The organism is Flavobacterium sp. UW10123, assembly GCF_040538975.1.
Lineage (GTDB): Bacteria > Bacteroidota > Bacteroidia > Flavobacteriales > Flavobacteriaceae > Flavobacterium.
Window position 1 is genome coordinate 1 of the sequence record NZ_JBEWQE010000014.1, and the last position, 57671, is coordinate 57671.

A 57671-nucleotide genomic window follows, 5' to 3' on the forward strand; every position below is an offset into this window, starting at 1 on the left:
TGGATTGAATCCGATACGTTTCCCGTGGTTGAAACCACGGGCTATATTTGACAATATATACGCAAAGAAAAACATAGCCTGCGGTTTCAACCGCAGGAACACAAAGAATGTCCGCAACGATTATGTATTTCGCAATATTGAATTTGAAATGCACGACAATATGTTTCCCGTGGTAAAACCACGGGCTATATTTGAAAATAGATATGTAAAGAAAAACAAAGCCCACGGTTTCAATCGTGGGACTTTTTTAATAATATACTGCGAATAATTTTTAAAATATAGACATGATAAAAATCATAGAAATCTAATCTATACCCATATTAATTTTGTCATTTGAATAATAAATCGAAAATGACAATTAACGATACAATTGAACTTATGTCTCCAGCGGGAGATTTTGAGTCACTTCAGGCTGCTTTAGATAATGGTGCAGATTCCGTATATTTTGGAGTGAACAGCTTAACATGCGTGCACGTTCGACTGTAAATTTTACAATTGATGATTTAAAAGAAATCACCAATCGTTGTGAAGCCAAAAACGTTCGAAGCTATCTGACTTTAAACACGATTATTTACGATCATGATTTATCAGTTGTAAAAACATTATTGACAAAAGCCAAAGAAGCCAATATTACAGCTGTCATTGCTTCAGATCAAGCCGTAATTGCAATGGCAAGATCTATCGGAATAGAAGTTCATATTTCAACACAGTTAAATGTGACGAATATTGAAACCATAAAATTCTATAGTTTGTTTGCTGATACAATGGTTTTAAGTCGTGAATTGAGTTTGCGTCAAGTAAAAAATATCACAGACCAAATTGAAAAAGAACAGATAAAAGGTCCAAACGGAAATTTAGTTGAAATCGAAATCTTTGGTCATGGGGCTTTGTGTATGGCGGTTTCAGGAAAATGTTATTTGAGTCTGCATTCGCATAATTCATCTGCCAATCGAGGTGCTTGCAAACAAAACTGTCGAAAAAAATATACGGTTATTGATCAGGAAACAGGTTTTGAGATCGAATTGGATAACGAATACATGATGTCGCCAAAAGATTTATGTACATTGGATTTCTTAGATCAGGTTATCGATTCTGGAATTAAAGTTTTAAAAATCGAAGGACGCGGCCGTGCGCCAGAATATGTGGCAACGGTAACCAAAACGTATCGTGAGGCAATTGATGCGTATTACGATGGAACTTTTTCAAAAGAAAAAACTGGAGTTTGGATGAAAGCTTTAGAAACGGTTTACAATCGCGGATTCTGGTCTGGATATTATCTAGGTCAAGAATTAGGCGAGTGGAGCGATATTCCTGGATCTGCAGCAACACAAAAGAAGGTTTATGTGGGTAAAGGAACCCATTATTTTCCAAAAGCTGAGGTTGGACAGTTTAAGATTGAAGCTTATGATATTAAAATCGGAGATAAAATCTTAGTCACAGGGCCAAGCACGGGCGCTCAGGAAATGATTATCGATGAAATGTTTGTAAATGATATTGCTGGTGAAAAAGCTACGAAAGGGGATGATTGCAGTTTTAAATTGCCATTCCGAATCAGAATGTCTGACAAATTATATAAAATTGTTGAGGCGTAATGGTTGTCATAACTTTACAAAGAGATAAGTGCATCGGCTGTAATTACTGTGTCGAAATGGATCCTGTTCATTTTCAAATGTCAAAAAAAGACGGAAAATCGGTTCTCATTCATTCGCAAAATGCAAAAGGATTTTTTACTCTAAAATCTCCTAATCATGCTATTGTTGAAAGCTGTGAATTGGCTGCAAAAGCTTGTCCAGTGAAAATTATTACGGTTAAGGAGACCTGAGAAATGTGTTTTTAAAACATAATCCCTATTTGTAGTATTAACAAAATAGGGTTTTATTATTCATCGTAAAGATGCAGCTCATCAAAATCTTTGATTTCAGATAATTTAATCAATTTTGATCTTTTTATTTTCATCTCGGTTTTCTCAAAGACTTCTTCGCTGTCTTCCACATTTCTGTTTATGTTTTCACTTTCTATTTTCGTTTTGGTTAAAAAGTTTATACTGGTTTTATAAAGAACTATCGGGCCATGGTTTTCGCTAGAATCGTAGCCAATCAATTCTAAATCATTGTTTTTATATCTGAAAGTATAATTCCAATAACCGTATCTTCCGTGAGCGTAGTTTATATATAATTTTCCACCTTTTATTTCAAAGTCAAGTTCTGGAGCATAATAAACACCGCCATCTTCATTTTCAGAAGAAAAACAATTGTAATTTTTAGTGGCTAATTCATAACCGTTTTTTTTGTTTAATAATGCTATGATTCCCCTTCGGTTTCGGTCTAATTCGCCTCGATATTCATGCTGGATTACTTTGCTCTTATCGGTACCTTTGATAATTAGAACACAATCTTCTAAACCATCTTTATTTAGATCGCCATAATATTTCTCGAATAGAACGTAGTTTTTGGGTATAAAATCTTCAACATCTTTTTTGATTTCAATAGGTGACTCTCCAACTTCTGGAATGTCTTTTAGTTCTGTAACTTCTGTATTCAATTCTCTATTATCACTTTTAGAGTTTTTACAACCAATGACTATAAATAGTAGTAGAATTATTCTAATAATTGAAAGGTAGTTTTTTATCATAAGTTAAGAACTTTTTTGATGGGTTTTAGTTTTATAATTCAAGGAATGAGATACTTTTTTAGTCAAAAAGAATAAATATCAGTCTTGTTTTTTGACTGATATTTATTCTTTCAACTAAAGTTTTTTCAAAATTATTAAATCCCAATTTTAGCATTAATATTATGTTTATCCACATAAGCTTGTGCAACATTCATCAATTTGGTAAACTTCGCATCTATATCTTTTTGAGTTGAAGCGTCAAAATCAGCAATTGCTTTTTCAATTTGTTCTGGAGAAGCTTTTTCATCTTTCAGCTTGGCAATTGGCAAATAGCCTTCTTTTTGTTTTGCAATTGCATAGGTAAATAAGTCTTTCGATGCCTGAAGAAGCTCTTTGTTGTCTTCATCTTCCGGTATGTCCTGAATCGTTTTTAATCGCGTTTCTAAATTCGTTATATCATATTTAAAAGAATCTTGATAAGTAGATGGAATCATCTTTTTTTGTGTTTCATCATAAACTTGTGCTTCAGATTGCAGCTTTTCGTTGATTTCTTTACTTCCAAAACGAGATAATAAATTCGAATTTAAAGCAGCAATTTCAAAGGTTTTTTCTGGTGAAAGATTGGTACAAGATGTAGAAACTAAGCTTCCGGCAATTAATACTAAAAATAGAGTTGTGGCATTTAAGATTTTTTTCATTTTGTGTTTATTTATATTTATCCTTTTAAAATTTTACTTTTCTCGGCATCAAATTCTTCCGAAGTCAAGATTCCGGCATCTAGAAGTTCCTTTAAATCTAATAATGCCTTTTTCTTTGCTTCCATCGAACTTGAAGCTTCTACTTTTGGTGCTTCGGGTTGTTGTGGAGTATTTATCGGGTTTACAACAGTTCCTGACGGAGCGTATTTCAAAATCAGTTCTGTAATTTCATTAAAGCCTTTTACATTCGAATAATCTATTGCTTTTTGTTCTTTTACGTTTACAATTGACGCATCGGCTTTATTGTCCAATAAATATTTTACAACATCTTTCTTTCCGTTTGCGGCGCTATAATGGAGCGGTGTATTTCCAGATTCGTCTTGAATATTGATGTTTGCTCCAGCTTCGATAAGCAATTTAACCATGCTTAAGTTTCCTTTTTTGGTTGCTACATGCAGCAGACTTTCTCCGCCATAATTATATGAACTGTTTAAAGTAAAACTCGATTCGTTCGAAATATTTGTGGCACTTACAATCCAATCCAAATAATCATTCATCGAAGAAGTGTCGCCAGCGACTGGTTTACTGTAATTCACATCAACTCCGTTTTCTAGAAACAAAGCCACGATTTCCTTTTGATTATTCGCGCAAGCGTACCAAATAGGAAAATATCCAGTATTGCTTGAAGTAAATACATCTGCACCTCTTTCAATCAATAGTTTAGCTAACATTCTATTAGTTTCATAACAAGCAATTAAAAGTGCATTTTCACCCGAATGATTCATATGGTTTATATCGGCACCGTTATCTAAAAGCAATGTCACCATCGGAATCGATTTGGTGTAACAAGCATAAATAAGTGGCGTGTTTCCCTGTTTATCGGTTACGTTTATATCGGCGCCATTGTCTAAAAGCAATTGAATAATTTCTCTATTTAATTTTGCCGAAGCCAATAACAGCGGAGTTTCTCCATTGTTATTCAATAAATTAACATCGACTCCAGCTTGAAGCAACTTTGTTGCAATTTCAATTTGAGCCGTCTGAACTACTAAATGCAGCAGACTATTTCCATATTTATCATTTTTACTGATTTCTGCTCCATATTCTAAAAGATGTAATGCAGTTTGTTTTTGTTTTTGAAGGCAGGCAAAATACAAAGGTGTTTCTCCCTGATGATCTTCGTAGTTAATATCGGCACCTTCTTCGCTTAGAATTTTCACAATATCGAGATAACCTCGGTGCGCTGCATAATGAAGTGCAGTTCTTCCTTTTTCGTCAGTATATTTTACGTCTACTTCTTTATTTTGAAGCAGCAATTCGGCTATTTTTCGGTTCCCGTTTTCGCAGGCAAGTATAAATGACATTGACATGTTTGAGTAATTTTAGATAAATGGTCTTTTTATTGTTTCATTAAAAGTTCAACGGTTTTGATCTTGAGGTTGTCTCCAGAAGCGAGCATCAAGGCAGTTTCGTCTTTATCGTTTGTAATCGAAATGTCGGCGCCCTGGTCTAACAGCAGTTTTACTTTTCTATAGGTTTCTTTTGCCATTTCTGCATCATAATTGACATTAAAGGCGCAAACTTTATGCAAAACGGTGTTTCCTTGATTGTCTTGTTCGTTAACATCAACAGATCCGCTGTCAAGTACCGATTTTAAAATACCCGATTTTTTCTCAACAATATAATCTATACCCGATTTCGGATTTCCATAATATTCAGCGCTGTGATTTAAATCGGCTCCATCTGACAATAATCTTTGTAATGAATTCAAATCATATTCAGAATCAGACATCATTCGGATAAACTCTGTGAGTAAAGTTTTTCCATTTTTATTGATATTATTAAAATTAGCTGATGATGATTCTGCCAAAAGTTCGTACATCGGAAAAGAAAACTGTTCGGCTGCAGCGTAATAAAAAGTACTGTTTTCCTGATTATCAGTTTCATTTGGATCTGCTCCATTTTCTAATAAAAATGGCAAAAGTTCTTTTCTGTTTCTTTTAACAGCGCAGATTAACGGCGTTGTGCCCACAATATTTTTTTCGTTAATGTCAACGCCATTTTCTAAAAGTATAGTGATATATTCTTTTACTTTTTCAGGATCTAGACCATAAGTATTCAAAATCGTGTAGATGAAATTTTCTCCTGCATTGTTCTTATACTGAGTGTTAGCTCCAAAATCATCAACTAAAACTTTAACTATTTTTGGCGAAGCTCCTTTCTCAAGAAAATAACCAAGAAGAGTTTTGTCGCTTATTTCGTCGTTGATATTGTCCATTTTTGACATTAATTCTTTAAAAAAAGCAATCGAATCTTCGTCATCTTTTAAATATAAACTCAATGGTTTGAAAATAGATTGATCAAAACTGTCCAATTCGTAAATGTCAGTCTCAATAAATCCGGCTTTTATTAGTTTTTCGATGAAGTCAATTTCTTTGGCATCTATAATTTTGGCGACAATCTGCGAAAAATTGTTTTTTAGATATTGTTCGTTAAATTTTTCTCCGTTATTTAGACATTCTCTGGCCTCGTCAAATTTTCCTTGAAAAAGGAAATTTTCAATCTGGTTTTGTGTTTGCATTTGAAAGATTTTTAAAATGAAAGATTTAGTTTGATCAGGCCTAAAATTGGGCTTTTTTAAATCATGTTGTAAGATAAAACATAAAAATGGGAAATATATTTCAGGATAAAAAATTAAAATGTCATTTTATGTTATAAAACTTTCAGAAGAAGGTATTTTTAGAGAATTAGTATAATAACAAGAAGAAGTAGGAGTAATTTGGGAAAAACTTACGTACAAAAAAACATGTTTTTTTATTTAACAGCCGTTTAGTTTTTATCCATAAAAAGCAAAATAAAAAAAATACTATCTTTACCGATCAAACGTTTATGAACTTAAGCTGCGTTTTGGCAGCACTACATATATAATTATGGCATGTACAAGTTGTTCAACCTCAGATGGTGGCGCACCAAAAGGTTGTAAAAATAATGGGACTTGCGGCACCGATAGCTGCAATAAATTGACGGTTTTTGACTGGCTTTCTAACATGAGTCCGTCTAATGGAGAGGCGATTTTTGATTGTGTTGAGGTTCGTTTTAAAAACGGACGTAAGGAATTTTTTAGAAATTCGGAGAAATTAACTTTAAGTATTGGCGATATTGTAGCAACTGTTGCTTCGCCAGGACATGATATTGGAATTGTGACTCTTACAGGAGAATTGGTAAAGATTCAAATGAAGAAAAAAGGGGTGAATTACGAAAGTAACGACGTTCCAAAAATTTACAGAAAAGCATCTCAGAAAGATATCGATATTTGGTCTGTTGCCCGCGATCGCGAAGAACCAATGAAAGTTCGTGCACGTGAATTGGCAATTCAGCATAAATTGGAAATGAAAATTTCGGATATCGAATTTCAAGGAGACGGTTCAAAGGCGACTTTTTACTACACAGCAAACGATCGTGTCGATTTTAGAATGCTGATTAAAGATTTTGCTAAAGAATTCAGCACTAGAGTAGAAATGAAGCAAGTTGGTTTCCGTCAGGAAGCTGCTCGTTTAGGTGGAGTTGGCTCATGCGGACGTGAACTTTGCTGTTCGACTTGGTTGACAGATTTTAGAAGTGTAAATACTTCAGCAGCGCGTTATCAGCAGTTATCCTTGAATCCACAGAAATTGGCGGGACAATGCGGAAAGTTAAAATGCTGTCTGAACTATGAGTTAGATACTTACATGGATGCTCTAAAAGATTTTCCAGATTACGACACAAAATTAATCACTGAAAAAGGTGATGCCGTTTGTCAGAAACAGGATATTTTTAAGGGATTAATGTGGTTTGCTTACACAAATAACTTTGCAAACTGGCACGTTTTAAAAATTGATCAGGTTAAAGAAATTATTGCTGAAAATAAACAAAAAAATAAGGTTTCTTCTTTAGAAGATTTTGCTGTTGAGGTAGTTGCAGAACCAGAAAAAGACTTCAACAACGCAATGGGACAAGAGAGTTTAACTCGTTTCGACCAGCCAAAAAGAAAGAAAAAACCAAATCGCAAGCGTAAACAAAACGCTGAACCAGCTGGCGTTGCAACTCCAGTAAAACCACAGCAGGAAAAAAATGCCAATAACGCTAAACCAGCAGGAAATAATAATCCGAATAATGGAAACGCGAACAATGGCAATGCAAATAAGCCAAACAATCCAAATAAGAATAAGAAGAAGCATAATTCGAATAAAAACAATCCGAATAAACAGAATTCTAATGAAAATAAACCTGCTGAACCTAGAAAACCAATAACGAATACTAAAAATGAGAATAAAAAATAGCGGAATTCTTCTGTTGGCAGCGATACTTCTTTTTTCTTGCGATAAAAAAAGAGTATTCGATGAGTATAAATCTGTTGGAAGTGCCTGGCATAAAGACAGTATCATAACTTTTGATCTGCCAGTTTTAGATTCTACAAAAAGATACAATGCTTTTGTAAACATACGAGATAACAACAATTATCCGTTTAATAATTTGTTTTTGATTGTTTCAATAGAAATGCCAAACGGATTTACAAAAGTGGATACCTTAGAATATCAAATGGCTGAGCCAGACGGAACATTACTTGGAAACGGATTTTCGGATATAAAAGAAAGTAAACTGTATTACAAAGAAGATGTAAAGTTTAGAGGAAAATACAAAGTTCACATCAAACAAGCTGTTAGACAATCGGGTAAAATTCCTGGAGTTGAAGCTTTACAAGGAATTACAGACGTTGGTTTTAGAATAGAACAAAAAGATTAGAAAAATAGTTATGGCTGCTAAAAAAAACAATCCATCAAATAAAACTAAGGATATTAATTATTACAAGAAGAAATTCTGGAGAGTATTTGCCTACTCTTTATTAGGAGTTTTAGCTTTCTTCTTATTTGCCTCATGGGGTTTATTTGGGTCTATGCCTTCGTTTGAAGATTTAGAAAATCCAGATTCTAACCTTGCCACAGAAATTATTTCTTCTGACGGAGTGGTGTTAGGTAAATATTTCAAAACCAATAGATCTCAGCTTAAATATTCAGACTTGCCTAAAAACTTGGTGGAGGCTCTTGTTGCCACTGAAGATGCACGTTTCTACGAACATTCAGGAATTGACGGACGTGGAACTTTAAGAGCTGTTTTTAGCTTAGGAACAAATGGAGGAGCAAGTACCTTAACACAACAACTTGCAAAACAGTTGTTTCACGGTGAAGGATCTAAGTTTTTACCTTTTAGGATTGTGCAAAAAATAAAAGAATGGATTATTGCCATTCGTTTGGAGAGACAATATACTAAGAATGAAATCTTAGCGATGTATTGCAACGTTTATGATTTCGGAAATTATTCAGTTGGAGTAAGTTCTGCAGCGCAGACTTATTTTTCTAAAGATCCAAAAGATTTAACCGTAGATGAATCGGCTATTTTGGTTGGAATGTTCAAAAACTCAGGTCTTTATAATCCGGTGAGAAATCCGCAGGGAGTTAAAAACCGTCGTAATGTGGTTTTATCTCAAATGGCAAAAGCAAAAATGATTTCAGAAGCTGAAAAAGAAAGACTTCAAGCTTTGCCAATTACTTTGAAATTTAAACTGGAAAGCCACCGTGAAGGTATTGCAACTTATTTTAGAGAGTATCTTCGTGATTACATGAAAAAATGGGTGGCAGAAAACAAGAAGCCAGACGGATCTGACTACGATATTTACAAAGACGGTCTTAAAATCTATACTACAATAGATTCTAGAATGCAAACTTATGCTGAAGAAGCTGTTGCAGCACACATGCAAAACCTTCAACAACAGTTTTATATTGACCAAAAAAACAATAAAAATGCTCCTTTTGTAAATATTACGCAAGCTGAGACAGATAGAATCATGATGCAGGCGATGAAGAATTCTGTTCGCTGGGCTCAGATGAAAGAAATGGATAAAAGCGAAGATGATATCATTGCTTCCTTCAAAGTAAAAACAAAAATGCGTGTATTTACTTGGAAAGGAGAAAGAGATACTACAATGACTCCGTTAGATTCTATTCGTTACTACAAGCACTTTTTACAATCTGGTTTAATGTCAATGGAACCTCAGACAGGAGCAATTAAAGCTTGGGTTGGAGGAATTAACTATAAATATTTCCAATACGATCACGTAGGGCAGGGAGCAAGACAAGTAGGTTCTACTTTCAAACCTTTCGTTTATGCAACTGCTATCGAAGAACTGAATATGTCTCCTTGCGATTCTATTTTGGATGGTCCGTTTATGATTCACAAAGGACGCCACCACGTAACAGAAGATTGGGAACCAAGAAACTCTGATTACAAATACCGTGGAATGGTAACTTTAAAACAAGCTTTGGCGGCTTCTATTAATACAGTTTCGGCTAAATTAATTGACAGAACAAGTCCTGAAGCAGTTGTAGAGTTGACGAAGAAATTAGGAGTAAAAACAGAAATTCCAGTACAACCTTCAATTGCCTTAGGCGCGGTTGATATTACGGTTGAAGATATGGTTGCGGCGTATAGTACATTTGCAAACCAAGGAGTTTATGTAAAACCGCAGTTTTTAAGCAGAATTGAGAACAAAAGTGGTGAGGTTATTTATGAGCCGATTCCAGAGTCTCACGACGTTTTAAATAAAGATATTGCTTTTGCAGTAATCAAATTGCTTCAAGGGGTAACAGAAAGTGGTTCTGGTGTACGTTTACGTACGCAAGGCGGTGGAAGCGGAGATAATCGTTGGACAGGATATCCGTACATGTTTACAAATCCAATTGCGGGAAAAACAGGAACAACGCAAAATCAATCTGACGGTTGGTTTATGGGAATGGTCCCGAACTTAGTAACTGGAGTTTGGGTTGGATGTGAAGATCGTTCAGCACGTTTCAAAAGTTTGACTTACGGACAAGGAGCTACAGCAGCTTTACCAGTTTGGGGTTATTATATGAAAAAGTGTTATGCCGATAAAGATCTTCAGATTTCAAAAGCTGAATTTGAACGCCCAGCAAATCTTTCAATAAAAGTAGATTGCTATCAAAGACCTGCTGTAGTAAAAGACACTACACAAACGGAACAAAATACTGACGAGTTTGAATTGTAACATTGTTGCAATAAAGCCTATCTAATTATATTTCAATCCCTTTACAATTCTTTTATAAGATGAGTAAAGGGATTTTTATTTTGGTTTTATTTTTACGAAATCGATATAATTTAATCTAAAAATCTTATTTTTATCAAAAATATTCAGCAATAAAGATAGTTTGTTATGATAACAAAAAAAGTAAATAGTGTTCTGGAAGCTATTGACGGAATTCAAAACGGCATGACCATCATGTTTGGAGGTTTCGGATTATGCGGTATTCCTGAAAATACAATTGCAGCGTTGGTAAACACATCAATTTCAGATTTAACCTGTATTTCTAATAATGCAGGAGTAGATGATTTTGGTTTGGGATTGTTGTTGCAGAAAAAGCAGATCAAAAAAATGATTTCTTCTTATGTGGGAGAAAATGCCGAATTCGAACGTCAGATGCTTTCTGGAGAATTAGAAGTAGAACTTACTCCACAGGGAACTCTGGCAGAACGCTGTCGTGCTGCGCAGGCAGGAATTCCAGCTTTCTTCACACCAGCAGGTTATGGAACTGAAGTGGCTGAAGGAAAAGAAGCTCGTGAATTCAACGGGAAAATGCATATCATGGAAGAAGCTTTCAAAGCCGATTTTGCAATAGTAAAAGCTTGGAAAGGTGACGAAGCTGGAAATTTAATCTTCAAAGGAACAGCCAGAAACTTCAATGCTTGTATGGCTGGAGCTGGAAAAATCACAATTGCCGAAGTAGAAGAATTGGTTCCAGTTGGAACTTTAGACCCAAATCAGATTCATATTCCGGGGATTATGGTGCAACGTATTTTTCAAGGAGAAAAGTTTGAGAAACGTATTGAACAACGTACAGTAAGAACTAGAAATTAGATAATGAGAAAATGTGACAATTAGATAATTAAATACATCGTGTAAAGAATTATCTAATTATCAAATTCTCTAATTGACACATTATTATGGCACTTAGTAAAGAAGATATAGCAAAACGAATTGCAAAAGAGGTAAAAGACCGTTATTTCGTAAACCTTGGTATCGGAATTCCGACTTTGGTAGCAAATTACGTTAGAGAAGATATTGCAGTAGAATTTCAAAGTGAAAATGGTGTTCTTGGAATGGGACCTTTTCCGTTTGAAGGTGAAGAAGACGCGGATATTATCAATGCGGGAAAACAAACTATTACAACACTTCCGGGTGCAAGTTTCTTTGATTCGGCTTTCAGTTTTGGAATGATTCGAAGCCAAAAAGTAGATTTGACGATTCTAGGAGCCATGGAAGTTTCTGAAAATGGAGACATCGCAAACTGGAAGATTCCAGGTAAAATGGTAAAAGGAATGGGAGGCGCAATGGATTTAGTGGCTTCCGCCGAAAATATCATCGTTGCCATGATGCATGTAAACAAAGCGGGAGAGTCAAAAATCTTAAAAAGATGTACTTTACCATTAACGGGCGTAGGATGCGTTAGAAAGGTCGTAACTGAGCTTGCGGTTCTCGAAGTGACAGAAAAAGGTTTTAAGCTCTTAGAACGAGCGCCAGGTGTCTCAGTTGAGCACATCATCGCGTCAACCGAAGCCGATTTAATCATTGAAGGCGAAATTCCTGAGATGGTTTTTTAAGGTTTAAAGGCTCAAAGGTACAGAGGCTAAAAGTTGAAGTGCTAAAAATAAATTTAGATAAGAGAACTTTCTTAAGAGAAGGTTCTCTTTTTATTTTAATCAATTTCGAAGAATTTAAATAGTCTTTTCTTTACATTTGCTGTGATTTAAAAAAATACGCCTTTGGAAAAGTTTGAAATCGATATAAAATGGGGAAGTTATTTGTTTATAGCAAGTACAGCAACTTCAATGGCAATATTATTTTTAATGTTGTTAGTTGACTTTAAAAGTTTAAGATATTTGCCAAATATTCTTATACTAGTTTTTATTGTTCAATTAATATATTTTACCATTAAAGCGATATCGGAAAACAAAAAGAATGACTTAAGTAAAGGTTATAGAAAGTTTTTTGTTTTTGTTAGGCTTTTAATGTTCTTTTATCTTCTGACGTTATTTTTAAATGGAAGTTCAATTACAAGTACAGGTAGCTGGTATTTGTCTTTATTTGTGCCATATAGGGAAAAAGATATTTCAGAATTAGTAGAAGATAATTCAATTGAAAATAATGGAATTACCCTTAATGAGTTTATGGCTACAATAAAAAGAAAGTTCAGCAGATCATAAATTTTTGTTACGCAAAAAATAAAAACCGCCCATTGGGCGGTTTTCTATTTATAAAAACTTTGTTCCTTTGCTTTTTTGAGCCTTTGAACCTAAGAAAATATTATAAATTAAACGAAGCTCCTAAACTAAAAGTAGCTTGATTATTCAAATGATAAAAAGGATCATTGTTTGAACCATATTTTGCAATTGGGAATCCGATTTCTGTGAAAACTCCAAATCCTTCTGTAAAGAAGTAACGACCTCCAACATGACCTCCAAAATTATGTAAACCTAAGCTTAATCCAGGGTAAACATCCAATTCTTTAACGCCAATTACACTAGATAAGTTAGCATTGATTCTTGCTTTTGCATCAAAACGATCACCAAAATCTGGTTCAGCATCGTAGTAAGCATTTGTACTACCGTGGTAGAAACCGTTAAAATTGTCAAATCCTAGTATGTAGTTAGCAACAAAACCAAAAGAGAAATTTTCTCCTAAACCAAAATCAACAGAACCTTGAATTCCAGAACCACCATCTTGTAAATTAGCTCCTACGTTTACTTTAATATCTCCCTTTCCTTTGAAAGCTTCTTGAGCATTAACAAATCCGAATGTCACTAAAAACAAAAGTGTAATAACCTTTTTCATAAAAATTTAATATTAATTATTGTGGCGCAAATGTAATTTTTAAATAAATTAATTCCTACCTTTTTCGTTAAAATAGAGTTCGTTCAACGGTTCACTTTGCCAGTATTCCTTTGTGTCGACATTTAAAATCGTAAGCGGACCTCTAAATGCTGCGCCAGTATCTACGTTCCAGACACAAGCTCTATTTACAGGAACCGTTTCGCCGATTCGGGTAACTGGGGTATGACCAATATAAACTTCCTTGTAAACGGTAAATCTCTTAGGATAGTGTATGTCGTCTTCTTTTAATTTTGGGTCTAATGAAAGGGCTGTTTCCCAAAGTGTTCTGTCCCAGTAAAATAGTTTCGAAAAATATTCCCATTTTACACCATTCAAATTAGTAAAACCAGCATGTACAAATAAGCGGTTTTGATCGTCAAGATAATAATCCTGAAGATTTTCTAGAAATTCGATATGGGTTTTCTTTTTCTCTTCAGAAATTTTAGCGTAACCTTCAACAGTAGCTTTCCCGCCATGTTTGTACCACATTTCTTCATCAAAATCATCGTGTCTTTCTTCAAGCCAGTCCAAAGCAAGTTGGTCATGGTTTCCTCTTATGCAGATGATATTTTGTTTGCTTTTTAAATCAATCAAATAGTCAATTACTTCAACAGACTGACTCCAGCCGTCAACGTAATCGCCCAAAAAAATTAGAGTATCTTCTGTAGTAACTTTGGCTCTCTCGAGTACTTGTTCAAGTGCAAGTAATCCGCCGTGAATGTCACCTATAACAAATGTTCGCATTATTTAATTTTTCGAGTAGAAGAACAAAAATAGAAAGAATAATTGGTTTGGACTCATCGAATTCACATTCTTTAAAAATTGATATGATTTATAACTATTTACAGCGTTTTTTTATTGTTTTTCCTTTTTAAATTTGCAATATGTCTGAAACACCAACATATCGTAAAATAATTCACATTGATATGGATGCTTTTTATGCATCGGTAGAGCAGATGGACAACCCAGAGCTAAGAGGAAAACCAGTTGCGGTTGGAGGTTCAGAGAATCGAGGTGTGGTTTCGGCGGCAAGTTACGAAGCTAGGAAGTTTGGTGTCAGAAGCGCTCTTAGCGGAACTTTGGCAAAAAAATACTGTCCAGAAATTATCTTTGTGAGACCAAGATTTGACCGATACAAAGAGATTTCATCCAAAATTCATAAGATTTTTCATGAATATACCGATTTGGTCGAGCCTCTTTCGCTTGACGAAGCTTATTTGGATGTAACTAAAAATAAAAAAGGAAATCCGAGCGCAAGTCTTTTGGCTCAAGAAATTAGGACAAGAATTTTTAATGAAGTAGGACTAACAGCTTCAGCAGGCATTTCAGTAAATAAATTTGTTGCCAAAATTGCGAGTGATTATAACAAACCAAACGGACAAAAAACAGTTAATCCTGACGAAGTGGAAGTTTTTCTAGAAGATTTACCCATTCGCAAATTTTATGGAGTCGGAAAAGTGACGACGGAAAAAATGTATCAGCTCGGAATTTTCACAGGAACCGATTTGAAAAGTAAATCTTTGGAATTTCTAGAAAAGCACTTCGGAAAATCTGGTGCGTTTTATTATCATGTCGTGAGAGGTATTCACAATAGTGAAGTAAAATCTTCTCGAATTGCTAAATCTGTAGCAGCAGAACACACTTTTGACGTGAATTTGTCTTCCGAAATTTTTATGATGGAACAATTGGAGCGAATTGCGGTTTCGTTAGAAAAACGCTTAAAGAGGCATAATGTTTCAGGAAAAACAATTACACTTAAAATCAAATACAGCGATTTTTCGCAACAGACAAGAAGTAAAACCCTGCCGTATTTTATTTCTGATAAAAGTTTGATTATGGAGAATGTTGAAGAACTCCTGTATCAGGAAAAAATGAAAGATTCGGTAAGGCTGCTCGGAATTTCATTAAGCAATTTGAATACAGAAGTAAAGAAAGCCGTTGTGGTACAGTTAAAGTTTACATTTTGATAACTTTTTTTAATCGTATATTAAGACTTCTAGTTTTTAATAACAAGATTTTTCCTGTATCTTTGAGAAAAAAGATCTATCAACATCCTGAATTATTTTTGATATGAAAAATAAAAATTCTGATGATTCACTGCAACGAAATTCTGTCCCAATTCTATCTTGGGATTTTCATTATGAATATCTAAATGAGTTAAAAGGACTAAGCGCTGATTTGAAAAGAATGAGCAAAATTTCAGATGAATTTATCTGGGATGAAAAAAAGCTCAATATTCAGGAAAGAATCAAAAATGAAGTGGTTTTAGTCACAGATTTAGATTTGAGAATAGTTTTCGCGTCAAGCGGAATAAAAAAAATGACGGGGTATAAAGAGGAGGAAGTTTTGGGGAAAACTCCAAAAATGTTTCAAGGCCCAGCTACTTCCCAAAAAGATTTAAAAGAAATTAGAGAAGCAGTAAAAAAGCAAATTCCTTTTGCAAAAACACTAGAAAATTATAGAAAAAATGGGCAGACTTATAAATGTAAAATAGATGCTTCGCCAGTTTATAACTTGAAAGGCGAAATATCGCATTTTATAGCTTTCGAAAAACAAGATTTAAGTGCTTAGTTTGCCACAAAGTCATTAAGACGCTAAGATTTTTTTTGGAAGAAGGGAAAAAGAAAGCCACCAATAGGTGGCTTTTATTATAAAAAACTTTGTGACTTAGTGTCTTTGTGGCAAAACACTTTTATAAGTTAGCAAAAAAGTCATTTCCTTTATCGTCGGTAATAATAAACGCAGGGAAGTCTTTAACTGTGATTTTACGAACAGCTTCCATTCCTAATTCTTCGAAATCAACAACTTCAACTTTTAAGATGTTATCTTGAGCCAGAATAGCAGCAGGACCTCCAATAGAACCTAAGTAGAATCCACCATATTTGTTGCAGGCATCCGTAACTTGTTTAGTACGGTTTCCTTTTGCAAGCATAATCATGCTTCCTCCATTTTTCTGGAATTCATCTACATAAACGTCCATACGACCAGCAGTTGTTGGTCCGAAACTTCCTGAAGCCATTCCGTCTGGAGTTTTTGCTGGGCCAGCGTAATATACTGGATGATTTTTGAAATAGTCAGGCATTGGTTTTCCAGCGTCTAACAATTCTTTGATTTTTGCGTGAGCAATATCTCGAGCAACAATTACAGTTCCGTTTAGTTTTAAACGTGTTTTAACTGGATATTGAGATAATTTAGCCAAAATCTCTGCCATTGGCTGATCTAAATTAATTTCTACAGGAGCTTCTAAATGCGGAGCTGTTTCTGGTAAAAATTGTTTTGGATTTACTTCTAATTGCTCAACGAAAATTCCATCTTTTGTAATTTTTCCTTTAATATTTCTGTCTGCAGAACAAGAAACTCCTAATCCGACTGGACAAGAAGCTGCGTGACGAGGCAAACGGATTACACGTACATCATGAGTGAAATATTTTCCACCAAATTGCGCTCCAATAGCACTTTCCTGACAGATTTTTTGAACTCTTTCTTCCCATTCGTGATCACGGAAAGCTTGACCCGCCATGTTTCCTGTAGTTGGAAGATTATCGTAATATCCAGCAGAAGCTTTTTTAACAGCGCTTAAGTTTGCTTCGGCAGAAGTTCCACCAATCACTAAAGCTAAGTGGTATGGGGGACAAGCCGAAGTTCCTAAATCTTTGATTTTTGTTCGAATGAATTCGTCTAATGATTTTTCATTCAATAAAGATTTTGTCTGCTGGTACAAGTATGTTTTGTTTGCAGATCCTCCACCTTTTGCCATAAACAAAAAGTCGTAAGAAGTTCCTTTTTTAGCATAAATATCAATTTGTGCCGGAAGATTTGATCCTGAATTTTTCTCTTCAAACATCGAAATCGGAACAATCTGAGAATAACGTAAGTTTCTTTTTTGATAGGTATTGAAAATACCACGGCTTAACCATTCTGCATCATCAACGCCAGTAAAAATGCTTTCGCCTTTTTTAGCCATTACAATAGCAGTTCCAGTATCTTGACAGCTTGGCAACTGACCTTCGGCCGCAACAGATGCGTTTTGAAGCAAATTGTAAGCAACAAAACGGTCATTGTCTGTTGCTTCTGGATCGTCTAGAATTTTTCTCAATTTTTGTAAATGAGAAGTTCTCAACATAAACGAAACATCGGTCAAAGCTTCTTCAGCCAATAATTCCAAACCTTTTGGATCAACGGTCAAAACTTCACGTTCTCCAAATTTTTCAACTTTTACAAAATCAGAAGTGATTTTGCGGTACTGCGTATCATCCTTTAAGATCGGATAAGGATCTTGGTATATAAAATCAATCATTAGTCTTGTTTTTTTACAAATTTAGAAATTATTTACCTAAGAAAGAATTTGAATAAGAACTCTTGAGCAGTTTTATGATTTTTATTCGACGCTATTGAATTGATCAAACGTCATCTTTTTTTCAAAGTAAGGTTTGTCTTTGGCAGAAAGCAAGACTTTTTTCCATTTGCTGTCTTTTAGCTCAAAAGATATTGAGTCTGAGTGAGTAAGTATTCCCATGTCTACGTTCTCATCTTCGTCTGCAGGTACAAACGCAACAGTTTTGCAATAAAAGGATTTTGGGTCAGAACTGGTAGAAGGGTTTTCAATTTCTACCCAGCTTCCCCAGCCGCTATCAGTCATTGTACTCCATTGGTGCACTAATTGTAATGTGCTGTTTTTTAGGTAATACAGATAGTGGTCATGAGAATAACCGCATGCAGGATATCCAAGTGAGATTTGTATAAATGGAGAATTTTTTGAACTTTCAGATGTCAATCCGTACGAAGCCATCCATTCTGATCCTTTTTGAAAACCTTTGATAGCTATTTTTGAAGATGTAGTTTTATTTTTATTCTGATAAAAATCCAATCGATATTTTACTGTAACAATACTGTCTTTGTCTGCCTGCTGATCTACTAAATGCGCCAAGATATAATCTGTAGAAGATTCTGTTCCGTCAGTATAAATAGATACAGTATCAGTTTTAATGATTTTTTCATCGTTTGTAACCTCCAATGTTTCTTGCGGTTCTATGATTTCTGCAATTGGGGCTGCATCTGTCGGTTTTGTTTTTTGGCATCCTATTAAAACAAGCAGGAAGAAAAGAGTGTGGATTTTCATAATTATAATTCAAATGATTTTATTCAACAGATAAAACTAAAAGTTTCTTTTTTTGATAAAGTTCTGCCAATGAGATTTTTTCTCCGTTAAGATAAAAAAGCTGGTCTTCGTATTTCACTTCATAAGGATCAATCAAAAAGCAATAATTATCCCTGTCATTTAAAACACTAAGGTTGTCATGATTCAATTCTACTATTTCAACATAGTTTATAACATTGAGTTTGTAGGCTTCTTCTAAAGTAACAGGAGTGGTTTCATCATATCTGAAAAAGAATTTTTCACCACCTCCAGGCATTCCAAACCACGGCATCGCTTTTCCTGAAACTAGTGAAATATAATCAGGCACTTCATTGATAATAAATAATTTCTGTTCCATGGTTTCAAAAAACTCTGGAAGCGATTTGTTTTCAAAAGCTTCTTTCTCTCTCCAAAAGTATAATCCTTGATTTTGCCAAGAAGGATCCTGAGGATTTTTTGTCGTTGTGGAATCAGAATAGTGCATAAATAACTCGCGAGGCATAAAGGCAAGAAGCGAATCATTAATTAGCCAGTCGATTTTGTTGGTGTCGAATTTATTTTGTGCTGCTACAGGCTTTTCTGTAGGTTTTGGCTCTTCAACGCATTCGATTTTTTCGGAACTCTTAGGCTCCTTTTTTTTATTTAAAAACCATTTAAACATATTTGGGGGAATATTTAATTGTTTTATTTATGTTAGAAGGCTAAAGTATAAAATTATAAGAGGTTTTTTATAAAAAATGAAAAAATAATGTAGGATAATGCATCTAATCCATAGAGGCTACTTATATAAAAACTTTAAAACAACAATCATTATTTGTTGTTTTAAAGATATTTACGAAAAATAAGAAGCAATTATTTTGATGCTTTGTTTGTCTTAGAAAAACCAAGTTGCCACAAAAATTGCTGTAATTACGCAGACTAAATCAACTAAAAGCATTGTACCTAAAGCATAGCGAGTGTTTTTGATATTTACAGAACCAAAATAAACGGCAATTACATAAAAAGTGCTTTCGGCACTGCATTGGAAAATACTGCTCAATCTAGCGGTCAGAGAATCAGCCCCAAATGTATTCATAGAATCAATTAAGAAACCTCTTGAACCTGCAGAACTAAACGGACGCAACATGGCTACAGGCAACGCATTTGTAATTTCTTTACTAACGCCCATATTTGAAAAAACAAACCCGATTGCATCGCTGATGATTTCAAATAAACCGCTGTTTCTAAAAAGAGAAATTGCAACTAACATTCCTAAAACGTATGGAAAAATCGTAACTCCCGTTTTAACTCCGTTATTAGCGCCTACTACAAAAGTGTCAAAAACAGTTGTATCTGCGTCTTTAAACTTTTTCTCATGTCTGAATGAAAAAATAAGCGTAAAAACAATAATCGCCAATAATATTAATCCAGAAAGATTAGAAGTAAAGTAGTTTTTGCCAATTAAATCCAAATGATTTACATACATCAATAAACCAACAATTGCAGCAATTAGTCCCATTAAACCAATTAAAAGCGAAGCACTTTTGAAATTGATTTTCTGTTTTACTCCCACAATTAAGAAAGCTGCAATAGTTCCGATAAACGATGTAATGATACATGGCAGCATTACATCGGCAGGATTGCTGGCATTTGCAGCAGCGCGATAACCGATAATGGAAGTTGCAATTAACGTTAATCCAGAAGCATGGAGACACATAAACATGATTTGAGCATCACTGGCTTTGTCTTTTTCGGGATTTATTTCCTGTAAACTTTCCATTGCTTTCAGTCCAAACGGTGTTGCAGCCGAGTCTAATCCCAAGAAATTGGCAGCAAAGTTCAAGGTCATATAAGAAATCGAAGGGTGGTTTTTAGGAATACTTGGAAACACTTTCACAAATACTGGACTCAAAGCTTTTGCCAGGTTTCCAGAAGCTCCGGAAACAATTAGAAGTTCCATTAGTCCGCAGAAAAAAGCTAAATAGGCAATAAGTGGTAAAATTAAATCGACTAAAGTGCTTTTACAAGTTGGCAGTAATCCGTCTGATTTTTGAAGACCGCTGTAAATTTTTACCGTTTTGTTTTTGTAAACATAAGTCGTGTCGGCGTTTAGCGTATCACGATTGATAATCATGGTTTGGTCTGGCGCTTTTTTAATGCTGTCTTTGATGAAAGCAGGAAGTTCTTCAACGTATTTTTCCGAAACTAAAACAGGATCGTCTTTTTTTCCATTCAAAACAGAATCAATGGTATAAGTATTGGCAGTAAATAAACTGACTACAATAAAAAGAATCGAAGAAATAAAAATAACTAACCAAAATCTGCTCAATACCATAATTACATTTTTTTGTAAATGTAATTATTTAGCAATAAAATGCATAAATATTTTATGTAATGAAAAGGGAATTTGAGTTTTGATGTAGCCCAATGAATTGAAATAGAATTATTCAATCATAACTTTAGTTTCTAAATAGGTTTCAAAAGCTTTAATTCCTTCAAAAAGAATTTCCTTTTTTGAATTTTCAGTTTCATTAAAAAATTCCGTTTCAATTTTTACATGATCTTTTTTAATGGTTCGTTTCCAGATTCCGATTACTTTTCCGTTTTCTAAAATGATCGGTTTAAAAATGCCATTATTGGTAAAAGTTTTGGATTGATGATCTCCAGAAAACGAAGCTTCGCGCGTTTTATATGAAATTAAAATTTCGTCGAACGCAGGAAGAAAATGTACGCTTTCGCGAAAGTTATCCTCTAAAGAACGATTTTTAGCAAACCAATAAGTCTGATTATCAATAGCAATAGAATTTAATTGCAACTCAATTGCGTTAATTGCTTTTTGGCAAATTGTTGACGCAAAACCAGACCACCAAGAAAAATCTAGTAAAGTTGCCGGACCGTGACTTTCAAAATAGCGCTGAGCGAGTTTTGCCACTCCTTCTTCTTTAGTCAATTTGGTTTTTGGCTTTATAACTCTTTCTTCAAGCAAAGCATAAGTAATTTGTTTGCCTTTCATTCTTCCGTTGCAAACTAAACCTTCCAATTCTGCATTCATCATAATGGCGGCGCCTAGAAAATCTTCTTTGGATGTCTTTTTGATGTTAAGCTCTTGCATAATTTCATCGCGAGTCAAATGATTGTTTCTAGATAATAGTTTTTCAATGGTATTATTGATCTGAATGAGTTTTTTTTCATCAACACCAAATTTTTTAGCACCAGAAATAGCAAGTCTTCTTATTTGTGGAGCTGAAATATCGAGCATCCAATAAATATCATCAGCGGAAACAAAATGCCAGGTTGGACGCAGAATATGAGTTCTGATAATTTTTCCCGAATTAACCGCTTCTTCGATTTCTTTTTCGCTGGAATTGCAACGCGAACCAATTGCCCATTTTGCCATGGCATAATCTTGCGCCTGCATGGCACCAAAATGATGTACAATTTCCTGAGGAGAAGATTGATTTTCCTGATAAAGCTTCTGAGAAGCCATACGATAATGTGAAATTTCAGAATGAATCATTTAAAAAAATTAAAGATTATAAGTTAACACCTTTGTCCCTTTGCAACTTTGACTCTTTGTACCTCAAGTTACACATGAATTATTTCGTCATCAATTAGCAAATCTTCACGACGTAAACGCAAGAAAATCTGAGCTACAGCAATGGTGTCTTTTTCGCAATAGGTAATAATTCGGTCAATATCTTTTTCGACATAATAGACATGAGCAACCTGACTTCCGTCGATGTCTCCTTTTGGAGAAGGAACTCCCAAGATTTTAGTCAATAGTTTTAAAGAAGTATAATGCTTGTAATCGCCAAACTTCCATAACTCTAATGTATCTAAATGCGGAATTTCCCAAGGTTTTTTTCCAAATAAATTCAGTTTATCTGGAATAGGCATTTGGTTGATAATCATTCTTCTCGCTATAAACGGAATATCAAATTCTTTCGAATTATGTCCGCACAGCAAGTGCTGAGGCTGATTAAAATGATTGTTGATCAGATTGGAAAAGTCTTTTAGGATTTTCTTTTCTTCACCAAAGAATGAAGTCACTCGAAAATTGCGAACATCTCCTTTGATGGTAAAAAAACCAACAGAAATACAGATAATCTTTCCGAACTCTGCCCAAATTCCCGCGCGCTCGTAAAATTCTTCTGGAGAGAATTCGTCTTTTCTTTGATATTGCGTTTTCAAATCCCAAAGCGATTGCATCTCCGCGTCAAGCGAATTAAAATTCTCTTCTTCAGGAACGGTTTCTATATCTAGAAAGAGAATGTTGTTGAGATTAATTTTTTCAATCATATTTTACTTGCCACGAATTCACGAATTGATTTAATTTTTTATTTGATATAAATGTACACAAATTTAAATTTTTAATCTATCGCAAATAAAAAATGAATGAATTATCCTTCTTTTTGGTGAGATTTAGAACAAGCTTTGCTGTGCAGACGGACTTTCATGTTCCAAAAGCCATTTTTTGCGAGACAAGCCGCCAGCGTAACCTGTTAAAGACCCGTTTGTGCCAATAACGCGATGACAAGGAACTACAATCCAAAGCGGATTTTTGCCATTTGCCGAAGCTACAGCACGAATTGCTTTTACATCTCCCAACTTTTTAGTTTGATCCATGTAACTTACCGTTTTTCCATATGGAATTTCCAATAGTGATTTCCAGACTTTCTGTTGAAATTCGGTTCCTTGCGGATTCAGTTTTAAGTCAAAATCGGTTCTTTTACCTTCAAAATATTCATTTAACTGAGAGACGGCATTTTGTAAAACTTCTGGAATCTCCTTAGAAATTTCATTCGTGCCAACATCAGAAACAGAAATTACGGCAATACCATTTTCATCTCCAATTATTTTGGTGATTCCTAAAGGCGAATTAATGTAAACTGTTTCCATAATTTTTGTGTTACTACAAAGATAGGAAGGTTTCGCGCTCCCGATAGTTATTGGGAGCGAAGTTTTTTTAACAATGAAAGCGATTTACCAGCCACCGCCGCCTCCGCCACCGCCACCACCTCCAGAGCTTCCTCCGCCAGAACTTCCACTGCTGGAACTGCTAGAAAATGAATCGTAAGAAGAGCTAAAATGGGTAACTGATCTTAATGTAAATTGTGAAGAGCTGCTGCCAGTTGTTTTGATCCAGTTATTTTTATAATTCAGCTTTTCTAAAATAGCTGTAAATTTTGAATTCCACTCTTCTTCAATTCCCAATGCAAAGGCGTACGATAGATTTTCCTCGTAAATTGAAATGGTCTGGTCATTTTCTTCTGGTTTAAAATCAAGCAGTTCTTTTTTCCATCTTTCGATTTCAAATTGGATCTCGGCGCCTAATTTTGTATACCTGCCAATTATGCTTAAATACAAGCTAAATCCTGCAATTATTAAGAACAGTACAATCAAATTTAAGACGGAGTAGCTTTTGTCTAAGTTGACTGCAGCGAATAATCCATAGCAAAAACCACCCGTAAAAATGGAGAAGAGAATACACAGTAAAGCCATTCCAAAATCTTTTGTGAAAGATTGAATGATTACTTTAGCAAGTAATGCCGTAATTATAAGAAGGACAAAACCAAATATAACAGCCCAAAAGATAGTTCCTTTATCAATGTAACAATAACTCATTAAAGCAGAGATTGTAATGACAAAACCTATTAGAATTTGTTTGGAGTTACTTAAAAAATAATCGGCTAAGTTATATTGCTTTTCTAATTTTTTTTCAAGCGCTTCTTTTGCTTTGTCGAAAATCAAATACGTTTCTTTGTCAAGCTCAAATGAATCGTTTTCTTTAAATAAGGCTTCTAAAACTGCGGTTTCTTCCTGAGATAAACCAAACGTTTCTTTTCCTTTTTTAAGTGAATATTTAAAATCATCGGCCCAAACTTTTTTCCCATTGTCAAAAATTTCGAGAGCACCTTTTATAGAAAGATTGATTATTGTGATTAGTAGCGTTTTCGAATCAACGCCTTTGTCTTTTATGTATTGTAGAGTTGTTGCAGAATAAAGGCTTTTTAAATCTATTTTCTTGGTTTTATCCAATAAAGGATCTTCTCCATGACGTTTCCAAGAAAAATAGTAAAAAGCAAAACAAAAAACGACGAAAGCTAGAGCAAGTAATACTTTGTTTGGAGATAAAAATTCATCCATTTTATAATGCGGACGAAAAAAAGGCTGATGAACAAACCCTTTAGGAAAACCAGCCGCGACGGTAAAACCTTCTCCTTTTTTTAGATTTTTAGAAGTAAAATAAATCGAATTGCCTATAATTTTCGAATTGCAATCGTGTGCTTTTGAACCTAAAATACCTGTATAGCAAGCAGTCTGAAATGCTTTTGCAGATTTTGGTAAAGTTATTTTTGCGGTGACATTTTCAATATCAAACTCCCAATAATTTCCTGTAACATTCCAGTAAACTTCATCAAAATCGCTATAAGAATGTATTTGCGCTTCAATTTCATACGTTAATTTATAAGTGTAAGTTCCTTCTGGCAGATATATTTCTTCATCTCCAATGTAGATTCCAAATCTTTCGGCGTCTATATCTAAGTGATACGGTTCTTCCAAATTACCTCTGTATACGCTTAGAATTTTATAGAAATTGGTTTTAGAAACTTTCGGCGAATTGCTTTCCATCGGAAGCGCTCTATAAATTCCATGATTTATGAATAGTTCAGCAGCATAAACAGTAATGTTTTCTGTAACAATAAGATTTCCATTTTCTTTAACTCTGATATCAGCGTGAAATTGTTTTATTCTTTCTTCTAGGTTAGGTTGAGCAGTCGAAAGAGAATCAGTCTGAGCAAAACATTGAAAGAGTGAAAACAGTAAAATGCTGATTGAAAATAGAAACCTGAATTTTTTCATCTGGAAAAACAATTATTTTTTATGAAGGAAAAATAGTGTTTTTATTTATTTTTCAGATTAATTTTTTAAAGAATTAGAAAGTCATTAATAGTCCGCAATTTGATTCTTTCGCTTCTTGGTAAATCATAATTAGGTCTTCATATGCATTTATAATTTTTTCATCAAAGTTTTCGGCTTCACAGATATCCGCAAATTCTTCTTTTAGACTTATAAGTTCTCTATGAATATCAGTAATATGTTCAGAATTTACAAATCCAAGTCCCATTTTACCTGGATCTAGTATAAAGTTTTTATAATTTAGTGATTTTCCAAGTATATAATATTCACAGTTATATTTCAAATCGAGGTCGTCGAATAACTCTAATAATGATTCCCATAAAAAGGATAGACCCAACTCTTGATTGGGATTATAGTATTTTGTTATGGCAAAATCTGCAAGTTCTTGAATATCTTCAGTTTCTAACTCTTCATGCCATTCGTTAGTAAGTTTTTGACCTGAATACGGTGATTTTAAATTGTCTAAATTTTCATTTATAAATGAAATGAGTAATGTTTCATTTTCAGTGCCAGCAGCAGTAAGAATAATTTCTGATAATTCTTTTGTGAATACAGATGTGTTAAACAAAAACGATTTGTGTTCCATTGACATAGCGGTTGCTTTAAAATTTTTGCAAAACTATTTTACGGATGAATTTTTAATGGTCCAAAAAAGACATATTTATGTTGTTTTAAGCTTAATAGAACTTGTAATCAATAGGTTTTGATCTTGTTAGGTTAATAGCTTTCTAAAGCGAATTTATAACTTAGATGATTTTCAATCTTTTCGCTTGAGATTACTTTTTGAATGTTTGATTTTTTAGAATTGAATTTCGGTGAAGTCAAATTCATTTCAAGAGCTTTTTGTATATAATATTCCTCTCTTGTTGGATGATAAGGCGCAACGGCATTAAAAACTTCATTCCATTTGGATTGATTTATGATGGCTTCAATAATGTCAATGCAATCATTCTGATGGATTAGATTAACAGGAGCATCTGGGTTTTCGAGGTTTTCTTTTCCAGCTAAAAATTTAACAGGATGGCGATCTTCGCCAATTAATCCAGCGAAACGAAGAATGGTCGTTTCGAAGTTTTGATTTTCTTGAAGAAGTTTTTCGGCTAAAACTAATTGTTTGCCGCTTTCGGTGTCTGGATTTGGAATGGTTTCTTCTGTTACAAGGCCATTATCATCTCCGTAAACAGAAGTTGAACTTACAAAAAGGACTTTCTTAACAGTTGATTTTTCTATAAACGGAATTAGGTTTTTGATTTTTTCGACAAAAGCTTTCTTCTCAGAACTTGGATCGACTGTTCTCAGTTTTGGCGGAATATCTATAATTAAGATTTCTCTTTCAGCTAAAAAATCAACTATGTTTTCAGAAACACTTTCGCTTTCAACAGTCACTAAAAACGGACTTATTCCCCCATCTTTTAAAATGGGAAGTTTGTTTTCTGAAGTTGTTGATCCGTTTACTGAATTTCCTTTTGCAATTAATGCTTTCGCTAAAGGAAATCCCAGCCAGCCGCAGCCTAGTACGCTTATTTTTGCCATTTTTTTTAAGGTTACTTTAAGTAATAATCTCGCAAAGTCGCAGAGTCGCAAAGAAAATTAAACTTAGCGTCTTGGCGACTTGGCGAGATTAAAAGTCACATAGATACTCTTTCGTTACAAAGTTAACGTAAATCGGACTTTGTCTTTTCCTTTTGCGCCCATTCTGTTGTAGAATTTTATGGCTCTTGTGTTGAATTCGGGTGTTTGCCATTGAATATTTACACAGTTATTTTTTGTTCCGATTTCTTTCAGTTTCTCTATTAATTCTTCACCAATTCCAAAACCTCTTGTTTCTTCTTCTAAAAACAGACAGTCCATGTAGAGAAATGTTTGTGCACTCCAAGTAGAAAAATCAAAAGTATACGATGCGTAACCAACGATAGTTTCTTCAGTGGCAACAACCAAACAGAATAATTTTGGATTCTGAACAAATAAAGCATTCTTTAAACCCTCTTCTTTTCCTTCAGGAGAAAATTCGGCTCTTTCAAATTCGGCGTGTTTTTGAAGTAAAACAAGCAGTTTGGGTAAATCTGTTATTTCGCAATTTCTTATTGAATATCCCATTGTAAGTTGATTTCGTTTTGTAAAAAGCTGATGAAGTGATGAAAATAATCGGGGTAATTTTCATTGGCTCGCGTCGCAATGAAGTGTTTTCTTTTCAAACCACTCTTTCCAATTTTTACTGCTTTAATCGGATTGTTTTTTAAATGTGGCTGCAGTGCCCATTTTGCCATAGACATCACGCCCATATCTGCTTTTACCATTTCCAGAGAAGCTTCAGTTAATGGCATTGGAGTTATTTTCTTCGGATTTACTTTGGCTGGAGCCAAAAGAAACTGATGAATGGTAACGGTTTCCAACGGAAGGGAATGGATAATCAGATGTTCATTGATAAAATCTTCGGCAATCACATATTTTTTGTCTGCCCAAGCATGATTTTCGGAAACCACCATTACCATTTCGTCCTGAAAAAGTTCGGTGTATTTTATATGATTGTCTTTAATGGTATCGCTTACAATGGCAATATCTATGGTATTCTCTAATAATTTCTGCAGCGGAATATGTGTTGCTTCGGCTACTATTTTTAATTCTACATTGGGATATAAGAGATGAAATTGTTTTAAAACCGATGGAAGCCAGTGATAACTCGAGAAACATTCGGTACTTATCCTGATTTCACCAGATTCGCCAAAAACCATTTGTTTAATCTGAGTTTCGGTTTCAGCAAGTTTATTAAGGATTTCATTGGCCACATTATAAACTTTTTCGCCTGCTTTTGTGAGAACCAATTTTTTATTGACTCTCAAAAAAATAGCAGTTCCTAATTGATATTCTGCTTCTTTGAGCTGATGACTTAAAGCCGATTGCGTTAAATGAAGTTTGTCGATGGCTTTCGTGATGCTTCCTTCTTCTACGATTGCTTTTATCAATTTTAGGTGGCGTATTTCCATTTTTTGATGAATTAATACACAAAGAAACAAAATTTTAGACTGGCTTTTGTATGAAAAAAAGTAATGCTTTTGATGAATTCTTTTCGTTTTTATGTCATGAAATCATCTTCTACTTTTGGAAAACAAAATCAATAAAAACACAATTAAAAATGGAAGCACAAATTAAATATTACGAAAACAAATTAGCTTATGAAATGGATCCTTCAGATTTATTTGAAGCTTTAAATGATGGAGAAAAAATTATTGTAATCGATGCTAGAAGAGCTTTTGGCTACGATGAAGAGCATATTCCGAATGCCATAAATATTCCGCATCGCGAAATGAATGCAGAAACCACAAAACATTTAGATAAAGAAGTTTTATATGTAACGTATTGCACCGGAATTGGCTGTAACGCTTCTACAAAAGGAGCTTTGAATATGACAAAACTCGGATTTAAAGTTAAAGAATTGATTGGCGGTTTAGAATGGTGGAAGATTGACGGATATGCAACCGAAGGCACAAAAGGCGAAAAACAAGGATTGAAAATTGAATGCGCTTGCTAATTTTTTGGTGCAAAGGTTGAAAGAAGCATAGGCTCAAAGGTTTCTCAACATATCTAAAAAGCAAAAAGCACTATAAAATAGTGCTCTTTTTAATCTTTGTACCTCTGTACCTTTGCTTCTTTGAACCTAGATTTTAAGATTCTATTACAGCTTTTAATGCCTGCAAAATTGGGTTTTCTTCTCCTTGAGGCTTTTCCTGAATTGCTCTAGGACGATTGTCTTCTTGAATTATTTCGAGTTTTGTTTTTTGATCTTCTTCAGTCAAAACATAACTCATTATGAAATAATTCTCAGGTTTATCTTCTAATCCGGGTCTTGGGAAAAACAAAGAATATTTAATTTTCTGGTTTGGAACAACTTCTAAAACGGTTCCCCATTGCTCAAAAACTTGACCTTCCCATTCATTTCTAAATCGTATTTCATTGCCGATTTTCCAATCAGTAATCAAATCGCTTCCATATTGCCACTGTTTGACTAATTCTGGTTTTGTCAATACATTCCAGGTTTTTTCTGCTGGAGCATTCAAAAATATTGTCGAAACATTTGTTGCCATAGCATTTGTTTTTAGCTTTTATTAAGGTTGTGACTCTGTAACGGGCTTGATAGTGTCTTTTGGAACAGCCAAACTATCTACGGGAACAACAGGCTCAATTGGTTTTACTGGTGGTGTATATCGTTTGATTTTCTGTTGAATCATAACAGCATCATTCAATACAAACGGCGTTGGCATCATCCAATTTTCTCTTGGCTTAACATTTAATAGCGGATTGCTCATTAAATCGAACGAACTTTCAATTAAATCCATATCAAAGACAGCCGATTTGTTGATGTAGAATTCCATTTCAAGCGGCTCGTTGCCTACAACATAGTAACATAATATTTTTGATCCTTCACGTTCAAGACGATTGGTTTTTTCTCTTGAAGTAGCAACTCCATTTGCCTTAAAGTTGTAAAAAGTCATTTTTGGATTGGCAAAGATGTCGTAACGATTTACTTTTCTGTTTGGAGTAATTTTAATTTTCAAATATCTATTGTTTCCGATAACGCTGTCTCTTAAAAACTGAATTGTTGGTTTTGGCACATCAACAACTGGAGCAATAGCACTGTAAGTAAATGTTGTATTGTATTTGCTCGTTAGCGGTAGCGTATTTAATCCAACTGCTTTTTGATTTTTCTCACCTAAATAAGATTTAGTCCATTCGTCCAAATTAGTATCATAAGTTGTCCAAACAGCAGAATTGTTGTCAGCATTGTAAACATATAATAAGCTGTTTGATTTGGCTTTTCCATATTCGTAGCCTGAATTATATCCTGCATAAACGAAAAATGAAATGGAAGCAATAAAGAAAACCACGATCCAAGCACCCTTTTTAGCAAATGCGCCGAAAATTGGAAGTAACAATCCGAATAATAGAACGGTTAAAATAGCGCTTCCGTATAAGATTTTAAGGCCAAGACCAATTGGAAACATTACGATAAAAGGCGCAACAATTGCCAGAGCTGGAATAGAGAATATTAAATTCATTCCTAAGCTATAATGCTGTGTAAATACAAATATTCCAAATAATAATATTCCGAAATAAACAGGAATAATTAAGAAACCAGCGCCCGTTAAGCTATTAGCTAAAAATGCATTAATGATAATCCAAACCAATAAAGGAGCCACAAAATGATTCATGGTAGTTTTAGCTTCAGAGAAATGATGATAGAAAGCAAAACAAATAGCGATGCTTAACGTAACAAAAGCGCCTATATAAGCATGACCATTATAAGTAAATCCGTTTAGAAGATCAGAGTACTGTGGATAAATTTCGAGAATAAGTTTCCATCCTAAAAATGTAACCAATCCAGCAATTATAATAGATCCTAAAAGCGGAACAAAGCCTTTGAATATTTCTGTGAAAGTGATGATTCTTTTTACTTTTCCAACAAAAATGAATAGAACCAATAATCCAAAAGCAATCAGTGTCATTGGCATTACCCAAGTAAACGGATAGCTAATAAATGTAAACGGAGCGCTGAAATAAACATTATCTTCTGTAGATTCTGTCTGATTCAAATCAATGTTTGTTAAATATTTTAGCAAAGGCATAATGTAAGTGCCTTGATGTGCTAATGTAGTTTTGTTTAAATGCTGAATATCATCTTGCTGCGTGTGATAGTTAAAATGCCCATCGATAAAAGCGAAATTGAATCCTTGAATGTTTCCTTGTTCTCTAAAAACAGTTAAATCGGTATCATTTGGAAGCATTTTGTAAATGCTATACATTAGAGAATTTGAAACAGGATGAGACGGTTTTGCCTTAGTAAATTCCTGAACCAAAGCCTGATTTCCTTTGTTGGTTTCCATTAGCATATAGCTTGGTCCAGAAGTTCCTCTTGCTTCAAAGTTTAAAACCAAACCAACGTCTTTTGCCCAAGGATGTTTATTTACAAATAAAGCAGCACCGTTTAATCCTAATTCTTCTGCATCAGAGAATAATATGATAATATCGTTTTTTTGAGGATGTTTTGAGTATAAAAAGGCGCGAACACCTTCTAAAATTGTTGCGACACCAGAAGCATCATCGCTTGCACCTTTTGAGAAAGAATGCGGTGCACTGTCATAATGAGAAAGAAGTAAAAGCGCTTTTGTATTGTTTGTTCCTTTAATGCGAGCCAAAATATTTTTTGACTTTACCAAAAGACCTTTATCATTTAGAGTAAAACCTTCCTGAACACTCGTTTCTAAGCCAATTCTGTTTAATTCTAGTTTAAGATAATTAGCAACCAGTTCATGATTGGTCGATCCTACATAGTGTGGTTTCTGCGCTATAATTTCAACCTGGTTAAAAGCTCTTTCGGTCGAAAATTCAGCAAGTGCTTCATCGTCCTTAGAGATTCCTTGCGGCATCATCGTGGCATATATAATGCCAAGTAAAGCTAAAACGCAGACTATGGCTAGAATTGAGGTTTGGTTTTTTCTCATGGTAAATAATACTAACTATATTTCTTTTTTAACAAGCATAAAATAATCATTGTCCAAGGAACGATAACCTTGATCATACAAAAAATAATATGTGTTTCCAGTTTTGGTTTGTAAAATGTTTGTAAAGAACTCAAAATCAAAGCCTTTTGTGAGTAATTTGTCTCTAGAAGCTTTGGATTTTCCGTCTACATTTAACTCTGCCAAAATACGGTAATTTTTGCGTAACTTGTTGTTTATATTTCGCATGAAATTCGTGCTATCTTTATTTATTTTGTTATTGTAGGCATTTCGACAACTGTCTGAGCAGAATTTCTTGTCTTCTCGGCCGAAAATTTTGGCAGAACATTCGAGGCATGTTTTCATGAATTCAATTTTTTAATTTCGTAAAGATCTGTTCTACGATCTTTTAACGTTTTAACGCTACCATGTTCGTGCAATTCTTTCAATAAATTTAAATCCACATCAACAATTAGCGTCATTTCTGTATTTGGAGTCGCTTCTGCTTTAATTCCATTACTTGGAAAAGCAAAATCGGATGGTGTAAATACAGAAGACTGCGCATATTGAATATCCATATTGTTTACTTTCGGAAGATTTCCAACGCAACCTGCTATGGCTACATAACATTCATTTTCGATGGCGCGTGCCTGCGAACAATGTTTTACGCGTGTATATCCGTTCTGAGTATCGGTTAGAAATGGAACAAACAAAATATTCATTCCTTCATCTGCCAGAAGTCTAGAAATTTCTGGAAATTCGACATCATAACAGATTAAAATCCCAATTTTTCCGCAATCGGTATCAAAGGTTTTAAACTCCGATCCGCCTTTCATTCCCCAATGTATAACTTCGTTTGGCGTAATATGAATTTTGGTATACATTTCTGAAGTTCCGTCTCTTTTGCATAAGAAACCAACATTATAGAGATTTCCGCTTTCTAAATAAGGCATACTTCCGGTAATAATATTGATGTTGTATGAAATGGCAAATTCCTGAAACTTCTTTCTAATTGGATCAGAATGGCGGGCAAGTTCACGAATGGCTTCTGCTTCAGATAAATGATTATAATCGGCCATTAAAGGCGCAATAAACAATTCTGGGAAGAGGGCAAAATCAGAACCATAACCCGAAACGGCATCAATAAAGAATTCTGCTTGTTCAAAAAGTGCCTCAACATTATTTAGCGGACGCATCTGCCACTGAATTAATCCTAAGCGAATAATGTTTTTCTTCAAATTAATGAGTTTCGGACTATCATCGTAGTAAATATTATTCCATTCCAGTAGAACAGCAAATTCTTTCGATTCTTCATCGCCTTCCAAATAATTCTTGATGACTCTCAAAACGTGAAAATCGTTGCTTAACTGGAAAGAAAGAACCGGATCATATAATTCTTTGGTGCGTACTTTTTCTATATAAGCTTTTGGAGACAGTTTTTTGGCATGTTCTCTATAGTTCGGAATTCTTCCTGCAAATACAATTGCTTTTAAGTTTAGCTGTTCGCAAAGTTCTTTTCTTGCATCGTATAATCGGCGTCCTAAACGTAAGCCTCTATAATTTGGGTGAATAAATACATCTATTCCGTATAAAATTTCCGCATTCGGATTGTGAGTAGAGAAAGTGTAATTTCCACTAATCTGTTGATAGTTATGCCTTTTTTCTACCAGTTTTTCATCAACAATAAGAGATAGGGCAGAGCCAACCACTTTTCCATCAACCAAAATCACCAGCTGTCCTTCTGGAAAAATAGAAAGAAGTCTTTCTATGTCATCAGATCCCCAATATGAATCGGCCATTTCTGGATACGATTCAATCATCGATTTCTTTAATTGTCTATAGTCCTCAATTTCAAGATTTCTTAACTCTACTTTTTTAATTTTTGCCTGCATATCGTAAGATTTATCTCAAATATACAAAAAACAAATTCCATTTACAAACGGTTACAAATAGTTACAGTCGATAGTAAATAGTTAACAACCGACTGTCATCGCTAGGGTTTGCCATCTTTGCAGTGTTGAATTTGATAAACGATTCAATTTAATAGTAACATTTAAAATAGTATATGCCATGAGTGCAATTAGAAACAAAGTTCAGTTAATTGGGAATGTTGGGAATGATCCAGAAATTAAGACATTAGAAAGTGGTAGAAAACTAGCACACCTTACGATCGCAACAAATGAGATTTATAGAAATGATAAAGGCGAAAAAGTAGAACAAACCGAATGGCATCGTATAACAGCTTGGGGAAAAACAGCAGAAATTATAGAAAAGTTTGTTGTAAAAGGAAAAGAAATTGCCGTTGAAGGGAAATTGACACACCGAAGCTACGATGATAAAAACGGAGAAAAACGATATATAACCGAAGTGGTTGTAAATGAAATTTTACTGTTGAGTAAATAACACGTTTGCGAAATAGTTAAACTCGGCAAGTTTTATAACCTGCCGGGTTTGCTTTTTTATGAATGAGATTAAAGTATCGAAACTCCATTAGCATCAGTTGTAAGTACTTCGCTCATGTAATCAAAAAAAGGTCTCATATTTTTGAATGCATCTAAGGCCAGTTCTAAAAATTGCGGACTCAATACTTCTTCGTCAGTAAAACGTTTTATAACTAAAAATTGTTTGAAACGAAGCAAGTCAATTGCAGGATGATCAACATCGAATCCTTTTGGTTTTGTTTTGAGCTGTTCTCCCTGCAAAGTGCCAAAGTTGCTTTTGAAAGAATCTGAATTCAGTATTTTTTGAAAAGTTTCAGGATCATGAGCAAATTCGGTTCTTATTCGTTTTAAATCTGCGGCATTTGGTCCCCAGAAACCACCTGCAAAAAAGCTATTTCCTTTTTCAAGATGAAAGTAATAACCACCTCGTCTTGCTGCGGTTGCTCGAGTATAGCTTCCGCCCCAATAGTGTTTAAAAGGTGTTTTATCTTTTGAAAAACGAATATCACGATAGATTCTGTAAACGCTTTTTTTGCCAGAAGTATTTTCTAAAACATCCGTTTTGGAAAGTTCCTTCAGTAAAGCGCCTGCAAAATTTTCAATATGATTAAGTTCTATCAAATATTGCGGTTTATGTTCTTCAAACCAGGGTTTGTTATTGTTTTCTTTTAGTTGAACCAAAAAATCAAGACTAGATTTGGGAATTGTAATATCGTTTTTCATAATTGAATTTAAAAATCGGAAATAGACTGCAATTTAAAACTAAAAAACCCACCAGAGAAATCTGATGGGTTTTTCTATATGGCTTTAAGCAGTTTTTTTGAATAAATCAAACATAGGACAACGTGAGCAGCGTTTCTTTTCGCTCTTTTTATATTTCTCACAGCAAGAAGATTTACAGTTTTCAATCTCCTTAATTTTATCAAGGATATCTTTGTTTTTCTTTTTCTTTTTATCCTTTTTTTTGTCCTTGTCTTTTTCTTTCTTGCCCACTTTTTCCTCTGAATTTTAAAAACAGAGACAAATATAAACCAAAAAAGTTATTTTTAAATATTCTAAATAAACTTTAACTTTTTTTATTTAGGATTGATGGCGATTGAACTCGTAACTGTTAATTGCTGAATATCACGATCAAACAAATACAGTCCACCTTTATCATCTCCAATCAAGTTGATTTTATCTAAAATAGATTTAGCTGTAGCTTCTTCTTCAATTTGTTCAGAAACGTACCATTGCAAGAAATTATGTGTAGCATAATCTCTTTCTTCAAAAGTAATATGAACCAATTCGTTGATAGATTTCGAAACAAAAAGTTCGTGATTGTAAAGCTCTTCAAACATTTCTTTAAAAGTAGTATAAGTTGTTTTTGGTGCTTTAAGATCTGTTACCTGAGCGTGTCCTCCGCGTTCGTTTACATACTTAACTAGTTTAAGCATATGTGCGCGCTCTTCGTCTGACTGGGTGTACATAAATTGAGAGATTCCCTCTAATCCTTGTACTTCAGCCCAACAAGCCATAGAAAGATAAGTTTGCGAAGATTCTGCTTCTATGCGGATTTGCTTGTTTAAAGCCGATTCAATATTTTTTGCTAACATAATAAGTGTCTTTTCTGTAAAATTAAGAAAAATTATTCATTAGATTTTTGAGAAACCTCTAAAACATTAGACTTTTGGATTAACTCTAAGTAGAATTAATTGCAATTGATCTTATCAAAAGCAACAGAACTTGAAAATGTAAATCTCATTTATTTTAGAAATAGACAATAAAAAAAGCCCTTAAGAAAGAATCTTAAGGGCTTTTCATCAAGTCTTAAAAAAAATTATTTTACAATAAAAGTAACTCTTCTAGCTAATCTTCTAGCTTCGTCAGAATCTTTTTGAATTGATGTATCTGCACCGTTTGCAATAACATTTAAACGAGAAGAAGCAATTCCAGCTTTTTCAAAAATAGTTTTTACGTTTGTTGCTCTAGTGTTAGATAGTTTTTCGTTGTACTCAGCCTTTCCAACTTGATCAGCATAACCAATAAGGTCAAGAGAAGCAGAAGGATTTTTTCTTAAGTAATTTAAAACTACATCAATAGCAGCAGTAGAGTTTTCAATAGGAGTTGTTTTATTGAAATCAAAATACACACTGTAATATTTATCATTAATCATTCTCTTGATTAATTCATTATCATTCGGTTGTGGGTTTACTTGTTTTTCTATAACAACTTCTTTTTGTGCTGGTCTGTTTTTAATTTGTGTTTCAAGATCTGCTACTTTGTTTTCTAAAGCAGAAATATCAGCATTGTTATTGTTTTCTAATACAGTCCAATCAGCATGTTTTGTATTTTTACCCAAATAAACATTTAAACCAACAGTTCCATTAAAAATCAATCCAGAAAAACCTCTGTTACCCGGAAGATATGCTCCGTCAAAGCTACGATCTTGTGATGCATTAAAAATTGTTGAGAAATCGCCTGTTAAAGCAACTCGGTTTGATAATCTTATTTGCCCAGTTACACCAGCAATAAAGTTACCCATTTCATCTGCTCCTTTGAAGTTATCGCTTCTTAATTGAGAATAACCAAAACCAGCATGTCCTAATAAACCAATAGTATTAGTCCAAGTTTCAAAATTCATGATACGGCCTAAGTTGGCTACAGCTTGTAAATCTATTCTGTAGTATCTTGAATCAAAATCAATAGAGTTTCCTTTTGCAGTAAAACTGTTGTATCCAAAGTCTGCTTTCAAACCAAATTTGTTGTTCAACATATAGCGAACCCCTAAATCTCCAGTCCACGGACTAACAGTATTTGTATAATACCCGTCACTAAACGGTTTTTGCGGTTTATTAAAACCTGCGCCTAAGTCTATAGACCACTTATTATAACTGTTATTGTTTTCTGTTTGCGCATGTACTCCAGTTAACGCCAGGGCAAATGCAAGAGTCATTACAATTTTTTTCATTATTTTTTGATTTTAAATTTCGCCCAAAGCAACAATAAATTGTAAGTAAATACCTTCTCTAAAAGCCAAAAAAGTATTAAAATAGGACATCGGTAAAACCAAAAGATTATAAAATCAATGAGTTAATGAAAATATATATAGTTTTTTTGTTGTAAGATGTTGATATAAAAAGGTTTAGTTGAACCCGTCGACAAATTTGCGTAAAACAAGTTGTTTTGCAACAATGTCGTAATAACTTAAAATGAGATAATTATTAAGCTTAAGAGTATTAGAAAGAACAGCTTCTTTATGAGAATCTAAAAAATAATAGACTTTATCAGCAGCAAATGGTTCGTGAGTTTCTTTGCTTAACTCAAGTTTTTTTGTCCAAATGCTTTCGAAAAAGACAGAATAATTGGTTTCAATATTGTAATAGCCGTTTGATGGAAAATCTCCAAAAGGATCATTAAAATTAAAACCGTTTATTGAAATCGATTTTAAATCACTGCCTGAACCTCCTAAAGTGATAAATAGATTTTTTTGGTTTTTATAAACCGAAAGACCAGCGTCAAGAGAAGACAATACTTTTAAGAACTTTGCTGTATTCTTTAATTGTTTGGGTGCTCGATCTTCAATTTGCATCAATAATGGCGAATTACTAAAACGAATGGTATCTTGTTTTGAGACTGTAAATGATTTTATAGATTCGCCAGATTCATAATCTTTAATATCAAACAAAAGTTCGTCAGCATTTACATTGATCTGATATAATTTATTTTCGTGATAAAAAGAGTTTGACGTCTTTGGATTTTTTTCTCCAACAGGCTTCATAAAAGTCTTTTCTTTTATTTCCTGATTTTCTAAATTAATATCAAACAATTGTGTTTTTCTAAAACTTTGGTCTAAAGTTAGAATCAAACGGTTTGGAAGCGTATAAAGTTTGCTTTTGGCAGCAACTTTAAACAACGGATTATACTCACCAGAATCCATTTTCTCAATCGGATTTTCATTCAAAATCTGATTAAATGTTTTAGGTTGGGTTTTTTTATCGATGAACTTGAAAGAACTGAAATCGAGAAATCGTTCTTCGGCCATTCCGTTTTTAAAAACAAAAGCCGTCAAAGCCTGTTTTGTTTTGCTTTGCAACAATAAATAGAAGTTGTTGTCTTTTTGATAATTCGTTAAGAGATAGTTGTCTTCAAGAGGAATTTGAAATTTTAATGCTCTCGAAGTTTTGTTTTCTAGATAATATTTAATCAAGATGATTGATTTTTCTTCTTTCGAAAACCAATATAAAGTCGGATTTCCGTCTTCGCTAAAACTATAACCCATCAAAGATCTGTTTTCAGTATATTGACGGTTTGTAACAAATTTGTCTCTTAAAAATAAAGCGCTATTGTATTTTAGTATGGAAAGGCTGTCTGCGCTGGCGGCAAAAACAAATACATCGTGGGTAGCGGTATTTTCGCCAGTCATGATTTCGGATTGTCCTAGTTTATTTTTTAAATCTATTGAATAGGAAATCAGCACTGTCTGACTTAACAGGACAGTACTGGAGATTAAAAACAGAAAAAGGAAAATTCGTTTCATATGTTTTTTGGCGCAAAAATCATTCCGCTTATTTTATTGATTCATAAGCTCTTGAAAAAGATCTACAAATTGACCAACGTGCAGTCCGTCCATTAAACCGTGATGCACATAAACCGCCATTGACATGGTTCTTTTTCCTGTTTCAGAAACCATCATTTTTCCAAACGAAATTTTTGGACAGCTGTCTGGATACGTAAAACTGCGTGCATGCGTGATTGAACTAAAATTTAGCCACGGAATTGCCGAAAAATGAATCAGATTATCGTCATCAAAAGATCTTGTGAAAAGTCCGGTTGTATTTTGAATGCGTTCTATTTCGGTTAATGCAATTTGTTCGAATGTTTTAAAATCTGAGTGATATTCAATTAAAGAAAATCCGAAAGTGCCATCTTCTCGTCCAATTGTTGCCGAAGCATCAATACGATCGTTAATGTAAATTTTGTCTTCTGAAATTCGATATCTAAAATTTTCGATTGCGTTTACCGCAGTCAAAGTTTTATGCAGATAGAAATTGAAGAAAGAGGCATTGATACTTTTTGCGGTTTGATACGCTTTGGTACAATCGATTTCTACTGTAACGCCAAAAAAAGGTTCGTCCATTTGTTTAAAATGGGCAAAATGCTCTTTTCTATTCCAATTTTCTAAGTCTAAAAGTGTTTTCATTATAATAAATTCGGAACCACTTCTGCAATAGTTTCAAATGAACTAAAATGCTCGTGTTCTATAGTGTGATTAATTTTTTCGTGTTCCCAAGTAGTGTGAAACGGAATGTGAACGGCATAACCGCCAATTCCTAAAACTGGAAGAACATCTGATTTTAATGAATTTCCGATCATCAAAAATTCGTGTGCCTCGATGTCTAAACGTCCTAAAAGTTTCTGATAATCGATTTCTTGTTTGTCTGACATTACTTCGATATGATGGAAATAATGCCCTAAACCAGAACGATGCAATTTGCTATGCTGATCTTTTAAATCGCCTTTTGTAGCAACAACCAATTTGTATTTGCCTTTTAAAGCTTCAAGCGTTTCTTCAATTCCGTCCAACAATTCGATTGGTTTTTCGAGTAATTCTTTTCCGTATTGAATGATTTTTTCAATGACTTCCATCGGAATCGTATTGTTCGAAATATTCATTGCAGCTTCAATCATCGAAAGGATATAGCCTTTGATTCCGTAACCGTACAAAGGCAAATTGGCAATTTCGATTTTAAATAATTCTTGCGAAATGCCTTGATGCGAAAGATAATCTTCCATCAAAGCACAAAATTTATGTTCGGTTTCTTGAAAGTATGGTTCGTTAACAAACAAAGTGTCATCAGCATCAAATGCGATTACTTTTAGGTTTGGTATTTTAGTTTTATGTAACATGGTGTTTTTGTTTAAAGTTTAAGGTTTTCTTTGTCGGGTTTTTTTGCCACGAATTCGCAAATTAAACTAATTTTTTGCCATCTGCGTGAGACTTTTTTAACAACAAATTACGCAAATTGCACAAATTTTTTTTAGCTAAAGATTAAATGATTATTCATGTTTTAAAAAATAAATCTGCTCAATCTGCTGAATCTGCGAGAGTTTTTTTTTGCCACAGATTATTAAGATTAAAATGATTTCTAAAAATCTGCTTAAATCTGTTGAATCTGCGTGAAACCTTTTTCTTAATCTTTAGAAAAAAGCCCTTTCAAAGAAATCGTTTTATCGTAAAAAGTAATTCGGATTCCGAAAAGCAGAATGATTCCGCCGAAAACCATTTGTAAAGTTATTTGTTCTTCCAAAAACAACCAAGCCAAAATTGAGGTAATTACAGCTTGACTCAATAAACTTAATGAAACCCTAGTTGCACGCATGTGCTGAGTAGCATAACTGATCGAAAGCCAAGCGCATAATTGACAAATAACAGCTTGAAGCACGAGAACAAACCAGCCTGCATTTGAAAATCCGGTGAAAGGTTCGCCTAATGCGTAACATAAAATTCCTAAATAAATGCTCGAAGCAAATAAACTAATCGTCATAAACGAAAGAACATCAACTTCTGAAAGTACATTTTTGCTGACCAAAAGATAAATGGAATATAGAATACCAGATAAAACAGCAAATAGAAATGCTTTATCGAAGTTTAAATCGATAAAAAATTCAAAACCTACTAAAGTTACCATTCCGAATAAAGCGACTAAGGTTCCGATCCAGAAATTGGTTGCAGGTTTTGCTTTTAGAAAAAAGAAAGAACCAACGCCAACCCAAACAGGAGATAAATTGGTCAATAAAGATGCCTGAGTTGCACTTGATTCCTGAATGGCGATATTCCAAACTGCAACATCAGAAGAAAACAAAACACCACAAAGCACGGCTAAAAGTGTAAATTTTAGTTTTGGAAGTTTAAAGTTCCCGCTGAAAATAACATAAGGCAATAAAAGTAACACAGCAAAAAACATTCGGTAAAAAGCCGAAATTAATCCTGGTGTTAAACGTAATTTTACCAATATCGGGAAAATAGATATGCAGAGTATACCGCAGATTAGGGCTAATCTTGGTTTTGTGAGTTTCATTTTTTACTTTAATAAATAGATTCTGATTTAATTCTTTAAAAGCTTCTTTGTTTGTTCAATGTAAATCCAAATTATTAAATTTTCATTTTGAAAAAATAAGTTTGGGCAGCTTCTCCTACTACATTTGGTTGATAAGTTTTACAGGTAATTATAGTCTCGTCATCAATAAACAAAATGGATTTCCTATTATCATCTAAGGGAAATGGGGGGTAGCTGAAAATAACAGAAAGATTATCATAGTTATATACTTTTTCTAGATCAGATAAATAGATATTTGACGGACTTGCGGCTATCATTTTCGTATTAAATTCTCTTTTTACTTGAAGACCTAAACTCAGTTGATACTTTTCCCAAAAAATAGATTCATTATCTTCTGAAATAAAAAGAAACGGTTCCGGATATAAAACTCCATCAGGAAATACGGGATAATTCTTTTCAATTTTTAGTTCCTGATTAATGTATGTATTAGAATAAATTACTCCGGAAGAAGTATTACTTTCTCCCATATATAATTTGCCGTTTTTACTATTAAATTCTATATCTCCGTGTGTATATGCATTGTAACTAATGTTAATTGCATTTCCATTTGCTCCATTAATTGTATAAATACCCGTGGCACCAGAGGTTGGAGGTGTTCTATGGCAGAATAAAACATTATTATTTCCTGCTTCAATTTTATGAAAACCCCAGCCGTCTGTTTGTGTTGGAAAGTTATATGCCGACATTGTCGATAAGTCAACTTTCGTTAATTTGTCGATATAACGTTGTGTTAGATATAAAAATTGACCGTCAGGTGAAATGTCTAAATCTGAAAACCTTTCATTGGTTAAAATATGGGATTCAATTTTTAAATTTTTACTATCAATTATCAATAGACCATATTTGTCAGCTTTATCAGAGCTATATTGAGGCGCAACAATTGCATATATCTTTGATCTTTGAGCGTCTTTAATCATTTTTGGAATATAGTATTGAAATTCTATGAAATTACCCGTTATGATCTCGACAATATTACTTCCTATAACTTCGCTTGGAGAGTTAGAAGTTTTAACTACAATTTGATATTTCTGTTTTTCGATTAAGGATTTTGTCTCTAGATATTCGTAAGTTAATTTATTAATATCCGTAATTTCAGCTAGTGGTTGGGAGTTATTACCATACACCAAATAAGAAATAAAGTCGTTTCCTTCATATTTAGACCAGTTTAAATTTATCGATCTGCCTGTATCATTTGATGCTTCAAGTTTAATTACATTTGAAATTGTTATGGAGTCCTTCTTAATCAAAAGGTTGTTGTTACTGTAAACTTCAAAGAAAATTTTATGTAATCCTTTAGTCAAATTGATATTAATTTCACTTTCTAAATTATTGTCTGGTTTTCCTTCATATAGTGATCCGTCGATATTGCTTCTCCATTTAATTGCTAAATTAGTTTTGGAATTGCTATCATCAGAGAGTACTATTTTTGCTTTTAATTTTTTTTGTACTGTTGGATCTTCAAAAATACCTGCAGTACCATTATTATAAAAAGATAGATCCCTATCTTTTATAGGTTCAATAATGGTTGCAGTTAATTTTACTTCGGATATTTCAGTTTCATCAACAGTATTTTTGTCACTGCTGCAATTGTATAAAACAATTGATAATAGTAGAATAAGGACTTTTTTCATTTTAATTTTTTGAGGAACATTTTATTTTGAGGGAATAAATTTACACTTAATTAAACAAAAAAGCGTGAATCAATTAGTATTAACTGATTCACGCCATTTATAAAATGTATAAAATTAGTTTACCGTAGCTCCATTCGGCGCATCAGCATCTGGATTTACAAAAACCAGTTTTCCTTCGGCGTTTGTTGTCATCAAGATCATTCCTTGACTTTCAACACCGCGTAAAGCTCTTGGAGCAAGGTTTGCTAATACAGAAACACGTTTTCCGATGATTTCTTCTGGCGAAAAACTTTCAGCTATTCCCGAAACAATCGTACGAACATCGATTCCTGTATCTACTTTAAGAACCAAAAGTTTGTTTGCTTTTGGCATTTTTTCAGCTTCTAAAATAGTTCCGATACGGATATCCATTTTCGCAAAATCTTCAAACTGAATTAAATCTTTTTGAGGTTCTGCTTGTTTGTTTTCGGCAAGATTAGCTGTTTTTGTCGCTTCCAATTTATCTATTTGTTTTTGTATTTCTTCGTCTTCAATTTTAGCGAAAAGCAATTCTGCTTCGCCAATTTTGTGTCCAGCAGGCAATAAATCTGAAGTTTCAGAAATATCATTCCAACCTAATGTTTTATCAATAATGATGTCTTTTGCATCGCGATTTTTCTCTTTCAAGAACTTGCTGAAACCTGCAAAGTGTTCTTTAAGGTCAGATAAATTCAAGATTTTAGAAAGTTTCGCAGCCGTGAAAGGTAAAAACGGTTCAGCCAAAACGCTCAACGCAGCAGCTATTTGCAAAGCCACATACATTTGAGTTTTTACACGCTCTGGATTGTCTTTCATCACTTTCCAAGGCTCTTCGTCTGCTAGGTATTTGTTTCCTAAACGAGCCACATTCATCAATTCGCCCAAAGCTTCACGGAATCTGTAACGCTCAACCGAACTTGAAATTACCGCTGGATACGCTTTTAGTTCTGCTAAAGTTTGTTCGTCTACTTCTGTAAATTCGTTTGGCGCTGGAACAACTCCGTCGTAATATTTGTTGGTTAAAACCACAACACGGTTTACGAAGTTTCCGAAAACGGCAACCAACTCGTTGTTATTTCTAGCCTGGAAATCTTTCCAAGTAAAATCATTATCTTTTGTTTCAGGAGCGTTTGACGTTAAAGCATAACGTAAAACATCCTGCTTATCTGGGAATTCCTCTAAATATTCGTGTAACCAAACCGCCCAGTTTTTAGAAGTCGAAAGTTTGTTTCCTTCCAAATTCAAGAACTCATTGGCAGGAACGTTATCTGGTAAAATATAACTTCCTTCAGCTTTAAGCATTGCTGGGAAAATGATACAGTGAAAAACAATATTATCTTTTCCGATAAAGTGAACCAATTTGGTATCTTGATCTTTCCAATATGGTTCCCAATCTTTTCCTTCGCGCGCTGCCCATTCTTTAGTAGAAGAAATGTAACCGATCGGTGCATCAAACCAAACATAAAGTTTTTTGCCTTCAGCTCCTTCAACAGGAACATCAATTCCCCAATCAAGGTCACGTGTTACAGCACGAGGCTCTAATCCTGCGTCGATCCAAGATTTTACTTGTCCGTAAACGTTAGTTTTCCAATCATTTTTATGACCTTCTAAAATCCATTCGCGTAAAAAAGCATCATAACGATCCAAAGGTAAAAACCAGTGTTTAGTTGATTTTAAAACAGGAGTTTCGCCAGTAATTGTCGATTTTGGGTTAATCAAATCAGTTGCGTTCAAAGTCGATCCGCAATTTTCACATTGATCTCCGTAAGCTCCGTCATTACCACATTTTGGGCAAGTTCCAACCACAAAACGGTCTGCTAAAAACTGATTTGCTTTTGCATCGTACAATTGTTCTGTAGTTTCTTCAATAAAATCACCTTTATCATACAAAGTTCTAAAGAATTCTGAAGCCGTATCATGATGAATTTTAGCCGAAGTTCTAGAATAATTGTTGAATGAAATTCCGAAATCTGCAAACGATTTACGAATGATTCCGTCATATTTATCAATAACTTCCTGCGGTGTAATTCCTTCTTTTTTAGCTTTCATCGAAATTGCAACCCCGTGTTCATCGCTTCCGCAGATAAATGCTACATCTTTTCCTTGCAATCTTAAATATCTAGAATATATATCTGCAGGCACGTAAACCCCAGCCAAGTGACCAATATGAATAGGTCCGTTGGTGTATGGCAATGCCGCCGTGATCGTATATCTTTTTGGATCTTGTATCATAATTCAATTTTATTGAGTGCAAAAATAAGCAATAGAATTGAGATTTTAATATTACGTGGAGATTCGCTGATTTTTTCGCTGATATTCGCTAGGATTTTTATTTATTAAACTGAAATAATCTCGCAAAGTCGCAGAGACATAAAGTTATGTTTCCCGCAGATTGAGCAGATTTAAGTAAAAATCATTTAAATCTTTCTAATCTGTGGCTAAAAAAATAAAAAACTTTGCGTCTCTGCGACTTTGCGAGATTCAAAAAACAAAAATCTTAGCGAATCTCCGCGGAAAATCTTTATGAACTTTGCAGAAAAAAGCAATAAAATAGAACCAGTTTAAACTACGTTTCTAGCTTATAAATGAGAATATATTTCGCAATCTTTGCAGCCGAAAAAAACAAAATTTATGAGTAAGACTAAATTAATCATCAATAAAAACGGATCAATCAAAATTGAAGGCGATTTTGAAATCATGGATCCAGAAGGAACACTTTACGGTTTGCAAGGAAGACAAGCATTAGGACTTTGCCGTTGCGGACATTCTGCAAACAAACCATTTTGTGATGGAGCACACCGTAATAATTTCGAACACGATTCTATTGCGTTTGATTTACCGCCAATGAAAACAAACTAAATTTTTATTTGGTTTTGAGTATAAAAAAAGCTGCATTTTTCGAGATGCAGCTTTTTTATTTTTCAAAGTATTTGGATAATCGTATTTGGATTTTCTTTTGATCTTCTGGAAAAGATGCTTTAGGATTTGTATTCCAATAATTAATCCCTTGCTTTAAAGCCCAAAGAGCTTTTTCATTATTTCCAGCAATTAGAAAGAAATCACAAGCTTTATAATGAAACCATTTTTCTTCAATTAGTTTGTTTCCGGCATTTTCCCAATTTGAAAGAGTATCTAAAAATGGAATTCCTATGTTTAGAATGTTATTTTTAAGCACGGTAAGTACATTTTCTCTTTCTTTTTCATGTACGATTTGAAAATGAAGCTCTCTCTTATCATTTATGATCGGAAATTCCCAATTCTTGATATTCCAGTCCATTGCACCGCCTACAGAATTATTAACAGGGATTTCTCCAAATTCAATCTGATGCCATTTTGAATATTTTTGTGATGATACTCCAAAAGAAGTCCAAAATTCTACACATACATTTTCTTGATTATTCCTGTTCGATTGAAAATGAATTGTCTGAACAAAATCCTTTACTTTCCTTTTAAATGTCAAAGAGTTTTTCGAAAACGTAAAACCAATTTGTTCTAAAGGATCAAGTAAAGTTTTTTCTATGCTTGCAAGTATAAGATCTTTTGGCTTCATAATATGAAATAATAAATAATCCATAAAAGTAGTAAAAAGATTATATTTTGGTAAATTTGGCAGTTATATATAAAGTTCTCCTTTCATGGTTATAATTGAAGAACCGCCTACCAAAATATCTTCTTCACGATTCATGACTTCAATCATTGACGGCTGTTTTAATTTTACGCCTTGAAGAATTTTATATTCCTTATCAGATTTCGTGAATTTTTTTTGCGTTAAAAAACCAATCAGCGGTCCGGCGGCCGTTCCTGTTGCAGGGTCTTCATTTATCCCGATTATTGGGTTAAAAAATCTTGTTTCTACTATATGATCTAGACCTTCTTCAGCTGGGGTGAAACAATAAAATCCTTCAAAATCATATTCTTTTGAGATTTCGATTAAAAGCTGGTTGTCGGGAACAAAGCTGTTAAGTATCTGACTGTTTTTTATAGGAACCATTGTATGTGCAACTTCTGTTTTAACTATTGTTGGCACAAAAGCATTTACATCCAAATCTTCAATCTTTAAGCCCAAGGCTACTGCAATTTTATATGTTGGGATTTCTTGTTTGATAACTGCCGATTTTTGATGCATTTGAACAATTGGATAAAGAGTCGTCAAATCAAAACGTACTGTGACTGGAATTGCCGAATGTTTCATAATTACAAATGGCTCACTTTCATTTTGCTCATCAAAAATAGGGATTCCTTTTAGGAGAGCGCCACAGACTGCACCCAATAAATTATGTCCCGCACCATCTATTTCGATTCCGGTTGGAGTAAACGAACGAACTACAAGTGCTTTTTCTTTTGTAGAATAATTGACGAAAGAGGTTTCAGAATAACGAAATTCTTTAGAAATATCTTGATAAGTTTCTAGTTTTAGATTTCCGTCTGTAAAAACTACAGAAAGCGGATTTCCTTTGTAGCTTTCGTTTGAGAATACGTCTAAAACGTAATATTCTAATGCTTTTCTTTCCCTCATATTTTGTATTTTGAAGCTAAACTAATTCTCGATGGGAATAAAATTACGGTTTATTCTTGTATTTCATCAATAGGTTTTATTTTTCAAAGTTATTTCAAGATTATTTCGGTTCTGGCAATAAGTTTTGGAGCCAATATAATCGATACGGCAATCAAAGGTGGCGATTATTTTTTATACAACCAAGAACGAATATTTTGTTCGGGTTATAAGTCATATTGTTTTATAGCAATAAAAATAGATAATAAAAAAGTTTCATACTATTCTAGCGGTGCTTTTTATAGTTTACGAACTCTCTTATATTTTGAGATTATTTAATATTGAATAGACAGAAAAAGTAAAGTTGGTTTTGTCTATATGTTTTTCCGTTTATGAAGTAAAAGACTTGCAGAAGATTATTGCTCAAAAACCACTTTTTTGTCTGTTTTTGCTGTTTTTACAATGTCATAAGGTCTGGAAGATTTTTTAGTGAGATTTCCGTTTTTTAGTTTCTCTACCTTAACAATTATTGTATTGCGGTTTTCGGTCATTTCTACAATATCGATCGAATGTCCGTCATTGGGTTGTGTTTTATCTATAACAGCAATAACCTGATATTGGTTAAAATCAATATTTGTTTCTTTAAAACCTTTTGTTGTAGCACTAGAAATGTTCATTTCTTTCAAGAAATTATTCCAAGTTTTAGCATCTTTAATAACCAAATGTCTTTGAGCGATACTTTGGTCGTTTGCAAAAGAATCTCCTTTACCTACTGGCGCAAAAGGAACATCAGACTGTGGCAAATCATCATTGTCACAGCTGACCAGCAAAAGCAGGATGCTAAATAGTAATACAATCTGTCTCATGTTTTTGGTTTTAGCTAGGAGAACTTCGGTGTAAAGTCTTATTTCTTAAACAGATATGCTTTTTTATAAATGGTTGCTTAAAGGTAGTCAATTTTTGACCAACTTTTTGATTTATATTGATAACGTTGATTTTTGTTAAAGATTGTAAGGACAAACGAAGAAAAACTTAAAAAATTGTATTTCACGTCAAAAAGTTTTTGCTATTCGACTTTTTTGGAAACATAAGAGTTATATATTCTTAAAAGACGGTGACCTAATTCTGAGCTGTCACAAGGGTATGAGATAGTTGTAGTAAGCTCTATTTGCGATGGAAGATTAAAAACAGATTCAATTATTAATGCGATATTGTGCTCATTTGCACCTTTTATTTTGAATAGTGAATAGTTTGTTTCAAACCCTTTTATTGTTTTTTCTTTGCTTGCCTTGAATGCTGGCCAATCTGTTTTTTTATTATGAATATTTTTTCTTTCCTTTAATTCAAATTTATCGAAATTTCGTATTAAAGATTCTCCAATGATTTCTGGCGTATTTTCAAAATCAATGACCTCACATAGTTCTTGTTCAAAATATAAAGGGATTTTTATTTCCCTGTTCATTGGTGCAAAAATTATTTCAGAATGTTTACGTGAAATATATACATGTAAAAGTTTAGCATATTTCTTTTTTGGTTGAGGTTTTCGAAATAATAAGTCTACTAGCGTCATAATGTTGTAAATCAAAAAATAGACGGCAAAAATAGTAATAATTTTCTCTCATTTTAATTGTTTGAAATTTTAAAAATAAGATTTACAATCATCTCAATTATTTCCCTCAACTTTGCAAAACAATCTTTTAAATAAAAACTAAAATGGAATTTGGTAAAATCATTATTTCAGAAACGGCGGCAAACAGTGAAAATCCTCAGGACGTTGTAAATTCAAATATTTCGGTAATCAATTTAATGCGCGAAGAAAAAATAGACGACGATTTAATTCACGAAGATGCTATAATGAGTTATTATTTAGATTTTTATGCTTCTAAATATGCGGAAGGAAATTTTTCGAAATTCGTTCATGATTCAGGATGGAATAAAGAGCTTAATGAACTAATCGAAGAAGGTTTGGCTTTAATTGGTGCCGAAAAACATTTGGAACTGTTTAAAGAGCAATGCCGTAAACTGCGCTTGCAGAGTAATATCAAATTAGGAAAATTTCTTAAAGATAAATATGATGCTCCAAACGCTTTCAAAGACTTGCTGAATAATAATGCTTATTTTGAATTGGACGAAAATCTGGCCGAATTGAATGCTGCATTTTTAAAATCGCATCCTGATACAGAAGTGCTTTCGGTTGAAGAAATGTTTAAAACACTGGAAGAGTTTATAGGTCACGAAATTAAGAGAGATTAAATTTTATTTTTCTGCTGAGGTTTGTAAGAAAATTATATATTTGAAATGCCCTAAAATTTCTAATAAATCAAAGCCTATGAAAAAAACGATTCTTTTAAGTGGCGTTTTGATGTTTTTGTTTTCCTGCGGGAAAAATGAAAAGGTTCAAGACAACGCTCAAGTTCAAGATCAAGAACTTCTTTCGCAGACGGAACTTGGTTTTAGTAAAAAACAGATAAAAAAACTCATTTTTAAAAATCTGGATGAAATTGATGATTCAAAAGAAATGAATCTGGAGTTGCTTTCTAAAGTGGCATCCAATCTCAAAATCAAATATTCGGATATTAAAATTAATGAAACAAGTTCTATCAATTACGACGATCAAACCGCTTTTTTTGTCCTGACAACTGTTTCGCACGATAAAAAAGCATTCAGAACTGATGATAACGACAATGAGTTGGGGAATTATTTTCAGCGTAAATACTTGTTTGTAAACCGTGAAGACGGAAGCGTAATTGCCGAAGAGTTTGATGATAATCTAGGTTATTATGATAATGAAGCTATTCAGTTTTCGAAATCGCATATCTTGAAAGATCTAGTTTTTCTAAACGAAACTACACCTGCAATTGCTTTTTATACTGAAGCCAATGCGAGCAGCCGAATTGTTTTGTATTCGGAGAAGAAATTTACACTGGTAACTTTGACTGATAAGGAGATAAAAAAGGTTTTATACGAATATCCAGTTCGATTGACCAATGGCGATTCTAACGGAAGCGGAACTTTTCAGATAGAAACATTAGAAACCGGAATGAGCTTTTCGGATCATAAAACTAATGGTTATTTTGACTTGATCATATCTAAAAACTTTTCTTATGAAGAAGCAATAGAAAGTGATTTAGAAAATGGAATTGAAGAAAAAAGTGACCTGAAAATTAAGAAAGAATTAGAAAAGATAAAGTATAACGGACGAGAATATGCTTTTCATAGAGATGACAGACTTCGTTTTCTAGAGTAAATTTCCACCGATTTCTAATAACATTCAAAGGCACTTTTACAGTGCTTTTGCTGTTTATAAGAGATTTCGGTTTTACTGCAAAACTTTGACCTAATGTTAACAAACATTTCCTTAAATTTGCTTCCGTTATAAAAAATACAATAGTTATAAAAATCAAGCTATGTTACAAATTGCATTTATTAGAGAAAATCAAGAGAAAGTAATCAAAGCTTTAGCAAAACGAAATATCGATGCTAAAAGCGTTGTTGAAGAGGTGGTTCAATTAGACGAAAATCGTCGTGCTGCACAGGTGGAATTAGACAATACTTTATCAGAATCTAATAAATTGTCCAAAGATATTGGTGAATTGATGAAAGCTGGAGAGAAAGCTAAAGCAGCAATCTTAAAAGAAAAAACGGTTTCACTAAAAGAAAAAAGTAAAGAACTGAGCGAAAAAGCAGAAGCTTTGGCTGTTGAGTTAACCAATAAATTATACACATTACCAAATCTTCCAGCAGATATTGTTCCTGAAGGAAAAACGCCAGATGACAATTTAAATGTTTTTCAAGAAGGAGATATTCCAGTTTTGCACGAAGGCGCACAACCTCACTGGGAATTGGTTAAGAAATACGATATCATCGATTTTGAATTGGGTGTAAAAATCACGGGCGCAGGATTCCCTGTTTATAAAGGAAAAGGAGCAAAGCTTCAACGTGCTTTGATCAACTACTTTTTAGACAAAAATACAGCTGCAGGATACAATGAGGTTCAGGTACCTCATTTGGTAAACGAAGCTTCAGGTTACGGAACTGGGCAATTGCCAGATAAAGAAGGGCAGATGTATCACGCTGGAATTGATGATTTATATTTGATTCCAACGGCTGAGGTTCCAGTTACGAATTTGTTCCGCGATGTAATTTTGAACGAAAGCGAATTGCCAGTTTTACAAACTGCATATACGCCATGTTTCCGTCGTGAGGCAGGTTCTTACGGAGCACACGTTCGCGGGTTAAACCGTTTGCATCAATTTGATAAAGTAGAAATCGTTCGTATCGAGCACCCTGATAATTCTTACGCGGCTCTTGACGGAATGGTAGAACATGTAAAAGAGATTTTAAAAGAATTGAAATTGCCTTACAGAGTGTTACGCCTTTGTGGAGGAGATATGGGATTCACATCTGCTTTGACTTACGATTTTGAAGTGTTTTCTACAGCACAAGATCGTTGGTTAGAAATCAGTTCTGTTTCTAACTTTGAAACGTTCCAGGCAAACCGCTTGAAACTACGTTTCAAAGACAAAGACGGAAAAAATCAGCTGGCGCATACACTTAACGGAAGTTCATTAGCGCTTCCACGTGTTTTAGCTGGAATTATTGAAAATTACCAAACTCCAGAAGGAATCGTAATTCCAGAAGTTTTACGTCCTTACTGTGGATTTGACATTATAAACTAAAAAAAGATAGTTTTTAAGATACAAACCTAACAGACTTTAAAACCTGTTAGGTTTTCTTAATTTATATAAATTAAAAAACAGAGCATGATGAATGGAATTTTAAACTGGAACGTAGATCCTGTTATTTTCTGGATTACAGATAGTTTTCCTTTAAAATATTACGGAGCTCTTTTTGCCTGCGGACTTCTTTTGGGCTTTTATATTGTTAGAAATATTTATAAAAAAGAAAATCTTTCGCTAGACAATCTCGATAGTTTACTGATTTATGTAATTGTTGGAACCGTTTTAGGTGCGAGACTAGGGCATTGTTTCTTTTATGAACCTGAGTATTTCTTCAAACATCCGATAGAAATTCTTTTACCGATTCAGAAAATAAAGGGAGTTTATCAATTTGTGGGGTATCAAGGTTTGGCAAGTCACGGTGGCTCTATTGGAGTGCTTACGGCAATGATTTTATATTGCCGAAAATACAAAGTGCATTTTTTAGAACTTTTAGATAAAATGGCTGTTGCGGTTCCTGTAACAGGTACATTTATCAGATTAGGGAATTTTATGAATTCTGAGATCTATGGAAAACCAACCAACGGAAATTGGGGAGTAGTTTTTCAAAGAGACGATTTGATTCCGAGACATCCAACACAATTGTATGAAGCATTTGCTTACTTACTGATTTTCGGAATATTGTTTTATATGTATAAATCAGAAAAAATTAGAAACGCACAGGGATTAATCTTTGGAACTTTCTTAACTTTATTATTTACAGCTCGTTTTATAATTGAATTTTTTAAAGAAAATCAAGAAGCTTTTGAAAATAATATGCTGATTAATATGGGACAGATTTTAAGTATTCCGTTTATTTTAATTGGCCTAGCTCTGATTTTTTGGAAAACTAAAAAAGTCACAGTTTTACAGTAACTGACTGAAAACGGCGATTAAAAACTAAAAAAAAACAGCAATATGAGAAACATATTGATTTGTATTGTTTTGTTATGTTCTGGTTTTGCGTTTGGTCAAAACGAACAGCTGGCACAATATTATTACGATAAAGGAGATTTTGATAAAGCTAAAATCAGTTATGAAGAGCTTTTGAGAAGTGCACCATCCAATACGCAGTATTTTTTAAGAACGGTTGATTGCTATCAGCAGTTGCAACAGTTTGCCAATGCAGAAAAAGCAATCCAAGATCGTTACAACCGCTACAAACAAGGTGTTTTTTTAGTGGAGTTAGGATATAATTTCCAGTTACAGAAAAACGATTCTAAAGCCAAAAATTACTACGAACAGGCAATTGAGAAAATAAAGGTAAATCCGAATGATGTTTACGGAATTGCGAGTTCGTTTGAGAAAAAAGTATTGCTAGAATATGCTTTAAAAGCGTATCAGACTGCAATGCAGATTCAGCCAAATTTCAATTTCAATTTTCAAATCGGAATGCTGTACGGGCAGTTAGGTAAAACCGATTTAATGATTGATTTGTTATTGACAGAATCTTTTATAAATCCGCAGAACACCAATTTGATTCAGACGCAATTGTCGCGATTCATGAATGGCGAAACCGATAATACAGCTTTTAAAGATGCAATGCGAAAAGCATTAATCTTAAGAACTCAAAAAGATCAAGACGTTTTCTGGAATCATTATCTAAGCTGGTTTTATGTACAGCAAAAAGAATTCGGAAAAGCCTTTATTCAAGAAAAAGCTATTTACAAACGCGAACCAGAATCGTTGATGAGTATTGTTAATTTGAGTCAGTTTGCGATGAATGAAGGCGATAATGATACCGCAGAAGAAATTCTGAACTTCATCCTTCAAAACACCAAAGATTTAGGTTTATTGATTCAGTCGAACGCCTATTTAATGCAAATTAAAATTGATAAAGCTCAGGAAAAAGATTATCCGTTAATCGATCAGGAATTGAAGCAATTGCTGGTGACTTACGAAATCAGTCCTTTTACCTTATCTTTGCAAATTATTCAAGCGCATTTTCTGGCCTTTAATTTGAAAAAGACAGAAGAAGGAAAGGCAGTAATCAAAAAGGCTTTAGAATTAAATTTAAACGAATATCAAAAAGCCGACGCTAAAATGGAATTGGCCGATATTTTGCTTTTAGAAGAAAAGTACAATCAGGCGCTTATTTATTATTCGCAGATTCAATTAGATTTAAAGAATGATGTAATGGCGCACGAAGCGAGTTTGAAAGCGGCAAAAACAAGTTATTATAAAGGCGATTTTGAATGGGCGAATAAACAATTTAAAGAATTAAAAGCGGCAAATACGCAGTTAATCGCCAATGATGCTTTAGAATATTTTCTTTTAATTAATGATAACACCGCAGCAGATTCGACACAAGTCGCTTTAAAAGCATTTGCAAAAGGAGATTTTTTAATTTATCAGAATAAAAAACAGGAAGCAATCGCACAGTTTCAGAATATTTTAAAAACCTTTAAAGGTCAAGAAATAGAAGCCGTAACTTTGCTTCGTTTAGGAAAAGTGTACGAAAGTCAGAAAGATTTTGCTTCGGCTTTAAGTCAATATCAGCAGATTATCGACAATCACAGCGACGGAATTTATGTTGATGAAGCACTATTTTTCTCAGCAGAAATTTACAACGATGAACTAAAAGATATAGAAAAAGCAAAACCTTTATATGAAAAGGTAATTTTTAACCATCAAGACAGTATTTACTTTGTCGATGCCAGAAAAAAATACCGCGAATTAAGAGGGGATAAGAATTTGTAGTTAATGTTTAATCGGTTATTTGTTTAATCGTTTAATCGAAAAAAATGTATAATAAGATTTACGGAATTTTAAGTCTAACATAAAAAAATCTTAGCACCTTAGAATCTCAGAATCTCAGAACCTTAGAAAAAAATGATTATTTACAACGTTACAACCAATATACACGAAAGCGTTCATGACCAATGGTTAAAATGGATGCAGGAAAAACACATACCAGAAATTTTAGCTACTCAGAAATTTTCATCGGCTAGGATCGTAAAAGTTTTAGTTGAAGAAGAAATGGGCGGAATTACTTATTCTGTGCAATACATAACAGACAGTAAAGAAACTCTAGAGAAGTTTTATATCGAAGATGAACCAGAATTTCATAGAGAAGCATTAGGCTTATTTGCTGATAAAATGCTTTCTTTCAGAACAGAATTAGAGGTTGTTTCGGAACATTAAATTTTTTAGTTTTCAGCTTAAGTTAATTAAAATTATTATGGAAATTCGATTTCAAACAAAAGAAGAAAGTAATAAAAGGCAACAAGAAGATTTTTTAAGCTTATCTAAAGTTGAAAGATTCTATAGTTTTTTACGTTTAAGTGAGCGTATAAGCGCATTTCCTGTAAAAAATAAAGTTGATAAAAATAAAGACAATTTTCTCATTGTTATAAAATCAAAATAGTATGTCAAAGCTTTGGGATCAAAATATAGATGAATTTATTGCATTGTCAACAAAGCATAATGTTAGAATGCTTATGGTTGGTGGTGGAGCAGTTAATTTTCATGGTTACCAAAGACACTCAGCAGATGTTGATTTCTGGATAGAAACAACCGATGAAAATTTTAGAAAGTTAGTCCTAGTTTTTAATGAGATGGGATATGAAATTGATGATTTCCCTGAAAATGTAAAACAGCAGCAGCAGAATATATCAATTAAATTTTCTCCTGTTGATTTAGATTTAGAACTTATAACAAAATTTTCAGTAAATAAAAGTTTCGATGAAGCCTACAATGATAGTGAGGAGGTTACAGTAAATGGAAAAACATTTTTAAAATGGAATGTTTTATCATTAGAAGATTTGATTACAAGTAAAATAAAAGCAAATCGGGCAAAAGATTTGTTTGATGTTCAGCAACTACGTGAAATAAACAAAAAATAAAACTTTGTGTCTTTGAGCCTTAGTGGCAAAAAAAAATAAAGAAGCTTAGTGCCTTTGCAACAAAAAGAATACTTTTGCAGCCTGGTGGCAAACAAGAAATGAAATGGAAAAAGTAAAAGCAAAAAAACATTTAGGACAGCACTTTCTTAAAGACGAAAGTGTCGCAAAGGCTATTGCTGATACTTTAAGTCTTAAAGGATATGACGAGGTTCTAGAAATAGGACCAGGAATGGGTGTGCTTACTAAATATTTACTTGAAAAGCCAATTACCACACACGTTATTGAGATCGATACCGAATCGGTAGCGTATTTGGATGCACATTATCCAAAATTAAAAGACAAGATTATCTCTCAGGATTTCCTGAAGTATAATATAAATGAAGTTTACCAAGACAAACAGTTTGCTATAATTGGAAACTTTCCGTACAATATTTCTTCACAGATTGTTTTTAGGACATTAGATCTTAAACACCAGATTCCAGAATTTTCTGGAATGTTCCAAAAAGAAGTAGCCGAGCGCATCTGCGAAAAGAAAGGCTCGAAAACCTACGGAATACTATCCGTTTTAGCCCAGGCTTTCTATACTACAGAGTATCTGTTTACAGTTGATGAAAACGTTTTTATTCCTCCGCCCAAGGTGAAATCGGGTGTGATGAGAATGACCCGAAAGGAAGATTACAGCCTTCCGTGTAGCGAAAAGTTATTTTTTACAGTAGTGAAAACCGCTTTTCAGCAGAGACGAAAAACATTACGTAACAGTTTGAAAACATTAAATTTATCAGACAATTTGCGAGAAGACACTATCTTTGATAAACGTCCCGAGCAGCTTAGCGTCGATGAATTTATTGAACTAACTCTAAAAATAGAAACCGATGGAGTTCAAAGTTAGTAAAGAATTTATACACCAGCTAGAGGAGCTGATCAATAAGAAAAACGACAGTGAACTGGAAATTTTACTTAATGATCTGCACCACGCTGATATTGCCGAAATTTTAGATGAATTAGATTTCGATGAGGCAACCTACATCTTTAAGGTTTTAGATAGTGATAAAACAGCTGAAATTCTTCTTGAATTGGAAGAGGATCTGCGTGAAAATATCTTAAGCCGACTTTCACCAAAGGAAATCGCAGAAGAGCTTGACGAGCTTGAAACCAATGACGCTGCCGATATTATCGCAGAACTTTCGCAGGAAATCAAAGCGGAAGTAATTTCTGAAATATTAGATGTTGAACATGCCAAAGACATTGTAGATCTTTTGCGTTATGACGAAAACACTGCAGGTGGTTTAATGGGAAAAGAGCTTGTAAAAGTGAATGAAAATTGGAACGTTTTGACCTGCGTTAAAGAAATGAGAATTCAGGCAGAAAATGTATCCAGAGTACATTCTATTTACGTAGTTGATGATGAAAACCGACTAAAAGGAAGACTTTCACTTAAAGATTTACTGACTTCTTCGACCAAAACTCAGATTGGCGAAGTCTATATCCGTAAATTAAATTTTGTAAATGTTGATACGGAAGATGTTGAAGTTGCTCGTATCATGCAGAAATATGACTTAGAGGCAATTCCAGTTGTTGACGAGTTAGGTCGTTTGGTAGGAAGAATTA

59 protein-coding genes and 1 pseudogene (1 of these 60 running past the window's edge) are annotated in these 57671 nt (G+C 33.7%); 24 read left to right on the forward strand and 36 right to left on the reverse strand.

The annotated features are described in order from the left end of the window. The 3 genes and pseudogenes from ABXT06_RS16640 to ABXT06_RS16650 form a co-directional block, all read left to right on the forward strand. A partial coding sequence (locus ABXT06_RS16640; RefSeq protein ID WP_354591738.1) for a hypothetical protein occupies positions 1–268 on the forward strand: 268 nt, incomplete at its 5' end. 83 nt (positions 269–351) lie between these two features. Then, a pseudogene (locus ABXT06_RS16645) lies at positions 352–1592 on the forward strand (peptidase U32 family protein). Then, the gene (locus tag ABXT06_RS16650) at positions 1592–1822 is read left to right on the forward strand and encodes a ferredoxin (RefSeq protein WP_111425357.1); all 231 of its coding nucleotides are present in this window, start codon (positions 1592–1594) and stop codon (positions 1820–1822) included. Before ABXT06_RS16645 ends, ABXT06_RS16650 begins: the two are co-directional and overlap by 1 nt. Positions 1823–1878: 56 nt before the next feature. On the opposite strand, the gene ABXT06_RS16655 is transcribed toward ABXT06_RS16650, so the two are convergent. The 4 genes from ABXT06_RS16655 to ABXT06_RS16670 all read right to left on the reverse strand — a co-directional run bounded on the left by ABXT06_RS16655 (position 1879) and on the right by ABXT06_RS16670 (position 5889). Further along, complete coding sequence (locus ABXT06_RS16655; RefSeq protein ID WP_354591739.1) at positions 1879–2631, reverse strand: hypothetical protein; 753 nt, start codon at positions 2629–2631, stop codon at positions 1879–1881. A 134-nt stretch (positions 2632–2765) separates the two neighbouring features. Continuing rightward, positions 2766–3308, reverse strand: coding sequence for a hypothetical protein (locus tag ABXT06_RS16660; RefSeq protein WP_354591740.1), 543 nt, complete (start codon positions 3306–3308; stop codon positions 2766–2768). Between the two features lie 17 nt (positions 3309–3325). Beyond that, a complete protein-coding gene (locus ABXT06_RS16665) occupies positions 3326–4672 on the reverse strand; it encodes an ankyrin repeat domain-containing protein (RefSeq protein WP_354591741.1) in 1347 nt (448 codons plus the stop codon). A 35-nt stretch (positions 4673–4707) separates the two neighbouring features. Continuing rightward, the gene (locus tag ABXT06_RS16670; RefSeq protein WP_354591742.1) at positions 4708–5889 is read right to left on the reverse strand and encodes an ankyrin repeat domain-containing protein; all 1182 of its coding nucleotides are present in this window, start codon (positions 5887–5889) and stop codon (positions 4708–4710) included. 349 nt (positions 5890–6238) lie between these two features. On the opposite strand from ABXT06_RS16670, the gene ABXT06_RS16675 reads away from it, so the two are divergent. The 6 genes from ABXT06_RS16675 (at position 6239) to ABXT06_RS16700 (ending at position 12620) form a co-directional block, all read left to right on the forward strand. Further along, a complete protein-coding gene (locus tag ABXT06_RS16675) occupies positions 6239–7627 on the forward strand; it encodes a PSP1 domain-containing protein (RefSeq protein WP_119793473.1) in 1389 nt (462 codons plus the stop codon). Beyond that, positions 7611–8090, forward strand: coding sequence for a gliding motility lipoprotein GldH (locus ABXT06_RS16680; RefSeq protein ID WP_111368181.1), 480 nt, complete (start codon positions 7611–7613; stop codon positions 8088–8090). The genes ABXT06_RS16675 and ABXT06_RS16680 overlap by 17 nt, the downstream gene beginning before the upstream one ends. 10 nt (positions 8091–8100) lie before the next feature. Further along, positions 8101–10407: a penicillin-binding protein 1A gene (locus ABXT06_RS16685; protein ID WP_354591743.1), complete on the forward strand. Its 2307-nt coding sequence runs from the start codon at positions 8101–8103 to the stop codon at positions 10405–10407. 165 nt (positions 10408–10572) lie between these two features. Then, positions 10573–11274, forward strand: coding sequence for a CoA transferase subunit A (locus tag ABXT06_RS16690; protein WP_354591744.1), 702 nt, complete (start codon positions 10573–10575; stop codon positions 11272–11274). Between the two features lie 86 nt (positions 11275–11360). Then, positions 11361–12017: a CoA transferase subunit B gene (locus tag ABXT06_RS16695; RefSeq protein ID WP_354591745.1), complete on the forward strand. Its 657-nt coding sequence runs from the start codon at positions 11361–11363 to the stop codon at positions 12015–12017. Between the two features lie 162 nt (positions 12018–12179). After that, positions 12180–12620 carry a hypothetical protein gene (locus ABXT06_RS16700; protein WP_354591746.1) on the forward strand — a complete coding sequence of 147 codons (441 nt, stop codon included), beginning with the start codon at positions 12180–12182 and terminating at the stop codon, positions 12618–12620. Between the two features lie 100 nt (positions 12621–12720). Here the strand turns inward: ABXT06_RS16700 and ABXT06_RS16705 are convergent, their stop codons facing one another. Both ABXT06_RS16705 and ABXT06_RS16710 read right to left on the reverse strand, forming a co-directional pair. After that, positions 12721–13248, reverse strand: coding sequence for a DUF6646 family protein (locus ABXT06_RS16705; protein ID WP_354591747.1), 528 nt, complete (start codon positions 13246–13248; stop codon positions 12721–12723). A gap of 48 nt (positions 13249–13296) precedes the next feature. Further along, positions 13297–14031 carry a metallophosphoesterase family protein gene (locus ABXT06_RS16710; protein ID WP_354591748.1) on the reverse strand — a complete coding sequence of 245 codons (735 nt, stop codon included), beginning with the start codon at positions 14029–14031 and terminating at the stop codon, positions 13297–13299. 140 nt (positions 14032–14171) lie between these two features. On the opposite strand from ABXT06_RS16710, the gene dinB reads away from it, so the two are divergent. Then, entirely contained in the window at positions 14172–15254 is a 1083-nt protein-coding gene (dinB, locus tag ABXT06_RS16715) for a DNA polymerase IV (RefSeq protein ID WP_354591749.1), read from the forward strand. 103 nt (positions 15255–15357) lie between these two features. Continuing rightward, positions 15358–15858 (forward strand): PAS domain-containing protein, encoded by a 501-nt coding sequence (locus ABXT06_RS16720; RefSeq protein WP_354591750.1) that lies wholly within the window; start codon positions 15358–15360, stop codon positions 15856–15858. 121 nt (positions 15859–15979) lie between these two features. Here ABXT06_RS16720 and ABXT06_RS16725 read toward each other — a convergent pair whose 3' ends face one another. From ABXT06_RS16725 to ABXT06_RS16780, 12 genes are all read right to left on the reverse strand, one after another. After that, the gene (locus ABXT06_RS16725; RefSeq protein ID WP_354591751.1) at positions 15980–17584 is read right to left on the reverse strand and encodes a fumarate hydratase; all 1605 of its coding nucleotides are present in this window, start codon (positions 17582–17584) and stop codon (positions 15980–15982) included. 81 nt (positions 17585–17665) lie between these two features. Then, entirely contained in the window at positions 17666–18406 is a 741-nt protein-coding gene (locus tag ABXT06_RS16730) for a hypothetical protein (protein ID WP_354591752.1), read from the reverse strand. Between the two features lie 19 nt (positions 18407–18425). Next, positions 18426–19085 (reverse strand): hypothetical protein, encoded by a 660-nt coding sequence (locus ABXT06_RS16735; RefSeq protein WP_354591753.1) that lies wholly within the window; start codon positions 19083–19085, stop codon positions 18426–18428. Positions 19086–19298: 213 nt separating this feature from the next. Continuing rightward, the gene (locus tag ABXT06_RS16740) at positions 19299–20738 is read right to left on the reverse strand and encodes a spore maturation protein (RefSeq protein WP_354591754.1); all 1440 of its coding nucleotides are present in this window, start codon (positions 20736–20738) and stop codon (positions 19299–19301) included. A gap of 108 nt (positions 20739–20846) precedes the next feature. Beyond that, a complete protein-coding gene (locus ABXT06_RS16745; protein WP_354591755.1) occupies positions 20847–21920 on the reverse strand; it encodes a winged helix DNA-binding domain-containing protein in 1074 nt (357 codons plus the stop codon). A gap of 68 nt (positions 21921–21988) precedes the next feature. Then, positions 21989–22702, reverse strand: a complete 714-nt coding sequence (locus ABXT06_RS16750) for a 3'-5' exonuclease (RefSeq protein WP_354591756.1) — start codon at positions 22700–22702, stop codon at positions 21989–21991. 123 nt (positions 22703–22825) lie between these two features. After that, positions 22826–23302: a methylated-DNA--[protein]-cysteine S-methyltransferase gene (locus ABXT06_RS16755; protein ID WP_354591757.1), complete on the reverse strand. Its 477-nt coding sequence runs from the start codon at positions 23300–23302 to the stop codon at positions 22826–22828. 84 nt (positions 23303–23386) lie between these two features. Next, on the reverse strand, positions 23387–25267 hold the full coding sequence (locus ABXT06_RS16760; RefSeq protein WP_354591758.1) for a DUF2207 domain-containing protein: 1881 nt from the start codon (positions 25265–25267) through the stop codon (positions 23387–23389). Between the two features lie 73 nt (positions 25268–25340). Continuing rightward, entirely contained in the window at positions 25341–25916 is a 576-nt protein-coding gene (locus tag ABXT06_RS16765; RefSeq protein ID WP_354591759.1) for a hypothetical protein, read from the reverse strand. Between the two features lie 125 nt (positions 25917–26041). Continuing rightward, the gene (locus ABXT06_RS16770; RefSeq protein ID WP_354591760.1) at positions 26042–26857 is read right to left on the reverse strand and encodes an SDR family oxidoreductase; all 816 of its coding nucleotides are present in this window, start codon (positions 26855–26857) and stop codon (positions 26042–26044) included. Between the two features lie 114 nt (positions 26858–26971). Further along, the gene (locus ABXT06_RS16775; RefSeq protein ID WP_354591761.1) at positions 26972–27421 is read right to left on the reverse strand and encodes a GNAT family N-acetyltransferase; all 450 of its coding nucleotides are present in this window, start codon (positions 27419–27421) and stop codon (positions 26972–26974) included. Further along, the gene (locus ABXT06_RS16780) at positions 27406–28308 is read right to left on the reverse strand and encodes a LysR family transcriptional regulator (RefSeq protein WP_354591762.1); all 903 of its coding nucleotides are present in this window, start codon (positions 28306–28308) and stop codon (positions 27406–27408) included. Before ABXT06_RS16780 ends, ABXT06_RS16775 begins: the two co-directional genes overlap by 16 nt. 50 nt (positions 28309–28358) lie before the next feature. Here ABXT06_RS16780 and ABXT06_RS16785 point away from each other — a divergent pair, with 50 nt between their 5' ends. Further along, on the forward strand, positions 28359–28853 hold the full coding sequence (locus ABXT06_RS16785; RefSeq protein WP_354591763.1) for a rhodanese-like domain-containing protein: 495 nt from the start codon (positions 28359–28361) through the stop codon (positions 28851–28853). 133 nt (positions 28854–28986) lie between these two features. Here the strand turns inward: ABXT06_RS16785 and ABXT06_RS16790 are convergent, their stop codons facing one another. Genes ABXT06_RS16790 through ABXT06_RS16805 form a run of 4 tightly spaced genes read right to left on the reverse strand, consistent with a single transcriptional unit; the run spans position 28987 to position 33710 of the window. Then, positions 28987–29406: an SRPBCC family protein gene (locus ABXT06_RS16790; RefSeq protein ID WP_354591764.1), complete on the reverse strand. Its 420-nt coding sequence runs from the start codon at positions 29404–29406 to the stop codon at positions 28987–28989. 21 nt (positions 29407–29427) lie between these two features. Further along, on the reverse strand, positions 29428–31821 hold the full coding sequence (locus ABXT06_RS16795) for a M28 family peptidase (RefSeq protein ID WP_354591765.1): 2394 nt from the start codon (positions 31819–31821) through the stop codon (positions 29428–29430). Positions 31822–31836: 15 nt separating this feature from the next. Further along, positions 31837–32184 carry a hypothetical protein gene (locus tag ABXT06_RS16800; protein WP_008465546.1) on the reverse strand — a complete coding sequence of 116 codons (348 nt, stop codon included), beginning with the start codon at positions 32182–32184 and terminating at the stop codon, positions 31837–31839. Beyond that, on the reverse strand, positions 32181–33710 hold the full coding sequence (locus tag ABXT06_RS16805; RefSeq protein ID WP_354591766.1) for a GNAT family N-acetyltransferase: 1530 nt from the start codon (positions 33708–33710) through the stop codon (positions 32181–32183). The genes ABXT06_RS16800 and ABXT06_RS16805 overlap by 4 nt, the downstream gene beginning before the upstream one ends. A 178-nt stretch (positions 33711–33888) precedes the next feature. Here ABXT06_RS16805 and ABXT06_RS16810 point away from each other — a divergent pair, with 178 nt between their 5' ends. Beyond that, positions 33889–34221, forward strand: a complete 333-nt coding sequence (locus ABXT06_RS16810) for a single-stranded DNA-binding protein (protein ID WP_201999320.1) — start codon at positions 33889–33891, stop codon at positions 34219–34221. 68 nt (positions 34222–34289) lie between these two features. Here the strand turns inward: ABXT06_RS16810 and ABXT06_RS16815 are convergent, their stop codons facing one another. From ABXT06_RS16815 to metG, 10 genes are all read right to left on the reverse strand, one after another. Beyond that, positions 34290–34982 carry a DUF2461 domain-containing protein gene (locus ABXT06_RS16815; RefSeq protein WP_354591767.1) on the reverse strand — a complete coding sequence of 231 codons (693 nt, stop codon included), beginning with the start codon at positions 34980–34982 and terminating at the stop codon, positions 34290–34292. Between the two features lie 84 nt (positions 34983–35066). Beyond that, complete coding sequence (locus ABXT06_RS16820) at positions 35067–35252, reverse strand: hypothetical protein (protein WP_354591768.1); 186 nt, start codon at positions 35250–35252, stop codon at positions 35067–35069. Between the two features lie 83 nt (positions 35253–35335). Next, positions 35336–35854: a ferritin gene (locus ABXT06_RS16825; RefSeq protein ID WP_008465537.1), complete on the reverse strand. Its 519-nt coding sequence runs from the start codon at positions 35852–35854 to the stop codon at positions 35336–35338. A 224-nt stretch (positions 35855–36078) separates the two neighbouring features. Then, on the reverse strand, positions 36079–37209 hold the full coding sequence (locus tag ABXT06_RS16830; protein WP_354591769.1) for an OmpA family protein: 1131 nt from the start codon (positions 37207–37209) through the stop codon (positions 36079–36081). 174 nt (positions 37210–37383) lie between these two features. Further along, a complete protein-coding gene (locus tag ABXT06_RS16835; protein ID WP_354591770.1) occupies positions 37384–38778 on the reverse strand; it encodes a hypothetical protein in 1395 nt (464 codons plus the stop codon). A 33-nt stretch (positions 38779–38811) separates the two neighbouring features. Next, positions 38812–39441 carry a CatA-like O-acetyltransferase gene (locus ABXT06_RS16840; protein WP_354591771.1) on the reverse strand — a complete coding sequence of 210 codons (630 nt, stop codon included), beginning with the start codon at positions 39439–39441 and terminating at the stop codon, positions 38812–38814. Beyond that, a complete protein-coding gene (locus tag ABXT06_RS16845) occupies positions 39441–40148 on the reverse strand; it encodes an HAD family hydrolase (protein WP_354591772.1) in 708 nt (235 codons plus the stop codon). The genes ABXT06_RS16840 and ABXT06_RS16845 overlap by 1 nt, the downstream gene beginning before the upstream one ends. Positions 40149–40432: 284 nt before the next feature. Continuing rightward, entirely contained in the window at positions 40433–41320 is an 888-nt protein-coding gene (locus tag ABXT06_RS16850) for a DMT family transporter (RefSeq protein WP_354591773.1), read from the reverse strand. Positions 41321–41394: 74 nt separating this feature from the next. Then, positions 41395–42990, reverse strand: a complete 1596-nt coding sequence (locus ABXT06_RS16855; protein WP_354591774.1) for a YncE family protein — start codon at positions 42988–42990, stop codon at positions 41395–41397. Between the two features lie 114 nt (positions 42991–43104). After that, positions 43105–45240 carry a methionine--tRNA ligase gene (gene metG / locus ABXT06_RS16860; protein ID WP_354591775.1) on the reverse strand — a complete coding sequence of 712 codons (2136 nt, stop codon included), beginning with the start codon at positions 45238–45240 and terminating at the stop codon, positions 43105–43107. Between the two features lie 399 nt (positions 45241–45639). Between metG and ABXT06_RS16865 the strand changes: the two genes are divergently transcribed. Then, positions 45640–45867: a CDGSH iron-sulfur domain-containing protein gene (locus tag ABXT06_RS16865; RefSeq protein WP_354591776.1), complete on the forward strand. Its 228-nt coding sequence runs from the start codon at positions 45640–45642 to the stop codon at positions 45865–45867. A gap of 55 nt (positions 45868–45922) precedes the next feature. Here ABXT06_RS16865 and ABXT06_RS16870 read toward each other — a convergent pair whose 3' ends face one another. The 4 genes from ABXT06_RS16870 to ABXT06_RS16885 all read right to left on the reverse strand — a co-directional run bounded on the left by ABXT06_RS16870 (position 45923) and on the right by ABXT06_RS16885 (position 49070). Beyond that, positions 45923–46558, reverse strand: coding sequence for a DUF4304 domain-containing protein (locus ABXT06_RS16870; protein ID WP_354591777.1), 636 nt, complete (start codon positions 46556–46558; stop codon positions 45923–45925). A 63-nt stretch (positions 46559–46621) separates the two neighbouring features. Then, entirely contained in the window at positions 46622–47524 is a 903-nt protein-coding gene (locus ABXT06_RS16875) for a PhzF family phenazine biosynthesis protein (RefSeq protein ID WP_354591778.1), read from the reverse strand. A 392-nt stretch (positions 47525–47916) separates the two neighbouring features. Beyond that, entirely contained in the window at positions 47917–48366 is a 450-nt protein-coding gene (locus tag ABXT06_RS16880) for a protease complex subunit PrcB family protein (RefSeq protein ID WP_354591779.1), read from the reverse strand. A gap of 200 nt (positions 48367–48566) precedes the next feature. Beyond that, positions 48567–49070, reverse strand: coding sequence for a hypothetical protein (locus tag ABXT06_RS16885; RefSeq protein WP_354591780.1), 504 nt, complete (start codon positions 49068–49070; stop codon positions 48567–48569). A 143-nt stretch (positions 49071–49213) separates the two neighbouring features. On the opposite strand from ABXT06_RS16885, the gene ABXT06_RS16890 reads away from it, so the two are divergent. The 10 genes from ABXT06_RS16890 to mgtE all read left to right on the forward strand — a co-directional run. Next, complete coding sequence (locus tag ABXT06_RS16890; RefSeq protein ID WP_354591781.1) at positions 49214–49753, forward strand: DMP19 family protein; 540 nt, start codon at positions 49214–49216, stop codon at positions 49751–49753. Between the two features lie 76 nt (positions 49754–49829). Further along, positions 49830–50747, forward strand: coding sequence for a hypothetical protein (locus tag ABXT06_RS16895; protein WP_354591782.1), 918 nt, complete (start codon positions 49830–49832; stop codon positions 50745–50747). 160 nt (positions 50748–50907) lie between these two features. Then, entirely contained in the window at positions 50908–52179 is a 1272-nt protein-coding gene (serS, locus tag ABXT06_RS16900) for a serine--tRNA ligase (protein ID WP_354591783.1), read from the forward strand. A gap of 84 nt (positions 52180–52263) precedes the next feature. Beyond that, positions 52264–53094: a prolipoprotein diacylglyceryl transferase gene (gene lgt / locus ABXT06_RS16905; RefSeq protein ID WP_354591784.1), complete on the forward strand. Its 831-nt coding sequence runs from the start codon at positions 52264–52266 to the stop codon at positions 53092–53094. 42 nt (positions 53095–53136) lie between these two features. Beyond that, the gene (locus ABXT06_RS16910; RefSeq protein WP_354591785.1) at positions 53137–54918 is read left to right on the forward strand and encodes a tetratricopeptide repeat protein; all 1782 of its coding nucleotides are present in this window, start codon (positions 53137–53139) and stop codon (positions 54916–54918) included. A gap of 132 nt (positions 54919–55050) precedes the next feature. Further along, entirely contained in the window at positions 55051–55362 is a 312-nt protein-coding gene (locus tag ABXT06_RS16915; RefSeq protein ID WP_354591786.1) for a DUF4286 family protein, read from the forward strand. Positions 55363–55399: 37 nt separating this feature from the next. Beyond that, a complete protein-coding gene (locus ABXT06_RS16920; RefSeq protein ID WP_354591787.1) occupies positions 55400–55585 on the forward strand; it encodes a hypothetical protein in 186 nt (61 codons plus the stop codon). Position 55586: 1 nt separating this feature from the next. Continuing rightward, positions 55587–56063 carry a nucleotidyl transferase AbiEii/AbiGii toxin family protein gene (locus tag ABXT06_RS16925; protein ID WP_354591788.1) on the forward strand — a complete coding sequence of 159 codons (477 nt, stop codon included), beginning with the start codon at positions 55587–55589 and terminating at the stop codon, positions 56061–56063. A 103-nt stretch (positions 56064–56166) separates the two neighbouring features. Then, entirely contained in the window at positions 56167–56952 is a 786-nt protein-coding gene (rsmA, locus tag ABXT06_RS16930) for a 16S rRNA (adenine(1518)-N(6)/adenine(1519)-N(6))-dimethyltransferase RsmA (protein WP_248728683.1), read from the forward strand. Beyond that, positions 56936–57671 carry the 5' portion of a magnesium transporter gene (mgtE, locus tag ABXT06_RS16935; protein ID WP_354591789.1) on the forward strand. The gene runs 614 nt beyond the window's last position, so only the first 736 of its 1350 coding nucleotides appear in the window; its start codon is at positions 56936–56938; its stop codon lies off the right edge, out of view. The genes rsmA and mgtE overlap by 17 nt, the downstream gene beginning before the upstream one ends.

Bases quoted from the DNA above. Each gene is read 5' to 3' on its own strand.
- ABXT06_RS16740 (WP_354591754.1), bottom strand. From the start codon at position 20,738: ATGGTATTGAGCAGATTTTGGTTAGTTATTTTTATTTCTTCGATTCTT.
- rsmA (WP_248728683.1), top strand. From the start codon at position 56,167: ATGGAAAAAGTAAAAGCAAAAAAACATTTAGGACAGCACTTTCTTAAA.
- ABXT06_RS16785 (WP_354591763.1), top strand. From the start codon at position 28,359: ATGAAAAAAAGTAATGCTTTTGATGAATTCTTTTCGTTTTTATGTCAT.
- ABXT06_RS16845 (WP_354591772.1), bottom strand. From the start codon at position 40,148: ATGTTACATAAAACTAAAATACCAAACCTAAAAGTAATCGCATTTGAT.
- ABXT06_RS16875 (WP_354591778.1), bottom strand. From the start codon at position 47,524: ATGAGGGAAAGAAAAGCATTAGAATATTACGTTTTAGACGTATTCTCA.
- ABXT06_RS16885 (WP_354591780.1), bottom strand. From the start codon at position 49,070: ATGACGCTAGTAGACTTATTATTTCGAAAACCTCAACCAAAAAAGAAA.
- lgt (WP_354591784.1), top strand. From the start codon at position 52,264: ATGATGAATGGAATTTTAAACTGGAACGTAGATCCTGTTATTTTCTGG.
- ABXT06_RS16815 (WP_354591767.1), bottom strand. From the start codon at position 34,982: ATGAAAAACGATATTACAATTCCCAAATCTAGTCTTGATTTTTTGGTT.
- ABXT06_RS16855 (WP_354591774.1), bottom strand. From the start codon at position 42,990: ATGAAAAAAGTCCTTATTCTACTATTATCAATTGTTTTATACAATTGC.
- ABXT06_RS16670 (WP_354591742.1), bottom strand. From the start codon at position 5,889: ATGCAAACACAAAACCAGATTGAAAATTTCCTTTTTCAAGGAAAATTT.
- ABXT06_RS16735 (WP_354591753.1), bottom strand. From the start codon at position 19,085: ATGTTTAAATGGTTTTTAAATAAAAAAAAGGAGCCTAAGAGTTCCGAA.
- serS (WP_354591783.1), top strand. From the start codon at position 50,908: ATGTTACAAATTGCATTTATTAGAGAAAATCAAGAGAAAGTAATCAAA.
- metG (WP_354591775.1), bottom strand. From the start codon at position 45,240: ATGATACAAGATCCAAAAAGATATACGATCACGGCGGCATTGCCATAC.
- ABXT06_RS16755 (WP_354591757.1), bottom strand. From the start codon at position 23,302: ATGGAAACAGTTTACATTAATTCGCCTTTAGGAATCACCAAAATAATT.
- ABXT06_RS16725 (WP_354591751.1), bottom strand. From the start codon at position 17,584: ATGATTGATTTTATATACCAAGATCCTTATCCGATCTTAAAGGATGAT.
- ABXT06_RS16870 (WP_354591777.1), bottom strand. From the start codon at position 46,558: ATGAAGCCAAAAGATCTTATACTTGCAAGCATAGAAAAAACTTTACTT.
- ABXT06_RS16760 (WP_354591758.1), bottom strand. From the start codon at position 25,267: ATGAAAAAATTCAGGTTTCTATTTTCAATCAGCATTTTACTGTTTTCA.
- ABXT06_RS16790 (WP_354591764.1), bottom strand. From the start codon at position 29,406: ATGGCAACAAATGTTTCGACAATATTTTTGAATGCTCCAGCAGAAAAA.
- ABXT06_RS16710 (WP_354591748.1), bottom strand. From the start codon at position 14,031: ATGCGAACATTTGTTATAGGTGACATTCACGGCGGATTACTTGCACTT.
- ABXT06_RS16660 (WP_354591740.1), bottom strand. From the start codon at position 3,308: ATGAAAAAAATCTTAAATGCCACAACTCTATTTTTAGTATTAATTGCC.
- ABXT06_RS16850 (WP_354591773.1), bottom strand. From the start codon at position 41,320: ATGAAACTCACAAAACCAAGATTAGCCCTAATCTGCGGTATACTCTGC.
- ABXT06_RS16650 (WP_111425357.1), top strand. From the start codon at position 1,592: ATGGTTGTCATAACTTTACAAAGAGATAAGTGCATCGGCTGTAATTAC.
- ABXT06_RS16720 (WP_354591750.1), top strand. From the start codon at position 15,358: ATGAAAAATAAAAATTCTGATGATTCACTGCAACGAAATTCTGTCCCA.
- ABXT06_RS16745 (WP_354591755.1), bottom strand. From the start codon at position 21,920: ATGATTCATTCTGAAATTTCACATTATCGTATGGCTTCTCAGAAGCTT.
- ABXT06_RS16690 (WP_354591744.1), top strand. From the start codon at position 10,573: ATGATAACAAAAAAAGTAAATAGTGTTCTGGAAGCTATTGACGGAATT.
- ABXT06_RS16675 (WP_119793473.1), top strand. From the start codon at position 6,239: ATGGCATGTACAAGTTGTTCAACCTCAGATGGTGGCGCACCAAAAGGT.
- ABXT06_RS16695 (WP_354591745.1), top strand. From the start codon at position 11,361: ATGGCACTTAGTAAAGAAGATATAGCAAAACGAATTGCAAAAGAGGTA.
- ABXT06_RS16685 (WP_354591743.1), top strand. From the start codon at position 8,101: ATGGCTGCTAAAAAAAACAATCCATCAAATAAAACTAAGGATATTAAT.
- ABXT06_RS16780 (WP_354591762.1), bottom strand. From the start codon at position 28,308: ATGGAAATACGCCACCTAAAATTGATAAAAGCAATCGTAGAAGAAGGA.
- ABXT06_RS16810 (WP_201999320.1), top strand. From the start codon at position 33,889: ATGAGTGCAATTAGAAACAAAGTTCAGTTAATTGGGAATGTTGGGAAT.
- ABXT06_RS16680 (WP_111368181.1), top strand. From the start codon at position 7,611: ATGAGAATAAAAAATAGCGGAATTCTTCTGTTGGCAGCGATACTTCTT.
- ABXT06_RS16730 (WP_354591752.1), bottom strand. From the start codon at position 18,406: ATGAAAATCCACACTCTTTTCTTCCTGCTTGTTTTAATAGGATGCCAA.
- ABXT06_RS16925 (WP_354591788.1), top strand. From the start codon at position 55,587: ATGTCAAAGCTTTGGGATCAAAATATAGATGAATTTATTGCATTGTCA.
- dinB (WP_354591749.1), top strand. From the start codon at position 14,172: ATGTCTGAAACACCAACATATCGTAAAATAATTCACATTGATATGGAT.
- ABXT06_RS16705 (WP_354591747.1), bottom strand. From the start codon at position 13,248: ATGAAAAAGGTTATTACACTTTTGTTTTTAGTGACATTCGGATTTGTT.
- ABXT06_RS16910 (WP_354591785.1), top strand. From the start codon at position 53,137: ATGAGAAACATATTGATTTGTATTGTTTTGTTATGTTCTGGTTTTGCG.
- ABXT06_RS16825 (WP_008465537.1), bottom strand. From the start codon at position 35,854: ATGTTAGCAAAAAATATTGAATCGGCTTTAAACAAGCAAATCCGCATA.
- ABXT06_RS16775 (WP_354591761.1), bottom strand. From the start codon at position 27,421: ATGGGATATTCAATAAGAAATTGCGAAATAACAGATTTACCCAAACTG.
- ABXT06_RS16895 (WP_354591782.1), top strand. From the start codon at position 49,830: ATGAAAAAAACGATTCTTTTAAGTGGCGTTTTGATGTTTTTGTTTTCC.
- ABXT06_RS16800 (WP_008465546.1), bottom strand. From the start codon at position 32,184: ATGAAAACATGCCTCGAATGTTCTGCCAAAATTTTCGGCCGAGAAGAC.
- ABXT06_RS16840 (WP_354591771.1), bottom strand. From the start codon at position 39,441: ATGAAAACACTTTTAGACTTAGAAAATTGGAATAGAAAAGAGCATTTT.
- ABXT06_RS16880 (WP_354591779.1), bottom strand. From the start codon at position 48,366: ATGAGACAGATTGTATTACTATTTAGCATCCTGCTTTTGCTGGTCAGC.
- ABXT06_RS16915 (WP_354591786.1), top strand. From the start codon at position 55,051: ATGATTATTTACAACGTTACAACCAATATACACGAAAGCGTTCATGAC.
- ABXT06_RS16770 (WP_354591760.1), bottom strand. From the start codon at position 26,857: ATGGCAAAAATAAGCGTACTAGGCTGCGGCTGGCTGGGATTTCCTTTA.
- ABXT06_RS16805 (WP_354591766.1), bottom strand. From the start codon at position 33,710: ATGCAGGCAAAAATTAAAAAAGTAGAGTTAAGAAATCTTGAAATTGAG.
- ABXT06_RS16665 (WP_354591741.1), bottom strand. From the start codon at position 4,672: ATGTCATTTATACTTGCCTGCGAAAACGGGAACCGAAAAATAGCCGAA.
- ABXT06_RS16835 (WP_354591770.1), bottom strand. From the start codon at position 38,778: ATGAAACGAATTTTCCTTTTTCTGTTTTTAATCTCCAGTACTGTCCTG.
- ABXT06_RS16765 (WP_354591759.1), bottom strand. From the start codon at position 25,916: ATGTCAATGGAACACAAATCGTTTTTGTTTAACACATCTGTATTCACA.
- ABXT06_RS16890 (WP_354591781.1), top strand. From the start codon at position 49,214: ATGGAATTTGGTAAAATCATTATTTCAGAAACGGCGGCAAACAGTGAA.
- ABXT06_RS16750 (WP_354591756.1), bottom strand. From the start codon at position 22,702: ATGATTGAAAAAATTAATCTCAACAACATTCTCTTTCTAGATATAGAA.
- ABXT06_RS16795 (WP_354591765.1), bottom strand. From the start codon at position 31,821: ATGAGAAAAAACCAAACCTCAATTCTAGCCATAGTCTGCGTTTTAGCT.
- ABXT06_RS16865 (WP_354591776.1), top strand. From the start codon at position 45,640: ATGAGTAAGACTAAATTAATCATCAATAAAAACGGATCAATCAAAATT.
- ABXT06_RS16655 (WP_354591739.1), bottom strand. From the start codon at position 2,631: ATGATAAAAAACTACCTTTCAATTATTAGAATAATTCTACTACTATTT.
- ABXT06_RS16920 (WP_354591787.1), top strand. From the start codon at position 55,400: ATGGAAATTCGATTTCAAACAAAAGAAGAAAGTAATAAAAGGCAACAA.
- ABXT06_RS16830 (WP_354591769.1), bottom strand. From the start codon at position 37,209: ATGAAAAAAATTGTAATGACTCTTGCATTTGCCCTGGCGTTAACTGGA.